The organism is Lactimicrobium sp., from assembly GCF_036453465.1.
GTDB lineage: Bacteria > Bacillota_I > Bacilli_A > Erysipelotrichales > Erysipelotrichaceae > Bulleidia.
Window position 1 is genome coordinate 1 of sequence record NZ_JAZHUW010000005.1, and the last position, 56,744, is coordinate 56,744.

The 56,744-nt window shown below is 47.5% G+C and carries 65 protein-coding genes (1 of these 65 running past the window's edge); 63 read left to right on the plus strand and 2 right to left on the minus strand.

Going from position 1 to position 56,744, the window contains the following annotated elements; genetic code table 11:
• The first annotated feature begins 112 nt into the window (after positions 1-112).
• The 56 genes from SOI44_RS02120 (at position 113) to SOI44_RS02395 (ending at position 47,012) form a co-directional block, all read left to right on the plus strand.
• Positions 113-1,756 (plus strand): family 78 glycoside hydrolase catalytic domain, encoded by a 1,644-nt coding sequence (locus tag SOI44_RS02120; RefSeq protein WP_331347602.1) that lies wholly within the window; start codon positions 113-115, stop codon positions 1,754-1,756.
• Positions 1,753-4,116 carry a glycoside hydrolase family 3 C-terminal domain-containing protein gene (locus SOI44_RS02125; protein WP_331347603.1) on the plus strand — a complete coding sequence of 788 codons (2,364 nt, stop codon included), beginning with the start codon at positions 1,753-1,755 and terminating at the stop codon, positions 4,114-4,116. The genes SOI44_RS02120 and SOI44_RS02125 overlap by 4 nt, the downstream gene beginning before the upstream one ends.
• A complete protein-coding gene (locus tag SOI44_RS02130) occupies positions 4,113-5,630 on the plus strand; it encodes an NAD-dependent epimerase/dehydratase family protein (protein ID WP_331347604.1) in 1,518 nt (505 codons plus the stop codon). Before SOI44_RS02125 ends, SOI44_RS02130 begins: the two co-directional genes overlap by 4 nt.
• A gap of 141 nt (positions 5,631-5,771) precedes the next feature.
• Positions 5,772-6,389 (plus strand): YbjQ family protein, encoded by a 618-nt coding sequence (locus tag SOI44_RS02135; protein ID WP_331347605.1) that lies wholly within the window; start codon positions 5,772-5,774, stop codon positions 6,387-6,389.
• A gap of 130 nt (positions 6,390-6,519) precedes the next feature.
• On the plus strand, positions 6,520-7,635 hold the full coding sequence (locus SOI44_RS02140) for a GGDEF domain-containing protein (RefSeq protein ID WP_331347606.1): 1,116 nt from the start codon (positions 6,520-6,522) through the stop codon (positions 7,633-7,635).
• A gap of 76 nt (positions 7,636-7,711) precedes the next feature.
• Positions 7,712-8,185, plus strand: coding sequence for a type IV pilin protein (locus SOI44_RS02145; RefSeq protein ID WP_331347607.1), 474 nt, complete (start codon positions 7,712-7,714; stop codon positions 8,183-8,185).
• 52 nt (positions 8,186-8,237) lie between these two features.
• Entirely contained in the window at positions 8,238-8,714 is a 477-nt protein-coding gene (locus tag SOI44_RS02150; protein WP_331347608.1) for a helix-turn-helix domain-containing protein, read from the plus strand.
• Between the two features lie 110 nt (positions 8,715-8,824).
• Entirely contained in the window at positions 8,825-9,100 is a 276-nt protein-coding gene (locus SOI44_RS02155) for a DUF3955 domain-containing protein (protein WP_331347609.1), read from the plus strand.
• A 33-nt stretch (positions 9,101-9,133) separates the two neighbouring features.
• Entirely contained in the window at positions 9,134-9,955 is an 822-nt protein-coding gene (locus SOI44_RS02160) for a pilus assembly FimT family protein (protein ID WP_331347610.1), read from the plus strand.
• A gap of 124 nt (positions 9,956-10,079) precedes the next feature.
• A complete protein-coding gene (locus tag SOI44_RS02165; protein WP_331347611.1) occupies positions 10,080-11,378 on the plus strand; it encodes an RNA-binding domain-containing protein in 1,299 nt (432 codons plus the stop codon).
• Between the two features lie 199 nt (positions 11,379-11,577).
• Positions 11,578-12,360, plus strand: coding sequence for a hypothetical protein (locus SOI44_RS02170; RefSeq protein ID WP_331347612.1), 783 nt, complete (start codon positions 11,578-11,580; stop codon positions 12,358-12,360).
• Positions 12,357-12,716: a hypothetical protein gene (locus SOI44_RS02175; protein ID WP_331347613.1), complete on the plus strand. Its 360-nt coding sequence runs from the start codon at positions 12,357-12,359 to the stop codon at positions 12,714-12,716. Before SOI44_RS02170 ends, SOI44_RS02175 begins: the two co-directional genes overlap by 4 nt.
• Positions 12,717-12,729: 13 nt before the next feature.
• The gene (locus SOI44_RS02180) at positions 12,730-13,293 is read left to right on the plus strand and encodes a type II secretion system protein (protein WP_331347614.1); all 564 of its coding nucleotides are present in this window, start codon (positions 12,730-12,732) and stop codon (positions 13,291-13,293) included.
• Positions 13,294-13,327: 34 nt separating this feature from the next.
• A complete protein-coding gene (locus SOI44_RS02185) occupies positions 13,328-22,003 on the plus strand; it encodes an InlB B-repeat-containing protein (RefSeq protein ID WP_331347615.1) in 8,676 nt (2,891 codons plus the stop codon).
• Between the two features lie 23 nt (positions 22,004-22,026).
• Positions 22,027-22,458 carry a hypothetical protein gene (locus SOI44_RS02190; protein ID WP_331347616.1) on the plus strand — a complete coding sequence of 144 codons (432 nt, stop codon included), beginning with the start codon at positions 22,027-22,029 and terminating at the stop codon, positions 22,456-22,458.
• A complete protein-coding gene (locus SOI44_RS02195) occupies positions 22,455-23,228 on the plus strand; it encodes a prepilin peptidase (RefSeq protein ID WP_331347617.1) in 774 nt (257 codons plus the stop codon). The genes SOI44_RS02190 and SOI44_RS02195 overlap by 4 nt, the downstream gene beginning before the upstream one ends.
• Positions 23,229-23,240: 12 nt before the next feature.
• Entirely contained in the window at positions 23,241-24,233 is a 993-nt protein-coding gene (pilM, locus tag SOI44_RS02200) for a pilus assembly protein PilM (protein ID WP_331347618.1), read from the plus strand.
• Positions 24,233-24,838 carry a hypothetical protein gene (locus SOI44_RS02205; RefSeq protein WP_331347619.1) on the plus strand — a complete coding sequence of 202 codons (606 nt, stop codon included), beginning with the start codon at positions 24,233-24,235 and terminating at the stop codon, positions 24,836-24,838. The genes pilM and SOI44_RS02205 overlap by 1 nt, the downstream gene beginning before the upstream one ends.
• Positions 24,838-25,479, plus strand: a complete 642-nt coding sequence (locus SOI44_RS02210; protein WP_331347620.1) for a hypothetical protein — start codon at positions 24,838-24,840, stop codon at positions 25,477-25,479. The genes SOI44_RS02205 and SOI44_RS02210 overlap by 1 nt, the downstream gene beginning before the upstream one ends.
• Positions 25,480-25,504: 25 nt before the next feature.
• Positions 25,505-27,205 carry a GGDEF domain-containing phosphodiesterase gene (locus SOI44_RS02215; protein ID WP_331347621.1) on the plus strand — a complete coding sequence of 567 codons (1,701 nt, stop codon included), beginning with the start codon at positions 25,505-25,507 and terminating at the stop codon, positions 27,203-27,205.
• Between the two features lie 3 nt (positions 27,206-27,208).
• Positions 27,209-27,472 carry a hypothetical protein gene (locus SOI44_RS02220; RefSeq protein ID WP_331347622.1) on the plus strand — a complete coding sequence of 88 codons (264 nt, stop codon included), beginning with the start codon at positions 27,209-27,211 and terminating at the stop codon, positions 27,470-27,472.
• 116 nt (positions 27,473-27,588) lie between these two features.
• On the plus strand, positions 27,589-27,837 hold the full coding sequence (locus SOI44_RS02225; protein WP_331347623.1) for a type II toxin-antitoxin system RelB/DinJ family antitoxin: 249 nt from the start codon (positions 27,589-27,591) through the stop codon (positions 27,835-27,837).
• 5 nt (positions 27,838-27,842) lie between these two features.
• The gene (locus SOI44_RS02230) at positions 27,843-28,106 is read left to right on the plus strand and encodes a Txe/YoeB family addiction module toxin (protein WP_331347624.1); all 264 of its coding nucleotides are present in this window, start codon (positions 27,843-27,845) and stop codon (positions 28,104-28,106) included.
• A 337-nt stretch (positions 28,107-28,443) separates the two neighbouring features.
• Positions 28,444-28,755, plus strand: coding sequence for a 30S ribosomal protein S10 (rpsJ, locus tag SOI44_RS02235; RefSeq protein WP_331347625.1), 312 nt, complete (start codon positions 28,444-28,446; stop codon positions 28,753-28,755).
• A gap of 22 nt (positions 28,756-28,777) precedes the next feature.
• Positions 28,778-29,581: a 50S ribosomal protein L3 gene (gene rplC / locus SOI44_RS02240; protein ID WP_277653065.1), complete on the plus strand. Its 804-nt coding sequence runs from the start codon at positions 28,778-28,780 to the stop codon at positions 29,579-29,581.
• A gap of 12 nt (positions 29,582-29,593) precedes the next feature.
• Positions 29,594-30,226 (plus strand): 50S ribosomal protein L4, encoded by a 633-nt coding sequence (rplD, locus tag SOI44_RS02245; RefSeq protein WP_331347626.1) that lies wholly within the window; start codon positions 29,594-29,596, stop codon positions 30,224-30,226.
• Positions 30,223-30,513 carry a 50S ribosomal protein L23 gene (gene rplW, locus SOI44_RS02250; RefSeq protein ID WP_331347627.1) on the plus strand — a complete coding sequence of 97 codons (291 nt, stop codon included), beginning with the start codon at positions 30,223-30,225 and terminating at the stop codon, positions 30,511-30,513. The genes rplD and rplW overlap by 4 nt, the downstream gene beginning before the upstream one ends.
• 61 nt (positions 30,514-30,574) lie before the next feature.
• On the plus strand, positions 30,575-31,411 hold the full coding sequence (gene rplB / locus SOI44_RS02255; protein WP_331347628.1) for a 50S ribosomal protein L2: 837 nt from the start codon (positions 30,575-30,577) through the stop codon (positions 31,409-31,411).
• Positions 31,412-31,430: 19 nt separating this feature from the next.
• On the plus strand, positions 31,431-31,700 hold the full coding sequence (rpsS, locus tag SOI44_RS02260) for a 30S ribosomal protein S19 (RefSeq protein ID WP_108775517.1): 270 nt from the start codon (positions 31,431-31,433) through the stop codon (positions 31,698-31,700).
• 15 nt (positions 31,701-31,715) lie between these two features.
• Complete coding sequence (rplV, locus tag SOI44_RS02265) at positions 31,716-32,051, plus strand: 50S ribosomal protein L22 (protein ID WP_108775516.1); 336 nt, start codon at positions 31,716-31,718, stop codon at positions 32,049-32,051.
• Positions 32,052-32,069: 18 nt separating this feature from the next.
• A complete protein-coding gene (gene rpsC, locus SOI44_RS02270; RefSeq protein ID WP_331347629.1) occupies positions 32,070-32,885 on the plus strand; it encodes a 30S ribosomal protein S3 in 816 nt (271 codons plus the stop codon).
• On the plus strand, positions 32,885-33,304 hold the full coding sequence (gene rplP, locus SOI44_RS02275; RefSeq protein WP_108775514.1) for a 50S ribosomal protein L16: 420 nt from the start codon (positions 32,885-32,887) through the stop codon (positions 33,302-33,304). The genes rpsC and rplP overlap by 1 nt, the downstream gene beginning before the upstream one ends.
• Position 33,305: 1 nt before the next feature.
• Positions 33,306-33,506 carry a 50S ribosomal protein L29 gene (gene rpmC / locus SOI44_RS02280; RefSeq protein ID WP_108775513.1) on the plus strand — a complete coding sequence of 67 codons (201 nt, stop codon included), beginning with the start codon at positions 33,306-33,308 and terminating at the stop codon, positions 33,504-33,506.
• A 14-nt stretch (positions 33,507-33,520) separates the two neighbouring features.
• Positions 33,521-33,787: a 30S ribosomal protein S17 gene (gene rpsQ / locus SOI44_RS02285; protein WP_108775512.1), complete on the plus strand. Its 267-nt coding sequence runs from the start codon at positions 33,521-33,523 to the stop codon at positions 33,785-33,787.
• 19 nt (positions 33,788-33,806) lie between these two features.
• Positions 33,807-34,175, plus strand: coding sequence for a 50S ribosomal protein L14 (rplN, locus tag SOI44_RS02290; RefSeq protein WP_108775511.1), 369 nt, complete (start codon positions 33,807-33,809; stop codon positions 34,173-34,175).
• A 13-nt stretch (positions 34,176-34,188) separates the two neighbouring features.
• Positions 34,189-34,512, plus strand: coding sequence for a 50S ribosomal protein L24 (gene rplX / locus SOI44_RS02295; protein WP_331347630.1), 324 nt, complete (start codon positions 34,189-34,191; stop codon positions 34,510-34,512).
• Complete coding sequence (gene rplE, locus SOI44_RS02300) at positions 34,512-35,051, plus strand: 50S ribosomal protein L5 (RefSeq protein ID WP_108775509.1); 540 nt, start codon at positions 34,512-34,514, stop codon at positions 35,049-35,051. The genes rplX and rplE overlap by 1 nt, the downstream gene beginning before the upstream one ends.
• Before the next feature lie 14 nt (positions 35,052-35,065).
• Positions 35,066-35,251 (plus strand): type Z 30S ribosomal protein S14, encoded by a 186-nt coding sequence (locus tag SOI44_RS02305; RefSeq protein WP_108775508.1) that lies wholly within the window; start codon positions 35,066-35,068, stop codon positions 35,249-35,251.
• 14 nt (positions 35,252-35,265) lie between these two features.
• A complete protein-coding gene (gene rpsH / locus SOI44_RS02310) occupies positions 35,266-35,664 on the plus strand; it encodes a 30S ribosomal protein S8 (protein WP_331347631.1) in 399 nt (132 codons plus the stop codon).
• Between the two features lie 21 nt (positions 35,665-35,685).
• Positions 35,686-36,234 carry a 50S ribosomal protein L6 gene (rplF, locus tag SOI44_RS02315; RefSeq protein ID WP_331347632.1) on the plus strand — a complete coding sequence of 183 codons (549 nt, stop codon included), beginning with the start codon at positions 35,686-35,688 and terminating at the stop codon, positions 36,232-36,234.
• Between the two features lie 18 nt (positions 36,235-36,252).
• On the plus strand, positions 36,253-36,609 hold the full coding sequence (gene rplR, locus SOI44_RS02320) for a 50S ribosomal protein L18 (RefSeq protein WP_108775505.1): 357 nt from the start codon (positions 36,253-36,255) through the stop codon (positions 36,607-36,609).
• 15 nt (positions 36,610-36,624) lie between these two features.
• Positions 36,625-37,227, plus strand: a complete 603-nt coding sequence (gene rpsE, locus SOI44_RS02325) for a 30S ribosomal protein S5 (protein WP_108775504.1) — start codon at positions 36,625-36,627, stop codon at positions 37,225-37,227.
• A 13-nt stretch (positions 37,228-37,240) separates the two neighbouring features.
• Entirely contained in the window at positions 37,241-37,681 is a 441-nt protein-coding gene (gene rplO / locus SOI44_RS02330) for a 50S ribosomal protein L15 (RefSeq protein ID WP_108775503.1), read from the plus strand.
• Positions 37,682-37,683: 2 nt separating this feature from the next.
• The gene (secY, locus tag SOI44_RS02335; RefSeq protein WP_331347633.1) at positions 37,684-38,973 is read left to right on the plus strand and encodes a preprotein translocase subunit SecY; all 1,290 of its coding nucleotides are present in this window, start codon (positions 37,684-37,686) and stop codon (positions 38,971-38,973) included.
• Between the two features lie 12 nt (positions 38,974-38,985).
• Complete coding sequence (locus SOI44_RS02340) at positions 38,986-39,636, plus strand: adenylate kinase (RefSeq protein WP_331347634.1); 651 nt, start codon at positions 38,986-38,988, stop codon at positions 39,634-39,636.
• Between the two features lie 71 nt (positions 39,637-39,707).
• Positions 39,708-39,926, plus strand: a complete 219-nt coding sequence (gene infA, locus SOI44_RS02345) for a translation initiation factor IF-1 (protein WP_108775500.1) — start codon at positions 39,708-39,710, stop codon at positions 39,924-39,926.
• Positions 39,927-39,950: 24 nt separating this feature from the next.
• A complete protein-coding gene (rpmJ, locus tag SOI44_RS02350; RefSeq protein ID WP_006525027.1) occupies positions 39,951-40,064 on the plus strand; it encodes a 50S ribosomal protein L36 in 114 nt (37 codons plus the stop codon).
• Between the two features lie 19 nt (positions 40,065-40,083).
• Entirely contained in the window at positions 40,084-40,449 is a 366-nt protein-coding gene (rpsM, locus tag SOI44_RS02355) for a 30S ribosomal protein S13 (RefSeq protein ID WP_108775499.1), read from the plus strand.
• Between the two features lie 15 nt (positions 40,450-40,464).
• On the plus strand, positions 40,465-40,869 hold the full coding sequence (gene rpsK, locus SOI44_RS02360) for a 30S ribosomal protein S11 (RefSeq protein WP_331347635.1): 405 nt from the start codon (positions 40,465-40,467) through the stop codon (positions 40,867-40,869).
• A gap of 24 nt (positions 40,870-40,893) precedes the next feature.
• Positions 40,894-41,853: a DNA-directed RNA polymerase subunit alpha gene (locus SOI44_RS02365; RefSeq protein WP_331347636.1), complete on the plus strand. Its 960-nt coding sequence runs from the start codon at positions 40,894-40,896 to the stop codon at positions 41,851-41,853.
• A gap of 15 nt (positions 41,854-41,868) precedes the next feature.
• Positions 41,869-42,231: a 50S ribosomal protein L17 gene (gene rplQ, locus SOI44_RS02370; RefSeq protein ID WP_331347637.1), complete on the plus strand. Its 363-nt coding sequence runs from the start codon at positions 41,869-41,871 to the stop codon at positions 42,229-42,231.
• Between the two features lie 62 nt (positions 42,232-42,293).
• Positions 42,294-43,391 (plus strand): alkaline phosphatase family protein, encoded by a 1,098-nt coding sequence (locus SOI44_RS02375; RefSeq protein WP_331347638.1) that lies wholly within the window; start codon positions 42,294-42,296, stop codon positions 43,389-43,391.
• Between the two features lie 14 nt (positions 43,392-43,405).
• Positions 43,406-44,614, plus strand: a complete 1,209-nt coding sequence (locus SOI44_RS02380) for a hypothetical protein (protein ID WP_331347639.1) — start codon at positions 43,406-43,408, stop codon at positions 44,612-44,614.
• A 16-nt stretch (positions 44,615-44,630) separates the two neighbouring features.
• Positions 44,631-44,903 (plus strand): ACT domain-containing protein, encoded by a 273-nt coding sequence (locus tag SOI44_RS02385; protein WP_331347640.1) that lies wholly within the window; start codon positions 44,631-44,633, stop codon positions 44,901-44,903.
• Between the two features lie 9 nt (positions 44,904-44,912).
• Positions 44,913-46,274 carry a PFL family protein gene (locus SOI44_RS02390; RefSeq protein ID WP_331347641.1) on the plus strand — a complete coding sequence of 454 codons (1,362 nt, stop codon included), beginning with the start codon at positions 44,913-44,915 and terminating at the stop codon, positions 46,272-46,274.
• 12 nt (positions 46,275-46,286) lie between these two features.
• The gene (locus tag SOI44_RS02395) at positions 46,287-47,012 is read left to right on the plus strand and encodes an HAD family hydrolase (RefSeq protein ID WP_331347642.1); all 726 of its coding nucleotides are present in this window, start codon (positions 46,287-46,289) and stop codon (positions 47,010-47,012) included.
• A 35-nt stretch (positions 47,013-47,047) separates the two neighbouring features.
• On the opposite strand, the gene SOI44_RS02400 is transcribed toward SOI44_RS02395, so the two are convergent.
• The gene (locus SOI44_RS02400; protein WP_331347643.1) at positions 47,048-47,977 is read right to left on the minus strand and encodes a DUF1848 domain-containing protein; all 930 of its coding nucleotides are present in this window, start codon (positions 47,975-47,977) and stop codon (positions 47,048-47,050) included.
• Position 47,978: 1 nt separating this feature from the next.
• Complete coding sequence (locus SOI44_RS02405) at positions 47,979-48,503, minus strand: flavin reductase family protein (RefSeq protein ID WP_331347644.1); 525 nt, start codon at positions 48,501-48,503, stop codon at positions 47,979-47,981.
• Positions 48,504-48,786: 283 nt separating this feature from the next.
• Here SOI44_RS02405 and SOI44_RS02410 point away from each other — a divergent pair, with 283 nt between their 5' ends.
• The 7 genes from SOI44_RS02410 to SOI44_RS02440 form a co-directional block, all read left to right on the plus strand.
• Complete coding sequence (locus tag SOI44_RS02410; protein WP_331347645.1) at positions 48,787-50,244, plus strand: EAL domain-containing protein; 1,458 nt, start codon at positions 48,787-48,789, stop codon at positions 50,242-50,244.
• Entirely contained in the window at positions 50,238-51,308 is a 1,071-nt protein-coding gene (locus SOI44_RS02415; protein WP_331347646.1) for a diguanylate cyclase domain-containing protein, read from the plus strand. The genes SOI44_RS02410 and SOI44_RS02415 overlap by 7 nt, the downstream gene beginning before the upstream one ends.
• Positions 51,309-51,412: 104 nt before the next feature.
• Positions 51,413-52,867 carry a sensor domain-containing diguanylate cyclase gene (locus SOI44_RS02420; RefSeq protein WP_331347647.1) on the plus strand — a complete coding sequence of 485 codons (1,455 nt, stop codon included), beginning with the start codon at positions 51,413-51,415 and terminating at the stop codon, positions 52,865-52,867.
• Entirely contained in the window at positions 52,857-54,119 is a 1,263-nt protein-coding gene (locus tag SOI44_RS02425) for an ABC transporter substrate-binding protein (protein WP_331347648.1), read from the plus strand. Before SOI44_RS02420 ends, SOI44_RS02425 begins: the two co-directional genes overlap by 11 nt.
• Before the next feature lie 240 nt (positions 54,120-54,359).
• Complete coding sequence (gene amrA, locus SOI44_RS02430) at positions 54,360-55,754, plus strand: AmmeMemoRadiSam system protein A (RefSeq protein ID WP_331347649.1); 1,395 nt, start codon at positions 54,360-54,362, stop codon at positions 55,752-55,754.
• A complete protein-coding gene (amrS, locus tag SOI44_RS02435; protein WP_331347650.1) occupies positions 55,747-56,571 on the plus strand; it encodes an AmmeMemoRadiSam system radical SAM enzyme in 825 nt (274 codons plus the stop codon). The genes amrA and amrS overlap by 8 nt, the downstream gene beginning before the upstream one ends.
• Positions 56,572-56,668: 97 nt before the next feature.
• A protein-coding gene (locus SOI44_RS02440) for a type II toxin-antitoxin system RelB/DinJ family antitoxin (protein ID WP_331347651.1) crosses the window boundary here: on the plus strand, positions 56,669-56,744 show its 5' portion. 194 nt of this gene lie beyond the right edge of the window; 76 of the gene's 270 nt are visible here — the first part of the coding sequence; its start codon is at positions 56,669-56,671; its stop codon lies off the right edge, out of view.

The following is a 56,744-nucleotide window of genomic DNA, read 5'->3' on the forward strand; positions in this document are numbered from 1 at the left end:
GTTGTGCCAATTGTTTCACCATCCATGGAATTCACCTCACATGAATGAAGATAATCAACCAGCTTAACATTACTGTACATGAACAAGTACAGTAGCCACAGAATTCACCAATTTGTTAATATGTCCTCATCAGAATATTGCCGGCATCATCCGCTTTCATATCACTGCCAGAGCAGGTGATGTGATTGATCTGCGCTTTGGTGAGATGCTGGATGAACATGGTGAATTTACCCAGAAGAATATCCAGTGTTCCAATAAGAAAATCACCACACCGCTGCAGCAGATCCGTTATATCTGCAAAGACGGCATCAATGACTATGAGACAACATTTGCGATCTTTGGCTTTCAGTATGTTCAGGTCAAGACAAATGTGAAATGGGATGTGGCTGCTTTTGAGGCGGTGCCGGTTTCTTCGGATCTGGAAGAAACTTCTTCCTTTACAAGCTCCAATGTACTGTTAAACAGGTTTTATCAGAATACGCTGTGGTCAGCCCGCAACAATGCCTGTGATCTGCCTACGGACTGCCCGACCAGAGAGCGCCATGGCTGGACGAGTGATGCCCAGATCTTTGCACCGACGGCAGACATTCTGTTCAACTACATGCCATTTGAGCGTAAATATCTCAATGATCTGTATGACTGGCAGAAGAAGGATGGCAAGCTGCCCCAGATTGTACCGGAGGGCGGCACAGACTTCTATATGAAAGCTATGGACGGCTCAGTTGGCTGGGCGGATGCCGGTGTATTGATTCCTTATGCTTTGTGGAAACAGTATGGGGATACCGATGTGATCCGGGCTTATCTTGATGGCATGGAAAAGTATGCGGCCTTCATGCAGAGAAGGTGCGGCCGCTGGTATCCAACGGCCCGTCATACCGGCTTAAAAGGGGAAGAGAGAAAGTATCTGTCTAATTATGGGCAGGCCTATGGTGAATGGGCAGAGCCCCAGGATGTGCATCCTACCTCCTGGCAGGACTGTGCCATTCCTCATCCCGAGACTGCCACTGCCTATACAGCCCATGTGATGGACTGCATGGCAGAGATGGAAGCTGCCATTGGCAGCCTGGAAAAAGCACAGACTTACAAGGACTTTGCTGCTCACTGCCGCAAGAGCTATCAGGCATTGATGCATACCAAACTGTATTCCCTGGATACAGACCGGCAGGCAAGGCTGGTACGGCCATTGGCTTTCCATATGCTGGATGAAAAACAGACAGAGTATGCTAAGAAACGGTTGATCAAAGCTTTGGAGAATTATCACTGGCGGATTGGCACAGGCTTTCTGTCCACACCGCTCATTCTGGATGTGCTGAGCCAGATCGATATCGAGGCTGCCTATAAGCTTCTTGAAAATGAGCAGATGCCAGGCTGGCTGTATATGCCAAAGACCGGTGCTACAACAGTCTGGGAAGCCTGGGAAGGCAATACGGTCAAAAACGGCGGTATTGCCTCATTGGATCACTATTCCAAGGGTGCGGTATGTCAGTGGCTGTTTGAAACGATGTGCGGCATCCGGATTGCGTCCGAAAATACATTTATCATTGCGCCTGAACCAGGCGGACATTTCACATATGCTGCGGCTTCATGGCGCAGTGTCTATGGAAAAGTAGAAAGCAGCTGGAAGAAAGAGAACCAGAAGATCATCTTTACGATTACGGTTCCCTCCAACTGCATGGCACAGGTTGTTCTGCCCGATGGGCAAAGATATACGCAGGCTGCCGGGACTAAGACATATGAGATGGAGGCATCAAGATGAATATCGAAGAAACACTGGCGAAGATGAGTCTGGAAGATAAAGTGGCATTGTGCTCGGGTGCTGACTTCTGGACAACCAAGGCATTTGCGAAATATGACATTCCTTCGCTGTTCATGTGTGATGGGCCCCATGGTCTGCGCAAACAGGAAAACAAGGCAGATATGCTTGGTGTGAACAAGTCACGTCAGGCAGTGTGCTTTCCGGCAGAAGTAACTACTGCCCAAAGCTTTGATCCTGCTCTTTTGCAAAAGATCGGCAGTGCCATCGGGCAGGAGGCTGAACAGCAGGATGTGGATATGGTGCTTGGCCCAGGTGTCAACATCAAGCGCAATCCCTTATGTGGCAGAAACTTTGAATATTTCTCAGAAGATCCGATCCTGGCAGGAAAACTGGCCGCCGGCTTTATCAGGGGCATTGAAGCAGAAGGCATTTCCTGCAGTCTCAAGCACTTTGCCGCAAACTCACAGGAATACTGCCGTTTCAATTCCAACAGTGTGCTGGATGAAAGAACACTGCGGGAGATCTATCTCAAGGCATTTGAGATTGCAGTGAAACAGGGACATCCTTCTACTTTGATGTGTGCTTATCCTAAGCTCAATGGCATCCACTGCTCGGACAATAAATGGCTGCTTACAGATGTGCTGCGGAAAGAGTGGGGCTTTGATGGTGCCGTGGTGACGGACTGGGGTGCAATGAATGACCGCATCAAGGGATTTGAAGCAGGCTGTGATCTGAATATGCCAGGTGGCAGTGCCTACATGGAAAAACAGGTGATTCAGGCAGTGAAAGATGGCAGGCTGGAGGAAGAATGCATCAATGACAGTGTTAGAAGAATCCTGAAACTGATTGACCGTGCCGAGAAGACAAGGAAATCAAAGCAGAAACAGGATTGGGAAAAGATGGCAGAGACGCATCATCTTCTGGCAGAAAAAGCAGCCGAAGAAGGCATTGTGCTGCTGAAGAATGAGAATGTGCTTCCATTGCAAGAGAACGAGAAGATTGCCCTGGTGGGATCTTTTGCAAAGCAGATGCGTTATCAGGGGGCGGGATCCAGCCATATCAATGCCTTCCATATGGATCAGCCGGCTGACTTCTTTAAAGATGCGTTATATGCAGAAGGGTTTGATGAGGATGGCAGTACGGATGAAGCTATGCTCAAAGAGGCAGAGAAAATCGGAAAACAGGCAGACAAGGTCATCATCTTTGCCGGTCTGCCCGGCAAGTATGAATCAGAAGGGTTTGACCGTGCGGATCTGAAACTGCCGGATGGTGAGAACACACTGATTGACAGGATGATCCAGACTGGCAGAGATGTCATTGTTGTATTGATCAGCGGCTCGGTGGTGGAATGCCCATGGAGTGATAAAGTGCAGGGGATTCTCTATGGAGGCCTGCCGGGAGAAGCCGGAGCAGCCGCGATTGCCAATGTGCTTAAAGGCATCAGCAACCCCTCTGGCAGACTGGCTGAGACATGGCCGTATACCTATTCTGACTGTGTTTCTTCCTCTTACTATGGCAAAACCAAAGATGCCATCTATCTGGAAGGGGAATATGTCGGCTATCGTTACTATGACAAGGCTGGTGTGCCGGTCAGATGGCCGTTTGGCTATGGTTTAAGCTATACGCAGTTTGCCTATTCCAATCTGAAAGCAGAAGGCAGAAAAGTATCCTGCACCATCCGGAATACCGGCAGCAGGGCTGGTGATGAGATTGTGCAGCTGTATGTGGGACAGACACATCCCGCCCTGCATAGACCAATTAAAGAGCTGAAACATTTTACCCGCATTCATCTGGAAGCAGGACAGGAAAAAGAAGTATCCTTTGTCTTAGAAGATGATGATTTTGCTCTGTGGGATGATGGCTGGAAGGTGCCGGATGGCAGCTATGCTGTCTATGTGGGCAGAAACAGTCAGGATCTGCCGCTGCAGACAGAAATTGAGATTTGTGATCGTGATGAAGTATCTGCTCCTGAATGGCAGAAAGGCAGCTGGTATGAAAGCTGCCAGGGTAAAGTGAGGCTGTCTGCCTTTGAAAAGATGAGCGGTATCCATTATGTAGAAGATCATCCCCATAAAGGCACCTATACCATGGACAATACGGTCATGGAGATGAAGCAGGATGCGTGGATCATGAAAATCATGTACAAGGCAGTGGAAAAGACGATTGCCAAAGGTTTTGGCGGGAAAGCAGACTATGATAATCCGGAGTTCCGGATGCTGATGGCGTCATCGGCTGGTTCACCATTGCGGGCAATGATGATTTCCGGCGGTATGGACAACAATGTTCTGCCCGGTATGCTGGAAATGGCCAATGGACACTTCTTCAAGGGACTGTTCAAGATGATGGAGAAAAACAGATGAGAGTGCTTGTGACGGGTGCGGCTGGCACCATGGGGTATGAAACGATCCGGCAGATGGCAGATGATCAGTGTACATATGATGTGCGGGTAACAGATCTGCCTGGGAAAAAGAGTGAGGAACGGCTTGGCTGCTTTGTAAACAAACAGCGCTTTGAGGTTGTTTATGGCGATCTGACAAAGTATGAAGATGCTTTGAAGCTGGTGAAGGACTGCGATCTGATCCTGCATATTGCAGCCTTTGTTTCTCCGGCTGCGGATTATTATCCTAAGCGTGCCATGCAGGTCAACTATGGCGGCACCAGAAATCTGATCAAAGCAATCTTTGAATTGCATCAGGAGAATGTGACCCGCTTTGTCTATATCGATACAGTGGCAGAGACAGGTGACCGCCTGCCGCCCATTCACTGGGGCAGGGTTGGTGATCCGATCAAGCCGAGCATGTTTGATTACTATGCCGTAACCAAAGTGGCATCAGAGCGCATGGTCATTGAAAGCGGCCTGAAATACTGGGCATCTCTGCGGCAGACTGGCATGATGGGTCCGGCCATGGCAAAAGTACGGGATGCCATCCAGTTCCATAACTGTCTGGCCAATGTACTGGAGTATGTTTCTGACCGTGATTCCGGCCGCTGCATGGACCACATTGCTGTATATCTGGAACAGAAGAAACTGCCGGCATCTTTCTGGAACCATATCTATAACATCGGCGGCGGTGAGAAGTGCCGTCTTGCCACTGTCGATCTTTACAGGCAGATGTATGGCCGGCTTGGCTTTACATCCCTGGATGACATCATTGATCCAAAACTTAACGCCACAAGAAACTTCCATGGGCAGTATTATCTGGATTCAGACAAGCTGGAGAATTATCTGCATTTCCGCCATGATGATATGACATACTTCTATGATGCCTTCTTAAAGGAAGTGGGTGCCGGTGTGCCGGTGCTGCGGGCAATGAACCGTCTGCCTCATGGTCAGAAGCTTGCAGGAGATATCATGAAGAAGTTTGTGTTTGCACCGCTGATGAACAGTGAACATGGCACAAAGCACTGGCTGGATGAAGACATGCAGGATCATATCAATGCCTACTGGGGCTCCAAAGCTGCCTGGCAGAGAATCCCTGACAAAGTCAGCCAGATTCACTTTCAGGAGGATTTAAGCAAGGTGGTGCCGATTGACCATGGCTATGATGAAACAAAGCCGGAAAGTGAGCTGAATCTGAGTGATATGCAGAAAGCAGCAGAGTTCCGCGTCGGCAAATGCCTTTCTTCAGAAATGGAAACCGGCAGATGGGATCAGAAGCTGACGTTCCGGTGCGCCTTTGGCCATACCTTTAAAGCCAGTCCCAGACTGATCTTAGAGGGTGGACACTGGTGTCCGGAATGTGAGAAGAAAAGCTGGAACTATGGAAACAGGGCAAAGGTGGATCCCTTCTTTGCCCAGGTATGGAATCCTCTGCATGATCTGGATGAAACAAGAGAATATCCCAAGGAAGTATCTGAGGATGATATGCAGTAATCTTTCAGTCTGGAAAACAGAAATCTTTCCTGATGAAAATTCAAAATCTGTCATAATGGGCTCTTCACTTCTTTCTGATCATAAATGATGGCAGCGTTCTCTCATTGCCATGCTATATTGTTGTCAGAGAGGTGAGACAATATGGCACGCAAATGTTCTGTATGCGGGAAGAATGCGGACAGTCTGCTGGTGACGGCTAACACCATTGGCAAGTCCGTTCTGTGTGAAAGCTGTTATGCAAAGATTCCTTCCTACAAGGTAAATAGGAAGTTTACTTCTCTGGAAGAAGTTAATAAGACGGAGGCACAGGTTCTGCAGGAAGCAGAAACGGCGGGCTTTCCGGAATCGGTCAGAAAGGATATCCGGGATTTCTATCAGGACAAGAAGAATCCCTTCCTGGATGATGAAAGACTGCGCTGGGTGACAACAACTCCATCCTTTGAGGGATATCGGATTACAAAGTATCTAGGTGTAGTGTCCGGGGAGATGGTGCTTGGCACCGGGATTGTTTCTTCCTGGGAATCTTCAGTGGCAGATACCTTTGGTGGTGAATCTTCGTCCTATAAAGAGAAGATTGACTATGCAGAGAAGACCGCAGCGATCCGGGCAGTGCGGGATGCGGCTGCTCTTGGTGCCAATGCCATCGTCGGAGCAAAGCTGGATCTGGAAACATTTACCCATGATCTGATTGTGGTCATGGTATCCGGCACGGCGGTATATATTGAAAAACAGGACGACACAAAAGCATCTCTGTTGTAATGACTGCAGGCATACTCACTGTATGAGTATGTCTTTTTCTGATACACGCTGGTTGTGCTAGAATAACAGGGACTCGGGTGAGGTGAAGAGCATTATGAATGTGCCGGGCTGGCTCATTTTAAATGTATATGTGGCAATTATTGATGTCATGTTATTAGGCATGACACTGAACAAGAAAGTCTGCACAAAGCAGGACTGGACGTTTTCGTTCATGTTAACGGTCATACTGGTGCTGCTTTTTGCGGACTCCTTAAGCAAAGCAAATCTGGCAGGATCCGCGGGACTGCTAATCGACAAGATCGGCACCTATCTCATCTATGCCGGTGATCCCATTGGCTATCTGGCTGCCCTGCTGTACATTGATTCCTGGACATCCGGGAAAAAGGACCACAAGGAAAAGATGTTCTATGGCATCGTCATCGGCTATGTCATCTTGAACTTTGTGCTGATTACGATCAGTGCCCTGTTCCATCTTGGCTGGTTCTATTACTATACTGGTGCCATCTATCACCACGGTCCTCTGTATGTGGTCAGAGGACTGCTGAACATGGCCTTCTGTGCTTTCATCACTTTATATATCTTTCTGCGCAGAAAGCAGATCCGCACCCAGTACACACTGGTTGTGATTCTATTCCCGCTGATCATTCTGGCTGCCGGCTTCCTGCAGGTCTTTGTGGGCGGGGCTTCGTATGAATATGCTGGTGCCATCCTGGCCTGCCTGCTGCTGTTTGTGAATGTACAGGCCCAAAATGTTGACAATGACTATCTCACCGGCCTGCTCAACCTCAGGGGCTTTGCCCGGGTGCTGGACTATCAATGCACCCATTACAGCAAAGATCATCCGTTCCTTGTCTATCTGATTGATCTGGACTTTTTCAAGGCAATCAATGATGCCTGCGGACACCAGTCCGGTGATGAGGCACTTACGGTGTTATCTGGCTTTCTGCTGGATACCTTTGGCCGCAGTGCAGTGATTGGCAGATATGGCGGCGATGAGTTCCTGGTGCTGTCTTATGAGAAAAATGCCGAGCAGGCACAGAAGAAACTGAAAGATCTGCAAAAATGCTGTGAGACATTCAATCAGGACAGCAGACATCCGTATCATCTGTCCTTTTCTGCGGGCTATGCCTTCTATGATCCGGATACATATGTGAATGAAGAACAGTTCTTCCATCATATTGATGAATTGATGTACAGAGAAAAGAAAGATCATCATGCTTTGCGCAATATTGATGTAACAAAGTAACAGAATAAATGAAATTGGATTGCACATGATGGCAGTACGGGATTAGAATGCAGGCGGAAAGCCGGGTGATGCTGCAATGAAACAGAAGAAAGGTTTCACATTGGCAGAATTACTGATTGTCGTGGCAATCATTGCTGTACTGGTATCCATCTCCATTCCGATTTTCTCAAAGCAGCTGGAAAAGAGCCGTGATGCGGCATCTGTTGCCAATATCAGAAGTGCCTATGCTGAGGCAATGACCACCATCATGACGGATGACACCTCAAAGAGCCACTGGACTTCTGACAGTGTGCATCATGTGTGGGTTAACTACAATGCATCAAAAGGCTATGTTGATACCATTGATGTGGTTGTAAACATTGAGAGTAAAAAGCAGAACAACTGGAGCGGTGAAGGAGACAATCTGCCTTCTCCGTTGAATACCATCAAAGATAACAAGTCTGCAGGGCAGTATCTGCTTGTGATCAACTTTGATGCGTCGGGCCAGCCGGCCGGGGCGGCATTGATTGCTGTAATTGATGCCTGGAAGAAGGATCCTAAACTGCAGTAAAACGAGATGATGTATGGGAGGCAGGAATGCCTTCCTTTTTGGAGAGAAACATATGAAATTCAGTGAACAGATCAAATTGCTGCGTAATGAGAATCATCTGAGTCAGGAACAGATGGCATCACAATTGCATGTGACAAGGCAGGCTGTCTCCAACTGGGAGAATGATAAGAATCTGCCGGATCTTGAGATTGTGATTCAGATTGCGAAGCAGTTTGGTGTATCTCTGGATACGCTGATCCTGGGTGAGGATGATAACAGAAGTGAGGTTGCCACAAAACTCATCCAGGATGAGAAGGATGGAAAGCAGGCCAGGATGAATCTGACTGCAAGTGTGATTGGCAGCTTTTTCATGATGGCCGATTTCCTGTGTCTTTTTATCAAAGCAAACAGTGTGGAGTACGTCGACGATGCTGGCTATCTGCATGAAAACTTTTATCTATTGCCGGTGGGCATGGGCTTTGCCCTGATTGGACTTGCTATCATTGTCATTTCTTTTGTCATTTTTCTTGTCAAACGGCATCAACATTAGCCGCAAGCTGTGCTTGCACTGGCTTTGGAAAGGGATGCTTGCTTGTTCTGGAGGTGGTTTTCCAGCAGGATTGAGCTCGGGCAGAAATGTCTGCCAGGAGGAAAATGAAAATGGAAAATCTTGAAACAAAGCTTGTCAGCAATGGCAGTGAAAAGAAAACGGTGAAGCTGAACCGGATGACAATGGGCATTGGTGCTGTCCTGCTTGTGGCAGGGATTGTGTGCTTTATTGCCAAGGCGGTGACAGGCAGCTATGTGGACAGCCAGGGTTATCTGCATGAGGCATTTGCATTACTGCCGATTGGATATCTGCTTGTGGCTGCAGGCATTGTGGTTATAGCTGCAGCAGCCATTGCTTTTGGTATGGAAAAGCATCATCGTTTGTAAAGATATTGCTTTCACTGTGCTATATTGTTGTTAATGAAGAAAGCTGGCAGGAAAACAGAAGGTTTTACACTGGCGGAGTTACTGATTGTTGTGGCGATTATTGCGGTTCTGGTTGGCATCAGTATTCCGATCTTTTCTTCGCAGCTTGAAAAGAGCCGGCTGGCTGTGGATATGGCCAATGTCAGAAGTGCCAAGGCTGCGGCTGCCGCCGAATATATGAGCAATGATGAGTCTGGAACAGTGTCGTATCTGTACGCAGATGGCAAAGCAATTGAAAATGATTCTGATCATGCCAGTGATCTTGCGGCTGCCATTGCCGAAGGCGGCTATGGCAAGTCCAGTAAAGAAGACAGTGACGGTTCAAAGACCGGTGCCGTTGGTACACCGAAGAATGCATTTGTGGAAGTGACGATTACCGATGGGCAGATTTCAGCGGTATGGACAGACGGCGGTAAGATCAAGGAAAAGGTGACCGGTGATATTACACTGACGGATGTTGAGACGCTGAGCAATGACAGTCTTAAGAAGTATGTAGAAAGCCTTGGTATGGATCTTTCCCAGGTGAAGACCATCACGGCGCCAAAGGGATCCGTTCTCGAAGATCAGACAAAATATCTGTTTGATGGCTTTACCAGTCTGACAAAGATTGATCTCTCCAATGCCACACTGAATTCTTCCAGTTATGAGCTTTTCGACAATCTGTCAGATACCGTTGAGGAAGTTGTTCTTCCCCAGTGCACCAAGCCGTATACCATCAGCGGTAAGTGGAAGCTGGCAGATGGCACTCTGCTGGATAACAATGGCACACGTGTGAAAGACAATATGAGCGGTGTAACGATATACCGTGTAAAGTAATGACAGGACAGGGTCGCTTGAAGATCCTGTTTTTATTTACTACCGGAAGTAGCAATTAAAGTGGTAAATAAATCCGAAATCATGTATTCTGTTATTGAAGTCAGACACAGAAAGGAGGCGGGGGATGAATATTGGTATAGAGACAGAGTGGACAGAGTTCAAGAAGACAACAGGTGAGTTAAAAGAAGGCATCATTTCGCTGGTGTCGTTGTTGAACAAGAATGGTTATGGTACGTTGTATTTTGGAGTGAAAGACAATGGAGATGTCATTGGCCAGCAGATTGGTGATAGAACCTTGCGGGATGTGTCACAGGCGATTGCCAGCGGTATCAAGCCGCAGGTGATTCCACGTATTTCTTTACAGTTGATGGACAATCAGAATGTGATCAAGGTGTATGTGGAAGGATTTGAGAAACCGTATTCTGCATTTGGCCGCTATTATATGCGGTCTGCAGATGAGGATCGTGAACTGAGTCCGGCCCAGCTACGGGTGCTGCTGCTGAACAAAGCAAATGCCGATCCGATTATCAGAATTCCTGCTGAATATCAGGATCTGTCCTTTGGACAGCTGAAGACGGTGTATGCAGCACATCATCTTTCTGTCAGTGAAGATACTTTTGAAAGGAATCTGTCATTGCGGATGGCAGATGGAAGGTACAACCTGATGGCAGTGCTGCTTTCTGACCACAATGATGTCTCGATCAAAGTGGTTACATTCTCAGGGACAGATAAAAATGATGTGATTGGCAGAAATGAGTATGGGTTTAAGTCTCTTGTGATTGCCATGGACCAGGTGCTGTCATATCTTGAGTCGATCAATGAAACATCTGTTGTGATGAATGATCATCAGAGAAAAGAGAAGAAGTTATTTGATCAAAGATGTGTCAGGGAAGCCTGGATCAATGCCTGCCTGTATACAAGGTGGGAACTGCTGGTACCACCTGCTGTCTATGTCTATTCTGACCGTCTTGAGATCATTTCTACAGGCGGTCTGCCAGCCGATCTTTCCCAGGAGGAGTTCTACCGCGGCATCAGCCGGCCGGTGAATATTAAACTGCAGAGTATTCTTGGCCAGCTGGGCTTTGTGGAGCAGACTGGCCATGGGGTTCCGCTCATTGTCAGTGTTTATGGGAAACAGGCATTTGATATTACCGAAAATCATATTCTTGTCACGATTCCTTTTGATAAGAAAGTGCAGAAAAGGCCTGTATTTACGTATTCTATCGAAAACAGTCTGAACAGGGCACAGAGTCAGATCTGCGGGATGATTAAAGAAGAACCGGATATTACGATTCACAGAATGGTTGAAAAGTCAGGATACAGTGATGGCTATGTTCGCAAGATTCTTGCTGTTTTAGAGAAGAATCGGTATGTGGAAAGAGTTGGTGCAAAGAAGAACGGCTATTGGAAATTGCTGAAGTAGGAATATGAAAGAGCTGGTTTCGTTCAAAGTGTTTTTGTAAGTGTCGATTCTGGTAAAATCTTCTTATTATGACCGCTTTCAAAGGTGAAAAATGCCGGCTTTCACAATTCCTTTGGCATTTTTGGAGTATAGTATTTGTGTCCTCGACACGTGTTTTTGTCGTGGCATGGATACAGGAATGAAAATGAAGCATATCTGCATGAAAAAATTGAAGTCACAGAGTGGTGTATCACTGAGTGTTGCATTGCTGTTTTTCGTTGTCTGTGCAGCTCTGGCATCGATGATTCTGGCTGCTGCCTATGCAGCATCTGGCAGAGTGACCAATAAGATGACTCTGAATCAGGACCAGTATGCGGCAAATTCTGCTGCTTCTTTGATCAGTAAGGAACTGCAGAATGATGTCATTGTGATTCAGGAAACAGCGGATGTGAAGCAGAATGAAGATGGCATGTATACCGTGCAGACACAGGCAGATGGAAGTGACATTAATACTTCTTATTATGAGGTGAATTATGATGCCGCTGCCAGTGATGAAGTGCCAACGACATTGGAAGGTTTTGACATATCAAAAACCAGAAATGTAACAGATGCCAGCAATCAGTCACTGCTTGTGAAGGAATATGCCGGCATGTACAGTGCGTATCTCAGCAGCAGTGATTACTCCGATGCGACCAAGAAGATTTATCAGGCAAAGTTCGCCAATGCTTCACTGGCTTCTTTAACAAGCAGGAAAAGTTCGTTTGAGATTACGGTTGGCAGTGATTCCAAGCTGCAGTGCCATGCGGATATGACCCTGGCATCGGATTTGTCTCTGGATATTGTTGTGACAAGCAACAGCTCTTCGATTCATGTGTATTGTGCGCCGCAGGTGACTACGACATACACCTATATGGTGAAAGATGAGGGCGATGTCAATGGCTTGCGGATTGTGACCAAGACAACCGTGATTTCGTTTGGAAAGGCGAAGGTGACACGCTCATGAAGAAACTCAGAAGCAATAAGGGTGAAAGTATTGCCGAAGCTCTGGCTGCCCTGCTTGTAGCAGTGCTTGGCGGTCTGATGGTTGCCGGTGCTGTGGCTTCTTCTAACAAGTCCATGGCAAAGACAGATGAGATGATGCGTTCCTACTATGCAAGAATTACCGGGCTTGCGGATACATCCACTGCCACATCTGAATCTGGTACGGCAGTATTAAAGACATCGGATGGCAAATGGTTTACGTTTTCTAGTGAAGGTTCAGCGGATGGCACTTCTACAAAAGGTGCTCCGGTAACGATCTATACTGAAAAGGATCAGGATCCGGCTCTGGAGTTCTATGAATCAGCTTCCAGTAAATAAGTAAGGAGAAGACATGGTCAAAGTGACAAGATGGAAAAAACGAGGATTTACACTGTCAGAAACTTTGGCAGCCATTTTGATCATGGGCCTGGTCGGCTTGATTGTTGTCGGCGGCTTTTCTGCTTATGTCCGCTCCTGGCGCAGCATTACCAGAAAAGCAAATGCTGAATTATTCATGTCAACGCTTGAAGTCAAGATGCAGGAAGAACTTGAATATGCGTCCAGTGTGGCAGTTGATGGGAATAATATAGATGAAAATGGGAAAGAAGTCGTGTGGTTTACGGATGATGGCACCGGCTATGCCACGATATTTGTCAATGGTACAAAGGATCAGGCATTTGGCATAAAGACAAGTGCCAATCCTGACAGCCTTGCCAATGTAACGGCTGAAGATCTGGTCAGTGATGGTACATCGGATGGTATGTATGCGACATATGATTCGCTGACATATGATGAAACAACACATGTATTTACGATATCAAAGCTCTCTATTTACAATGCAGAAGGGACAAGAGTTTTATATCAATTAGGTACTCTCAAGATACGGAATATGAATGATGCGCCTGTTGTGAAATAACAGGTGAGGTGAATAAGTAGTAAGTGAGATGGAAATGCGCAGTTACAGCAGAAAAAATAAAAAAGGTTTCACACTTGGAGAAATGCTGATAACAGTGGCAATTGTGGCGATTCTTTCTGCCGTTGCCATTATTTCGGTTACCAGCTATCTTTGGAATGTGCGGCTGTTGGACGCTGATCAGGCTGCCAAGGAAATCTATCTGGCAGCGCAGTATCATCTCAGCCTTGCCAAAGAGCGTGGAACACTTGATCAATATACGGGTGATAAACTTGGTACTGTAGATACACTGTACAAAGACAGTGCTTATATCAATGAAAAGGGTGGCACTCTGTATGACCTGGTCTATTCCCCGGGAAAAGATGCTGCCAAGGTCATTGATGTTATCCTGCCGCAGGGATCCGTGGATGAAACCATGCGTACAGGTGGCAGCTATATCATTACCTATGATAAAGACACCGCTACTGTAGTTGGTGTGTTTTACTCGTATGCTGGCAGAAACTATGGCTATTCCTTTACTTCGAATACACTGACAAATGAGACAGCTGCTTTAAAGAATGCCATGCCTGACAAGGACAGCACAGATGCCAAGGCTGTGCGCAAACACTTCCCTGATAAAAAGAACAGACAGACTATCGGCTTTTATGGCGGGAAGGATCTTGCGGCTGGTAAGACAGATGCTCCGGTATTAAGCATTGAGAATGGCGATACATTGAATGCCATTGTTACTTTGAGTGAAGAACAGAATAATGTATTAAAGCGGGAAGATGCTGACTATGAGATTCAGCTTACCATTAAGGGAAACACATCTGGAAATACCTTCACTAAGATTGTAGAGAAGAGCTCGCTCAAAGAATCAAACGGGGATAAGCCTGTTTATCAGTATTCAACAGTACTTGATGCATGGCAGAATCATGCTTATGTGAATAGTGAGGATAATTATGCCTTGCTGCAAATTGACTGGCAGTTTTATGACAAACCAAACGAGAAATATATAACTCCAGGCGAAAACATTACTGTTACCGCAAGTGTTGTCAGAAAAGAGGATGATGGATCTTACAGTTCTGTCTCTAAACCTTCTAATTCTGTAACGGCTAATTCAATGTTTGGCTCTTTGAAGACAGTAAATGGGAAATATACCGTTACGATCAGCAGTATTCGTCATCTGGAGAATCTCGCAAAGATTGATACTTCTGAGCTCAATATTGTCAATGCTGTACAGGTATCTGATATCAGCTTTACACAGTATCAATATAATATGTCTATAACTTTTGGCGGAGATCAGAATCTCTATATTTATACGCCTGTCAGTCTTTCGAATGATCTGACTTATGATGCTGGTTATGAATATACTGATTCCAATGGACAGCAGAGTCATCGTCAATATATGATTTCAGATCTCTCTGTTGGAACAAATAAGTCAACATCCGGCTCTGGCAGTACAGAAGGTGGTGTATTTGGAAGTCTTAATTCTGGGAAGATATTAACGGTTTCTAATCTACAGATTATTGATATCAACACGAATTCTATTGACAGTGAGTATGGTGGTGCATTGCTTGGCTCTGCGGATAAAGGCAGTACAGTGATGGTAAACAATGTCCTTGTCTGGGATAAGTCTGCCACAATTGGCATTAATGCAGAATCGGATGCCGGCGGTCTGATCGGCCACAGTGATGGCACCGTCAATATCAAAAACACAGCTGTTTCTGCTTATGTGAAATCAACTGGCGGCAATGCCGGCGGTTTAATCGGCAGTGCCTCCACACTTAATGTTCAGGCAAGCTATGTCTCTGGCCATACCTATCAGAAAGACTATGTTCTTGAAACAAATGCTGTTACTGACAAGGATAATCAGCACTACAACATCATTGCAAAGGATAGTGCCGGCGGCATTGCTGGAACTGTTACAACCTTGAATGGTGTGACAAACAGCTATGTGACTGCTTCTGTGTATGGCGGTACTGCACATGCTTTTGTTGGCAGTGTCAGTGATGACTCTGCCATTACAAAGGCTGGAAGCTATGCTATTACAACTGTCAATGGAAATGGTGTCAAAGAGCCTTCCAGTTTTACAGGTAAAGGCGATACAACTACTAAGTATGTCAATGATGAATCATTACTTGATGGAAATGAAGAAGTTACCTATCCGTATACAGTTGTCAGTTCTCTTGATACCAATGCCAAGGCATGGTTCTTAAAGAGCCATGTAGGTGACTGGCAGGGTGCTAATAAGCATGAGACAATTGCCAGCTTTAATAATGACGAGATCCTGCAGTTCAAGGCATCAGTACCGAATGTAAGTTCCAGTGATACGGTTGAGATTCAGTTCTTCTATCAGGGAACATTTGGTCTTGCGGATGTTTCACAGCCTTTTACGATTGCATTTAGAATTAAGGATGGAAAGATTATTGCAGAGGATCAGTGGACTGAAAGAGATCATCCCGATCAGGGAAGAACTGATTGGAGCTGGAAGACAGAACTCTGTAAAGTTGAGACAGTTGGCAATGTCACAAACTATACGATCAATATTGATGACATCACTTATTACAAAGATGGACATCTTGGCGATTTCCGCAATGTGATTTCCAGTGATTCAGGGAAGTCACCTGGCTATGATGTGACCGCCCGTGTTCTTGTGAATGGTACTGTTGTGTCTGATCCTGTTTACACTAATAGTTCCTTTGGCACAAATACGGATGCCACAACAGCAGTCATCAGCTGCGGCAGACATCTGCAGAATATGGCATCTGATGTTCCAGGAAGATGGGAGCCAAAGTGGCAGACAGCCAATCTGACTACAGATATTCACTGGGATACAGATGGCAATTCATTCTTTGACCGTGTAAAGAAACTGCGGATTGACCAGAGTGATGAAGTGACTTCTGTATATCTCAACAGTGGTACTGAGATCAAGGATCAGAAGTTCTATCCGATCAATGCCAATGTTATGATGTTCTCCGGTACAAATACCTCGTTCCTTGGCAATGGGCATACAGTCTATGATATTACGCTTGATACATCCACCAGCTATGTTGGCTTGTTTGGATCTGTGGAAACTCTATCGAATATCAGTGATCTTACCGTTGAAAATGGTCTTATTCAAGCAAATGGCGGTGTTACGAATGCTGGTATTCTTGCGGGCAGAGTGGTTAATAATACTACTACGATTTCTCATTGCTTTGTGACAGGTGAGAAGAGTTTGGTCAGAATCGGAACACCTAAAAAATCAGCCGCAGGCGGTTTGGTAGGCTATTTCCAAGGGAAGGAGATTATCAGCAGCGGTGCTTCGGCATATGTGCAGGGTGATGATGCCGGTGGCCTGGTTGGCAACTTTAATACTGGTTCTATTTCTGACAGCTTCTCTGGCGGTAGAACGACAAATGGCAGCTATCTGGCAGATGCACAGCGCGTTGGATACTATAACGTTGAAGGATCTGCGAATGCTGGTGGTCTGGTTGGTATTATGGGTGGTACGATAGCCAATAGCTATACGTCCAGCTCAGTCTTTGGCGGTACAAAGAGTGATGATCTGAAGAATCAATGGAGCTATACAACCGGCAGTGTGAACGTTGGCGGTCTGGTTGGTACCACATCCGCTCAGCAGGACAATGCCATTACAAATTGCTATACAGTAGGAATGGTGCAGGGGCCGAAGAACACAACAGGTGAACTGATTGGCAGTTATGGTCAGTGGAGCATCAAGAATGCATTAAGGGGTAATTATTACCTGGAAGGCATTAACTTTGATACGGATACATTAGAAGAATTACCTGCAGTTTCCAGACCAGGTGGACTTGATCCTAATGAGAACCATGACAGTAATTACACTGCTGTTGATTACTACAGTTCCAACGATCCAATTGCCAAGAAGGATCCTAGTATTACTTACATTACCTATTCCTATGACAATGGATTGAAGGGCGAGTATCCGTTTATCTCTTATACAAGACAGGCGGATAATTCCAATATCAGTGTGCATCTGGGCGGCTGGCAGATTCCTGTGGATAAGAGTCAGTATCGTGTTGTTAGACTTTATAACGACGATAAGACAACATTGATTGCGACTAAAGCTATACTGGCTGGATCCAGCTGGCAGCCATCTGACTATGTTGATACCAGCAATCTGGTTTCTTCCAAGGGCAGTGATGCCGGAAGCTTTGTTGGCTGGACAGATGACAATGGCAATGTTTTAAGTGCGGCCGATTTCACTTCAATTACCCAGAATATTACTGCTTATGCGAAGTATGCCAAGCAGATTACATTCAAGTATGTTGATCCGACAACTGGCAAGGATGGCGGCCTTGTTGCCAATGTGGAATTCAATGCGGATGGCAGTGTAACTGTGCCAACAACACCATCTATTTCCGGATATGCTTTTGATGGCTGGTATACAGCAATTGATGGCGGTGAAAAGATCACTGTTACCGATGAAAAGATTTCCTCGATCAGCACAAATATCTACTATGCTCATTACAGACAGATCAAGACATATACTTATACGATGGTCTTCTGCTATGAGGATGAGAATGGTGATATTGGTGATGAGATCTCTTCTTTGAATAAGATCGTTTACGAAAGAACGAGTGATAATTATTCTGACTTTACGCAGAATGTAGATCTTTCAACCAAGGGTGTTGCGAATGCGACTGTAGATCAGGTTATTGAAAAGAACACGGACACAGATGAGACTGTCAGTACACAGAAGGTGAATTCTAACAGTGTCATCACAATGACTGGTTCTGCCTTTAACAAGACCTACTATGTGATGTATAAGGCGACACCGGTGACGTATACCGTTCATCATGTCTTCCATGATTCTGTTGATAATGGTGCATCTATCAGTAACGGCGCTCTGGTAGGCAAGGACAGCAATGGCAATGATCTGCTTGTTTACAGCAAGGGTGATCTTGCGACAGTGGATGAGACAAAGACTGGTTATGTTGGCAGTACGACAAAAGCATCTGTACTGGATCTTTCCAATGTGCCGGGTGAGTTTGAAGTTACAAGTACAATCGAGCAGAAGAATCTGAATAATGCCAATAGCAATGTTGAAATCACAATCGATTATTATCGTAAGAGCTATACATTAAGCTACTCTGCCCCTGATGCATCAAACTACATTACTCCGCAGATGATTCCATATGGGGCTCCAGTAACCCTTGTCAGTGCAGATCAGGTTGTGCGTCCTGGCTATACATTGAATTACTGGACGATCAGCTATGATGGCATTACACTGTATAATGCTACTGACTTTAAGATTGCCTCAATGCCAGCTACAGATGTGACCGCATTTGAGACCGCATCTGAGTCTTCTGATAACTGGTCTGAAAATACAACAGCTAAGGTTACTGTACAGTTCTGGCAGCAGAAGCCTCAAACAAAATCTACTTATACCAAAGATGATTATGACTACTATGGAGGCTATTCGGATGATGTAGCCATAGGCAATACATATACTGTAGATCCTGATATTGCTTTGGATACACTGCCCTTAAAGAACTCTACTGATTTTGATCATTTCTCATATTCAAAAGATGAAACAGCAAAATATAATGAAATAACTGATGAAAACCACCTTATTGTTTCTTCAGATGGTAAGGTATCAGTAACCGTTTCTGCAGATGGAGCAACCACAATCAATTTGTATTACACACGTGATGTGATTACGATCAATTTCAATTATTTTTCGGGCAGGACAAATACTCATCTGGATAAAAAGGTAACTTGGACAGGTTTGTATGGTGAAGAATTTGGAAAAAATTATATCTGGGACGAAAATTATGACTGGTATGAGTCATTCAGCAACAGTAAAGGTCCAGATGGTATAAGGTTGACATTTATTACGTATTTCCATACGGAAAACACTTCTTCCAACACAATGAATCTCTATGGTAAAAAACCTAATTATGGACCATTTACATCTACAGTTACAGTCTCTCACTATATCGAGAAGCTTGATGGCACAGGAGTCTATGATGAAACTGGGTATGACAAGAAGAATTCTTCAACTCTAATATCATCAACGGGATGGACGAAAAGATATTTCAATCTATCTGAAAAGTATCCATATGGATTTGAATTGGTTGGCTATCGATATTTTGACACTGACTGGTACGGTAATAAGAAATGGAATAGCTTTATCTCTGCCTCTTCAGGAGATGATGTGTACATTGATAATGACTTTGCCGTATTCTACAAACGTAAGAGTTATGCTATTACATTGCGTAATGCAGATGTAAGTGCAAAAGATGGTGCTGATAACACAATCAAGCAGGACGATGGTGGTGTTTATTACTTTACAGAAAAGTATGGGACATCTTATTCTACGATCGACTCTGTTTTGGATGGATTGACTGTTACAAAGCCTGCAAATTCAAAGGCTGCAGGTGAAGAATTTGTTGGCTGGTATCTGGATGAAAACTGCACAAAGCCGTTTACCGGTGATACTGGGACACTTGATGGACCGCTCCAGTTGTTTGCTAAGTGGGATAAATGCAAGTATCATGTGAACTTCTATGGCAGTGAGACTGATACTACTCCACTGACTACTATTGATGTGTCTTCTGGTAATGTGCTTTACAATGCTTCTACTGGTGAGAGCATGTTCCCTGAAATCTCTGCAGATGAAGGATATGAAGTACGTTGGTACTATCTGGATTCTTCTAAAACTGAACATCAGTATGTAAAGGACCGTCAGATTCAGCTGGATCTTGTTTCTGATAAAAATAAGGGTTCAGATGGTTACTACACGATCAATCTGTATGCCCGTAAGGTTGCTGTCAAGCCAGTCCATCTGTACTATGAGCTGTATGATCGTGATACGGCAGAAGTGATTGAGTACAATGGACAGACTGTGTTCACAACGGATGATACGTATTCGGTAGGCTCTGCTTATACGATTGTGGCTCCTGATCTGGATGGCTATACCTTTGTGTCTGGCAATACAGGTGTTGCCACATCCGATACACAGGAGAATCCGATCCGTCTTGTCTATACGGCAAAGCAGGGCAGCTGGCGTCATGTTGTAGAATCTTATGCCCGCTATGCGTACATTGATGATGCAGACAAGATACCGGTGTCTGTTGAACTGTCTTCCAGGACGATCAATAAGTCGGATGAGACTGGTTATGTTGTAGATACGGCTTCGACGATTGATGGCTATACGTTTGTACAGTCTGCTCTTCTGACTGATGAGAATGAGACTGGGTATGCTGTTTCTGATGATTCACAGGTGACGGTGAACAAGGATGAAGGTTCTGCACAGGTTGTGCGGTTCTGGTATGCTCCTACATTTGATGGCAGTTTGACAAATGAGAGTGCTTCCTATGATGGCAATGAGCATGGCGTTTCCTATCAGTTGAATACTGTACCTGCTGTTGGTTCGAATAATACGCTTGTATACAAGTACACGTATTCTCTGAATAATGCTTCAACTGCCACTACATATGTGCAGTATGCATGGACCAATGCGGATGGTACGGCTGGTATCTATGGCAATGCACCTGTGAATGCCGGCGTGTATTCTGTTAAGGTAGAGATTCTGCTGTATAAGGATGCCAGTGTGAATACGGATGAACTTGATGCTGGTGAGAATCTGCTGACAGTGTATCGTAATTCATCTGCTGGTTCCCTGACGATATCGCCTGCTTCCCTGGTGATTACATCTGGTTCACAGAGCTGGATATATGGTAGTGGTGCTGATGGCACGGGCTTCCATACCAATACGGATTGGACTGCGACGGTCAATGGTACTGCTGTAGATGCATCGTCTTTGCCTGTGACTGTTACGTTCCTGGATACATCCAAGATTCAGCAGCCTGGTACGATGGCCAATGAGTTTACGGTCAGCTTTAAGGATTCTGCATCTGCCAATAACTACTCTGTTTCAAAGGTTTATGGCTCATTGAGTGTTGTATGGACATACAAAGTGAAGTATGTACTGTCTTTGCCGGATGTTGTCTATGAGGCTAAGAGTGATGCGGAGAAGGCAGAAGCTGTTAAGAATGGTACGGATGTCAAGCCGGTACAGATTGAGATGTATGAGACGACAGTGACATCGGATAATCCGTATGTATTTGATGCAGTAAAGGCAGAGGACAGTAAGCCTGCATCGTTGGATGGCTTGAAGCTGACCAATGGTGATACTGCCCAGAAGGTTGGCTATCACAATGGTGATCAGACTGTGACATATGTATATACACCTGACTTTGATACAGCATCGATCGTGAAAGATGATGCTCTTGGTGTGTATGAGATGAAGCTGGCAAAGGATTCGGATGAGCTGAAGAAGGTATTGTCTGCTTTGAAGCCGTATCTGGCGGATCAGACACCGGATTCAGATGACGATACTCTTGCTTCGGACGCGTCTGCGTATGAGAAGTATCTTGGTACCAAGAATTCTGATTATCGTCTTGTGTATGAGATGACCTATACATTACAGAATAGTGATGGTTCTATGGGCTCTGCTTCTACTGTTGTGTATCAGGCAGGTGAAGATGGTACGGTGAAAGACAAGGATGGCAAGGCTGCTGTGTTGTCTGGTTCTGTGCCGACGGTTCCTGGTACGTATGTAGTGAGCGGCAGGATTGTTCTGCAGCATCGTACAGACGTTCTGGATAAAGATGGCAATAAGACTGGTGACAAATGGTCTGATGCCAATGTTGTGTATGCGTCTTCTGACTCACAGAATGTGAGTGCAGTGATTGGCAAATAAGTTTTTGGAAAGAGAAGGGACAAATGAGAAACAGAAGCGGCCGTATGAGTGCATTGGAAATGGTGCTGGTGGTGGTTCTCTGCCTGGAGGGTGTCTTCCTGGCATGGTGCGGATACCGCTGGTATCAGGTGCGTCTTGCCCATGGCAATGATTCACTGCGTGTCAATACGGCCCTTTCCGTTGCCCGTATCAATTCCAGCAATGGTGATGACTGCCCGGTGGATGGCAATGCGGATCATAGCTGTGTTCACTGGAACGGCTCTGCATATGTCAGCTACTTTGACGGGGTTGCCAATAAAATCGTTGGCGACAAACCTGCAGGCTACAACCAGTCTTCTTCCATGGATATTGATGGTGTGACATATACCGGCAAGCCCGGCACGATGGTCATCCAGGTAGAAACCGGCAATGGTGAAATCCACCTGTCCTGGGTGCTTGGGAGGGCCTCCTCATGAGCATTTATCTCTCTGCTGGATTTTGTGTGTATGTATGTGTACTTGCCTTTATCTTTGGCACGATCTTTGCCAGTTTTGTGACATGCCAGGCAGACCGGATTGTGGCCCATGAACCATGGTGGAAGGGACGCTCCCATTGTGATGTGTGTCATCATGTGTTAGGTCCTTCCGATCTGATTCCGATCTTCAGCTGGCTTGTGCATCATGGCAGATGTCAGTACTGTCACAGTAAGCTGTCATCACGGTATGTATGGATTGAATTGTTGAGCGGGATTGTGTTTGTCATCTATGTACTGGTACATGGAACGATTGATGTGATCTTGTTCCGTGATCTTGCGTTCTTGTGCTGTCTATTGGGATTGTCACTGGTGGATCTTGCCATTCAGGAAATCCCGGATGGCTATCTGGTGTTTTCTTTACTTGTATGGGCACTGGCCGGGATTGGGCATCTGTCCTATTATCGTTCGTTGCTTGCGGGACTTGTGATTGCCGGCGCTTTACTCTTATTGTCATTGATCATGGATCACATCCTGAAGAAGGAAAGCATGGGCGGCGGCGACATCAAACTGTTCTTTGTGGTTGGCTGTTATCTTGGCTTTGGTTCTGGCCTTTTTGCCCTGATATTGTCGTGTATAGCAGGTTTGATCTTTGTGGTAGTATGGAAACGTGAAAAAATACCCTTCGGGCCTTCGATTGCGATTGGTACGTTGGCTGGTCTGTTAGCTGGCCCCTGGGTTGTACAGTGGTATCTTGGCCTGTTTGGCATGTAGAAAGAGGTGGATATGGCACGGGAAATACTTGGTGTGGATATTGGCAGCCGGCGCGTGAAGCTGTGTCTTTTGCGCAATGGTGAGATTGTGCAGACAGCGCTGCTGGATACACCGGAAAATGCAGTCAGGAATGACTCCCTGACGGCCTATGAGGCAATGGGTTCTCTGCTTCGTGAGGGTATGAAGGAAAATGGCATCCACTGCCGCAGGGCAGCGGTTGTGATTCCGGATCCGGATGCGTATATGCACCGGCTGAGCATGCCTTTGATGACAGAGAAACAATTAGCTGTCAATCTGCCGTATGAGTTTCATGATGTGATTACGGATAACAAGGATCACTATCTGTATGACTATGCCATGATCTCTTCCCATGAAAAACAGGGTGATCAGCCTGGTGAGATGGAGCTGATGGCTGGTGCGGTCAGTAAGGAAAAGATTGAAGCCTACCAGGAGATGTTCCATCATGCCGGCATGAAGCTGGTTATGGCAGCCCCCCGCCAGATGGCACTTGTCAGTGTCCTGCGGGCCTTTGCGGATACATGCGGCCATGGTGATGTTGCTCTGGTGGATCTTGGTGATGCCTTTACCAGAGTGGATCTGTTCCGGGATGGCACCTATGAGGCAACCCGTACCATTGATACCGGTGTATCGTCTATTGTCAGTGCGATTGGCGATGTGCTGAATGTGGATCCGCATGTTGCCCATGGATATCTGTTCAATGATCAGGATAAGGTACTGGAGAGTGAAGCCTTGGCCAATGTGTACAATGTGATTGCCGTGGAAATCATGCGTGCTATTAACTACTACACCTATGAGAATCAGAATAATACGCTGGAGAAGCTGTATGTCTATGGCGGCGGCAGTCATATCAAAGGGCTGGTGGCTTCCATTGCGGACAGTCTGAGCAGCCTGCAGGTAGTACCGGTGGATGCGATGGATATGAATGCACCGAAAGAGCTGGAGGATCAGCTTGTTTCCTTTGGCATTGCAAGGGAGGCGGCATAATGGCAGACAAGAGTATTCTCAAGAAAGAAATTCATCCGGTCAAAGTTCACTATCCTTCGAAGAAAGTGATGAACTTTGTCCATGATGAGCAGGCAAAGACAGACCGGCATGCCATTGTGATCTTTATCATCTTCCTGCTGTTTCTGGCCCTGTTTACCAAGCTGTTTGTGATCAATCCACTTAATAAGGTCAATCAGCTGGAATCCAATTACAACCAGATGGCAGCCCAGGTGCAGCAGTATCAGGAAACACTGGGTGATTATGATTCTGTCAAGGCTGCCTATGATGATAAAGCTGGCTCCTTCCTGACAGATGATGAGAAACAGGAATTGAACCGCACCGACATTCTGGACATGATCCAGGAAGATGTGGCGCCGTATGTGGGTATTTCCAGCATCAAGATTTCGGGTGCACAGGTTTCTGTGTTTACGGATGATACAACTCTGGATACAGTGTCCGGTATCATTACCCGTCTGCAGGCAGACTCCCGCAACGGCTATGTCACGGTTACGACAACTTCCAGTTCGGATCAGAGCAAGAATGATCTTGTGCAGGCTGATATTGAGATTACCTATGGTACTGTAACGGAAGGAGGCAATCAGTAATGTTTTCCTATAAGTTTTCTTTGCGTGAGAAGATTCTGTTATTGGTATGCCTCGTGATTGCCCTTGGCATCTTCTATTATGAGGTAGCTTTCAAGGGCTTCCAGAATGCGGCAAAACAGTATGATACAAGTGAGCTGCAGACGCAGCTGACAGTACTGCAGAGTCAGGCAGCCAAGCAGAAACAGATGCAGAACTATCTTGACAGCAATGAATCTGCCTCGGTTGGTACAGTAGCCGTGTATAACAATCTGGCCAATGAGGTTTCTGCTCTTGGCAATATCCTTTCTGATAAAGCTTCCCAGGTTTCCATTACCTGGAGTGAGCCGACGGTGACGGATAATATTGTCCGCCGCCAGGCATCCATCAGTTTCCATACCGGAAACTACAATGATGCCAGAAGCCTGGTGGATGCCATTGCCCAATGCAGATATCGCTGTCTGCTGGCTGATGTGTCAATGTCAGGCAGCGGTGATGATTCGGATTTGTCAAAGAGCAGTGATGTTGCAGTCAGTATGAATGTGACGTTCTTTGAGACAACCGATGGTGCCACAAGTACTTCTGGTCTGGTGCAGGCAAAGGATGATTCGGATTCTGGTTCTGACAGCGGAACGGTCTTCAAGGGAGACGCGACCTATAACTGAGTTTGAGATAAGAGGATATATATATATGGACAGACTGCATGATGAGGAAAGAACAATCTATGAGCGGATGCCGATTGCCATGGCGGTTTATGCTCTGGATGAGTATGATCATGTGGTCTGTTTATGTGTTTCTGATGGCATGTGTGACTTCTGTCAGCGCAAACGTGAGGATCTAGTGCGGCTGCTGAATGAAGGAATGTTTTCGCTTGTACATCCGCAGGATGCCGGCATGCTGGCAAGGATTGGCAGTCAGTTTGCCCATCACCAGTGCGGTTATGATGTGGTATACCGCCTGAAGACATGGGCATCGGATGAGCATTACCGCTATGTACATACGATCGGCGGCTGGCAGAAGACGCCGGATGGCCGTGAAATGGCTCTGCTTGTGTATAACAATGTGGACTGTACGATTTCTGCTGCCCAGAATCTTGTGCAGCAGTATGAGAAGTATGAGAAAGATTATTTCTATACGGATATTCTGACGGGTCTGCCCAATGAGAATTTCATGCGTGCTTTTGGCAATGAGAAGATGGCACAGTGCTTCCTGGATGGCGGCAGTGCCGCATGCTGGTACATTGATGTCAATGGCATGCATGCCTATAACAGCAGGTATGGCCTGCAGGAAGGTGACAAGCTGCTGATTGCGGTTGGCAGAGCGCTTGGCGATGTCTTCGGGGATGGGCTTGTCTGCCGCAGTACAGATGATCACTTTCTTGTCATTGCGCCGTATCACAAAGAAAAGACAGATGAGACGCTCAGACAGATCAATGCACGGGTGCAGCAGTGTGTGTCAGGGGTATCGCTTGGTGTGCGGGCTGGCATCTGTGAGGCAAAGCCGCATATGCCGGTCATGGAAGTGCTGGACAATGCCCATACTGCTTTGAAACAGATTGGCACCAATCTGAATGTGGCATACCGTCTGTACTCTTCTGATACAGAGAAAAAGATCATGCTGGCCCATCAGCTTGTGACAACCTTTGAGCAGGCTCTGGAACGGCATTGGATTGTGCCTTACTATCAGCCGATCATGGGTGTGGGCAGCGGTAAGATCGCACATGCCGAGGCCCTGGCAAGATGGAATGATCCGGTGGATGGATTATTGCAGCCGGGGCAGTTTATTCCGGCGCTGCGCAATTTTCATCTGCTGTATAAGCTGGATCTGTCAATTCTGAGGCAGGTATGCCATATGCTGAAAAGCCGGCTGGATGAAGGAAAGCCGGTTGTGCCGGTGTCGGTCAACTTCTCCCGTCAGGACTTTGACCGCCCTGATCTTGTGGATATGATCAATGAGATTGTGGATACAAGCCATCTGGATCATCGCTGGATCTGTATTGAGATCACGGAGCAGGATATTTCCGAGGCACCGGAGAGAATGAAGAGTCAGATCGATGCCATTCATCAAAGTGGTTATGCCCTGTGGATGGATGATTTTGGCTCTGGCTATTCTTCTTTGAATGTCATGAGTGAGTATCCGTTTGACCTGATCAAGTTTGACCAGCAGCTTCTGATGCATCTGGATGAGGGGCATGGCGCCAATCGGTATATCATGGATGCCATGGCAGTCATTGCCAGAAAGCTTGGCATCCATACCCTGGCTGAAGGTGTCGAAAAGCAGAGTGATTACAGCTTTCTGAAGCAGATCGGCTGTGAGTATGCCCAGGGCTATCTGTTTTATCATCCGATGACAGCAGATGAATTTGATACGGTACTGAAAGGGCAGAAATAGGACATGCAGAAGATTGTGCTGGGCCTGGAAGATATCCGGGATCAAAGGGCTCTGACTGCCAGTGTTGAGACATGGTTTGATGTTGTCTGCGGCACCATTGCCCGTTTTGAGAATGTACTGAATGACTGGAAACAGGATGTGTGCTTCATTCTGACACCGGTGAATACAGATAAGATCTGTGCAGACCGGTATGCCTACCGGGTGCTGCTGGCGATTGGCAGGGCAACCCAGGTGAATCCGCATGTGCAGGTGCGGTTTGCACGGTAAGCAAAGGCGTCATTGTTTTAGAAACCTGTATTGTAAGATGAAATACAATGTGTGAATACTGTATTGATAATGCCATTGCCGTGATCTATACTGCTATTGTAAGGAGGTGCTGATTTATGTCACAATCAACGATTAGTGTGCGCATGGATGACACACTGAAAAAAGACTTTGACAATGTCTGCAATGAGCTTGGCTTATCCATGACGACTGCGGTTACGCTTCTTGCAAAGAAGATGACGAGGGAAAAGAGACTTCCGTTTGATGTATCTATTGATCCATTCTATTCTGAGGAGAACATGGCAAGGCTGCGTAAGTCGATTGCTCAGATGGAATCAACTGGCGGCAAAATTCATAATGTAGAGTAAGATACATGATTAAGGCCTGGACGGACGAAGCATGGGAAGACTTTGAATACTGGATGAAACAGGATCGAAAGACCTTAAGAAGAATCTTATTACTGCTGAGAGATATTGACCGGAATGGATACGAAGGCATTGGAAAACCGGAAAGACTGACGGGAGATTTGTCTGCATACTGGAGCCGGCGGATTGATGAAGCCAACCGAATTGTTTACCGGATTGAGGCTGACAGAGTGCTTATTGTCCAATGTGGTTCTCATTACCGTGATAAGTAACGTGTGAAAGGAATGCCGGACATTCCTTTTCTTTTTTTGCCAGCGCTTCTATCCTATTAATATAGCAGCACCAATGTAAGCAATGAAAATCTTGGCACAGGTGTCATCTGGCATCGATTCCATGCCTGGATTTCCGGGCTTTTTTCTTTTTGTGTGATTTTGCAAAAAAGCGGAGAAAAACGCTTGTCTTGGGGCAGATGAGGTGATACTATAGCATGGCACTCGCGTAGATATGGGAGATTGCCGGCACGCCAATGTCCGTGGACATGGAGTGATAACCGGGGAACTCTCATGGAGCGATCCCGTAAACGGGAGTGAATACAAGGAGGAAAAATTCATGGCAAAAAATTCTGTAAGAATTCGTCTGAAGGCTTACGAGAACAGAAGTCTGGATGCAGCTGCCGAGAAGATCGTCACAACTGCCAACGGACACGGCGCTAAGAAGATCGTCGGACCTGTTCCGCTGCCGACGGAGCGTGAGGTCGTTACGATCCTGCGTGCTGTTCACAAGTACAAGGATTCCCGTGAACAGTTTGAAATCCGCACACACAAGAGACTGATTGAGATCATCGGCCCGAGTGCTGAGACCATCGATGCACTGAGCAGACTGGATCTGCCGTCTGGTGTGGACATTGAAATCAAGCTTTAAAGAAAGGAACCAGGTATAGAACATGAAGGGTATCTTAGGAAGAAAGCTGGGTATGACTCAGGTCTTCACCATCGATGGAACACTGATTCCTGTGACTGTCATCGATGTGAAGCCGAATGTTGTACTGCAGAAGAAGACAAAGGAAAACGATGGCTATGAGGCTGTTCAGCTGGGCTATGAGGATGTGAAAGAGCATCGTTCCAACAAGCCGGCAATCGGACATGCCAAGAAGGCCAATACAGCGCCGAAGCATTACATCAGAGAAGTCAGAGCTGATGAGATGATGAATCTTGAGGTTGGCGCTGAGGTGAAGGCTGATCTGTTCAAGACTGGCGATGTGGTTGATGTCCAGGGTGTTTCCAAGGGACATGGCTTCATGGGCACAATTGTGAGAAACAATGCGTCCAGAGGACCGATGAGCCATGGTTCCGGCCATCACAGACACATTGGTTCACTGGCTACCAACGGCCGTAACAATGGTGTCGTAAACAAGGGCACTGTGATGCCTGGCCATGAGGGCTGCTACACAACAACCAATCAGAACCTGACTGTGATCAAGGCTGATGCAGATGAGGGCTATATCCTCGTCAAGGGCAATGTACCAGGACCGAAGCGTGGTCTGGTGCTGATCCACACAACCGTTAAGCCGGTCAAGGAAGTCAAGGTTCCTGAGCTGATCTCTTATGAGGGCGGTTCTGTTGAGGAAGAGCTCAACAAGGTTGAGAACACGATCAATGCGGAGCTGGCTGAGGAAGAGAAGGCCATCGAAGCTGCTGAGGCTGCTAAGAAGGCTGCTGCAAGCGCTGCCCGCAAGGGAAAGAAGTAAGGAGGAACAACAATGGCACAGATTGACGTATACAATCAGGAAGCTGCAGTTGTAAAGCAGGTTGAACTGAATGATGCTGTGTTTGGCATTGAGCCGAATCAGCAGGCCATCTATGACGCTGTCCTTGTCTACCTTGCAGGTTTGAGACAGGGCACACATTCCACACTGACAAGAGCTTATGTTTCCGGAACTGGCAAGAAGCCGTTCAAGCAGAAGGGTACAGGCCGTGCCCGTCAGGGTTCCACACGTGCTACCCAGTGGAGACATGGCGCAATTGCCTTCGGACCTCATCCGAGAAAGTACAATCTCAAGATGAACCGCAAGGTGAGAAGACTGGCTTACCGCTCTGCACTGAGTGAGAAGCTGGCAGACAACAGCCTGACAGTTGTTGAGAATCTCAACTTTGATGAGATCAAGACAAAGAAGGCTGTTGCGCTGATGAATGCATTCAAGTTTGACAGAAAGACACTGTTCGTTGCAGACGCTGCTGAGGACTTCGACAATGCATATGTTTCAATGAGAAACATTCCGAATGCAACTCTGGTTACCGTACCGATGCTGAATGTCTATGACATCGCCAATGCGGATCGGATTGTGTTTACGGAAGCTGCTGCTGCCAAGGCAGGGGAGGTATTCGCAGAATGAGCGCACGTGATATTATCGTCAGACCGATCGTTACCGAGAAGGCAACAAAGATGCAGGCTGAAGGCAACTGGGTTGAGTTCGAAGTTGCCCGTGACACAAACAAGTCCGCTGTTGCTCAGGCTGTGCAGGAGATCTACCACATCAAGCCGGTTGCGGTAAACATCGTCAACACCAAGCCGAAGGTCAGAAGAGTCGGCCGTTATTCCGGCAAGGTCAGAGCTGTCAAGAAGGCAATGGTTAAGCTGCCTGAGGGACAGACAATCGATATCTATCATTCTGAGGACTGAGGATATCAAACTATCGGAGGAACACGCTATCTCCGGATAAACTGCGAAAGGAAAGAAGAAAATGGCAATTATTAAATATAAGCCTACCAGCAACGGCCGCAGAAATATGTCTTCGCTGGACAATCGTGGCAGAATCACAAAGCACGAACCAGAAAAGAGTCTGTTGGCACCGAAGCACTCCAAGGGAGGCAGAAACAACAATGGCCGCATCACGACACGTCATCAGGGCGGTGGTGTGAAGCAGAAGTACAGACTGGTAGATTTCAGAAGAAACAAGGATAATGTTCCGGCTAAGGTTGCCGGCATTGAGTACGATCCGAACCGTACAGCTAACATCGCTCTGCTGCATTATGCAGACGGTGAGAAGAGATACATTCTGTGCCCGGCTGAACTGAATGTCGGTGACACAGTTGTGTCCGGTGTGGCTGTGGATATCAAGCCGGGCAATGCCCTGGAGCTGAGAAACATCCCTGAAGGTACCATTGTTCATAACGTTGAGCTGGTTGCCGGCAAGGGCGGCCAGATGGCAAGAGCTGCAGGTTCCTATGCTCAGATTCTGGGCTTTGAAGGAAACTTCTGCACACTGCGTCTGATGTCCGGTGAGGTCAGAAAGGTTCATTCCAACTGCCGTGCTACGATCGGTACTGTTGGCAATGGAGACTGGAACCTTGTCAATCTTGGCAAGGCCGGCCGTAACAGATGGAGAGGTATTCGTCCTACCGTTCGTGGTTCTGCCATGAACCCAGTTGATCACCCGCATGGTGGTGGTGAAGGTAAGGCTCCGGTTGGCCGTAAGTCCCCGATGACACCTTGGGGCAAGAAGGCTATGGGCGTGAAGACACGTCAGCCGAAGAAGAAGAGCAATGCCTTGATCGTCAGAAGACGCAATGGGAAATAAGCTGAAAGGAGAATAAGAGATGTCAAGAAGCATTAAAAAGGGTCCTTTCTGTGATGCTTACCTTCTGAAGAAGGTCGAGGAACAGAACAAGGCCAACAAGCATGAAGTCATTAAGACATGGTCCCGCCGTTCAACGATTTTCCCGAGTTTCGTGGAACATACATTCGCTGTGTACAACGGCAAGGAACATGTTCCGGTCTATGTGACAGAAGATATGGTCGGCCATAAGCTCGGTGAGTTTGTTCCGACCAGAAAGTTTGGCGGACATGGTTCCGACAAGGCTGCGTAAGGGAGGATATCGGACATGGATGTAAGATCAACAGCTAAGACAGTTCGCGTCACTCCGCGCAAGGCCAGACTGGCTCTGGATATGATCCGCGGCAAGAGTGTTGAGGAAGCCCTCGCCATTCTGCAGTTCACACCGAACAACGCGGCTCATGAGGTATACAAGGTAGTAAAGAGCGCTGCTGCCAATGCAACACACAATCATCAGCTGAACGCTGATGCACTGTATGTCAAGCAGTGCTATGCCGATGAAGGCATCGTCATGAAGAGATTCATGCCGCGTGCCAAGGGCAATGCCGCACAGATTCTGAAGAGAACGAGCCACATTACAGTTGTGGTTTCCGATGAGAGATAAGGGAGGAAGATCAAGAGTATGGGACAGAAAGTAAACCCGATCGGCCTGCGTGTCGGCGTCATTCGCGACTGGGAGTCCAGATGGTATGCCGATAAAGCAGAGTACGGCGATCTTCTGAACGAAGATGTCAAGATTCGTAATTATCTTGAGAAGAATCTGAAAGATGCCTATATTTCGCACATTGAGATTGAGCGCACAGGCAAGAAGAATGTCCGTGTGATCATCCGCTGTGCACGTCCGGGTGCTATTGTTGGCAAGAGCGAGGACGGCAAGGCTGAGAAGATGGAAAAGACTAAGGCTGGTCTGAAGAAGATTGTTGGTGACAAGGCACTGAAGATCGATGTGGTTGCTGTTGCTAACCCGGATCTGGATGCACGTCTGGTTGCCCGCAAGATCTGCGAACAGCTGGAAAACAGACAGTCTTTCCGTATTACACAGAAGAAGGCAATTCAGTCCACAATGCGTGCTGGTGCCAAGGGTATCAAGACACTGTGCAAGGGCAGACTGGGCGGTGCTGAAATTGCCCGTCAGGAAGGCTATGCAAAGGGTGTTGTTCCGCTGCATACACTGCGTTCTGATATTGACTATGCCTGTGAGGAAGCTCACACCACATATGGCAAGCTGGGCGTAAAGGTCTGGATCTGCCGTGGTGAAGTTCTGCCGGGAGAAATGGTCAAGGAGCCGGAAGCACCGGCCCGCAACCCGAGAGACCGCAGAAACGGCAGAAGAAACAATAACAACCGCCGTTTCAATAACCGCCGTCCGGCTGCTGGCAGAGATGCCAAGGCTGCTGCACCGGCTGCTGGGGCAGGTGCCCAGGGAGGTAACGACTAATGTTAATGCCTAAGAGAGTCAAGTGGAGAAGACCCCACCGTCTGTCTTATGAAGGCCACGCCAAGGGCGGCACAAAGCTTGCCTTCGGTGAGTATGGTCTGGTAGCAGACGAGGGAGCTTATGTCTCCAGTGCGCAGCTTGAGGCTGCCCGTGTTGCCATGACACGTTATATGAATCGTGGCGGTAAAGTCTGGATCAAGGTTTTCCCGCAGCTGGCGAAAACCAAGAAGCCTCTGGAAGTACGTATGGGATCTGGTAAGGGTGCTCCTGATCACTGGGTCGCAGTTGTCCAGAAGGGCAGAATTCTGTTTGAAGTCGGTGATGTTGATGAAGCTACTGCCAGAGAGGCGCTTCGTCTTGCCGCTAACAAACTGTGCGTAAAGACACGCTTTGTGAAGAAGGGCCAGGAGGGACGCTGAGATGAATGTCAAGGAAATCAGAGATCTGAGCAACGAGGAACTTTCTCAGGAAGTTGTTTCGCTCAAGGAAGAGCTCTACAACCTGCGCTTTGCTCAGGCTACCGGAACCATTGAGAATCCGGCCCGGATCAAGGATATCAGAAAGACAATTGCCCGCATTAAGACAGTTCTGACAGAACGTGAGAATGCGGAGAACAAATAAGGGAGGAAGCAGACATGGCAGAAGAGAGAAACGCACGTAAGGTTCTGCGCGGTACGGTTGTCTCCGACAAGATGGATAAGACAATCGTTGTCGAGATCAATACCACGAAGCGCCATCCTTTATACGGCAGACACGTAAAGTTCACAACGAAGTTCAAGGTTCATGATGAAAACAACGAAGCTCATGTTGGAGATGTAGTGGAAGTGATGGAAACACGTCCGCTGTCCAAGGACAAGCATTTCAGACTGGTGAAGGTTGTTGAAAAAGCAGTTGTTCTTTAAGCACAGGAGGTAGAAAGCAATGATTCAGAATGAAAGCAGATTGCATGTTGCCGATAATACCGGTGCCAGAGAGCTTCTGGTCATCAGATGCATGGGCGGATCCCGCCGTAAGAGAGCAAACATCGGCGATATCGTTGTTTGTGCTGTTAAGAGCGCTGCTCCGAATGGCACAGTCAAGGATGGTCAGGTAGTCAAGGCTGTCATCGTTCGTACCGTTTATGGTATCAGACGTGAGAATGGCAGCTACATCAAGTTCGATGATAATGCAGCAGTCATTATCAAGGACGACAATACACCGGCAGGTACACGTATCTTTGGCCCGGTCGCACGTGAGATCCGTGACGCCGGTTTCATGAAGATCGTCTCCCTGGCACCGGAAGTATTATAAGGAGGAGCCCGAGATGAAAATCAAGACAGGTGATGAGGTCAAGGTAATCAGCGGACACTACAAGGGAACAGTTTCTACTGTCAAGGCAGTGTTCCCGAAGGAGAACAAGGTCATTGTTGAAGGTGTCAACATGGTCAAGAAGTCTCTGAAGCCCTCTCAGGCTAACCCCGAGGGTGGTGTCGTAGAGAAGGAAGCCAAGATTGATGCTTCCAATGTCATGCTGTATGACAAGAAGGCCAAGGCTGCCAGCCGTGTAGGTTGGAAGGTTGCTGAGGACGGCACAAAGACAAGATACTTCAAGAAGTCCGGCAATGAAGTGAAGGAGGCTAAGAAGTAATGAACCGTCTGGAACAGAAATATAACGAGACAGTAAAGCCTTCTTTGATGAAGGAATTCAATTACAAGTCCGTCATGGAATGCCCGAAGCTTGAGAAGGTCGTTCTCAACATGGGTGTTGGCGATGCCATTGCCAATCCGAAGCTGCTGGAAGAGGCAGTTGAGGAAATGACCATGATTTCCGGTCAGAAGCCGGTCGTCACAAAGGCAAAGAAGTCCATCGCTAACTTCAAGCTACGTGAGGGCATGAGCATTGGCTGCAAGGTGACACTGCGCGGTGAGAGAATGTATGAGTTCCTCGATAAGCTCTTCAATATCGATCTGCCGCGTGTCAGAGATTTCCATGGTGTCAGTGGTACAGCCTTTGATGGCCGCGGCAACTATACGCTGGGTGTCAAGGAACAGCTGATCTTCCCGGAAATCAACTTCGACAAGGTCAACAAGGTCAGAGGTCTGGATGTTGTCATTGTCACATCCGCCAAGACAAACAAAGAAGCATATCAGCTGCTGAGTGAACTCGGCATGCCGTTTGCCAAGTAATAAGGAGGAGAACAATGGCAAAGACATCACAGAAGGTAAGACAGGCACGTCCTGCCAAGTTCTCCACACGCGCGTATACGCGCTGCGAGAGATGCGGACGTCCGCATTCCGTTTTAAGAAAGTATAAAGTATGCCGTATCTGCTTCAGAGAGCTCGCTTACAAGGGTGAGATTCCTGGAGTTAAGAAGGCTAGTTGGTAAGGAGGCAGCCCATCATGAATATGACAGATCCGATTGCAGATATGCTGACAAGAATCCGCAATGGAGCCAGTGCACATCTGGATACAGTGGATGTTGCACCATACTCCAGGGTCAAGGCAGAGATTGCCCGTATCCTGAAGTCTGAGGGCTACATCGCTAACTACTCTACACAGGGTGAAGGCATCGAGAAAAAGCTCGTTGTTACCCTGAAGTATGCAAATGGTGCCAGCGTCATCAGCGGCATCAAGAGAATTTCCAAGCCGGGCCTGAGGGTTTATGCCAAGGGCGAAGAAGTACCGAAGGTACTGAATGGACTTGGCATTGCCATCATCTCCACATCCAATGGAATGATGACAGACAAGGAAGCACGCAAGCTTCACGTTGGCGGCGAAGTCGTTGCCTACGTATGGTAATAAATAAGAAAGGATAAATTCATGTCACGTATCGGAAACAAGGCGATTACCATTCCGTCCAATTGTGAGATCACAGTGAATGACGGCAATGAGGTGACTGTTAAGGGCCCTAAGGGAACTTTGACAAGAACATTTTCGCCGCTCATGACAATTGAGCAGAACGACGGTGTTCTTACCGTCAAGCGTCCTAACGACGAGAAAACAACAAAGCAGCTGCATGGCACAACCCGCGCACTGCTTGCTTCCATGATCGAGGGTGTTGAGAAGGGCTTCTCCAAGACCATGAAGGTTGTCGGTATTGGTTACCGTGCAGCCCTGGCTGGCAACAAGCTGACTCTGAATGTCGGCTTCTCCCATCCTGTAGACTTCACAGTACCGTCCAATCTGACAGTTACCTGCCCGGATGCCAACACAATCGTTGTTGCTGGTATCGACAAGCAGGAAGTCGGTCAGTTTGCAGCTGAGGTCAGAGCAACCAAGAAGCCTGAACCTTATGGCGGAAAGGGTATCCGCTATGTTGACGAGCATGTCCGCCGCAAGGAAGGTAAGACTGCTGCAGCCAAGAAGTAATGGGAAGGAGAGAGCAAAATGCTGAATAAGACAAAGAAGAATGAAGAGCGTATCCGCCGTCATAAGCGTGTGCGCAGAGTAGTCAGCGGAACTCCCGACTGCCCGAGACTGAACGTATTCCGTTCCAACACAAACATCTATGCACAGGTCATTGATGACACCAAGGGCAACACCCTGTGTGCAGTGAGTTCCCTGGATCTCAAGCTTGAAAATGGCGGCAACATTGAGGCTGCCAAGAAAGTCGGCGCTGCTATTGCTGAAAAGTGCAAGGCTGCCGGCATTGAGTCCGTCCGTTTTGACCGTGGCGGTTATGTATATCACGGAAGAGTCCAGGCTCTGGCAGATGCAGCCAGAGAGGCTGGCCTGAAGTTCTAAGGAGAGGAGAAGACAATGCCAACTGAAAATACAACAGAGCAGCGTCCGGCAGCAGCAGAAGCTGCTACAGCACGTCCTGAGAGGGGCCGCCGTGATAACAACAATGGACGCAGACAGTTCAGAAGACGTCAGGAACCGAAAGAGTTCGAAGATGTCGTAGTCTCCATCAACCGTGTAAGCAAGACCGTCAAGGGTGGACGCAGAATGCGTTTCGCTGCACTGGTTGTTGTCGGTGACAAGAAAGGCAGAATCGGCTTCGGTATGGGCAAGGCCGCCGAAGTTCCGGATGCCATCAAGAAGGCAAATGAGGCTGCTGTCAAGAATGTCTTCAGAGTCAATCTGGTAGACGACAACAGAACTGTTCCTCATACAAGCATTGGCAAGCATGGTGCCGCTTCCGTCATCCTGCTTCCGGCTGCTCCTGGTACTGGTGTTATTGCCGGTGGTGCAGTACGCTCCATTCTGGAGCTGGCTGGTGTTTCCGATGTCCTGTCCAAGGTTCATGGATCCCGCACCAGTGTCAATGTTGTCTATGCAACTTTGAATGCTCTGCAGCAGATGCGGACAGTTGAAGAAGTTGCCAAGCTGCGCGACAAGAAAGTCGCTGAGATTCGATAAGGAGGGAAACCCGATGAAACTCAATGAAATGAAAGCAACGGACGGTGCCCGCTTTACCAGAAAGAGAATTGGCAGAGGCCTGGGTTCAGGTCTTGGCAAGACATCTGGCAAGGGCCAGAAGGGTCAGAACTCCAGAAGCGGCGGCGGTGTTGCCATCGGTTTTGAAGGCGGCCAGACACCGTACTTCAAGAGAATGCCGAAGAGAGGCTTCACCAACTATACCCGCAAGGAGTATGCAACAGTTAACGTTGAAGCTCTCAACAAGTTTGAGGACGGCGTTACGGTTGATTATGAAGCCCTCAAGGCAGCCGGCCTTGTAAAGAAGCATCTTGATGGTGTCAAGGTGCTCGGCAATGGCAAGCTCGAGAAGAAGCTTACCGTAAAAGCTGAGAAGTTCTCTAAGACTGCTCAGAAAGCAATTGAAGAAGCAGGCGGAAAAGCAGAGGTGCTCTGATCATGATGCATACGTTCGCCAGCATGTTTAAGAACAAGGAGATCCGCAAGAAGATATTCTTTACTCTGGCACTGCTGCTGATCTATCGCATCGGTTCATCCATTCCTGTTCCAGGTGTGGATTCCACCGCACTCGCTAAACAGATTTCTGACAACTCAATTCTTAACATGATGAACCTGCTGGGCGGCGGTGCCCTGGAGAAACTGTCCATCTTTGCAATGGGCGTTACTCCATACATTACCGCCAGCATCATCGTGCAATTGCTCAGTATGGATGTCATCCCGGCTTTGACCGAATGGGCAAAGTCAGGACAGACAGGCCGCCAGAAGCTGGAACAGACAACAAGATATCTTGGTGTCGTTCTTGCCTTCGTGCAGGCCTACTCCCTTGTCTATGGTTTTGACAAGCAGTATTCCGTACTGGAAAACAGTGCCCTTTCCACTTATCTGTATACAGCTACCATCCTTACCGCGGGCAGCATGTTCCTGGTCTGGCTCGGTGACCGTATCAGTATGAAAGGTATCGGCAACGGTATTTCCATCATCATCTTCGCCGGCATTGTTTCCAACATGCCGACCCAGTTTGCCCAGGTTTACAGCATTCTGGCCGGTGGAAATACAAACAGCGAAGTATTCAATGGCGTGCTGCAGTTTGCTCTGTACTGCCTCGTATATCTTGCGATTGTTATCTTCGTGGTCATCATGGAGACAGCAGTCAGAAAGATTCCGATTCAGTACACAAACAGCATCTCCACGGGCAGAAGTGCCCGCAATGATGTGACATATCTGCCGCTGAAGATCAACAGTGCATCGGTGATTCCGGTCATCTTTGCCTCTTCGATCATGACAGCACCGCAGATTGTCATCAGCTTCTTCAATGCTGATCTGTATCAGAAACTGCAGAATTATCTGAGTCTGAGCAAGCCGTTTGGACTCTGCCTCTACGCTGTTCTGACAATTCTGTTTACCTTCTTCTACACTGACCTGCAGGTTGATCCGGACAATGTCGCTGACAACCTGCGCAAGTCGGATGCATATATTCCAGGTATCCGTCCGGGCAATGATACAAAACAGTACCTGCATAAGGTGCTCAACCGTATCACTGTGCTTGGCGCCCTGGCGCTGACACTGGTAGCTGTTGTTCCGTATCTGCTGCCGATGTTCACAAGCATTCCGACATCCAGTGCCATTGGCGGCACAGGTATCATCATCGTCGTCGGCGTTGCTATGGAGACGATGAAGCAGATCAAGGGTCAATTGACGCAGAAGTCATATCATGGCTTCCTGAATTAAGGGGAGAAGAAAATGAACGTTCTGATTATGGGACCTGCCGGAGCAGGCAAGGGTACGATGTCGGATCTGATCCTGAAGGAATATGACATTCCGCATATTTCTACAGGTGATATGCTGAGAGCCAATGTTGCCAATCACACAGATCTTGGCAACAAGGCCAAGGCATATATGGATGCCGGCAAGCTTGTACCGGATGAAGTCATCAATGCGATGGTGGAAGAACGGCTCCAGGAGCCGGACTGCCAGAAGGGATATCTCCTGGATGGCTATCCTCGTACACTGGTTCAGGCAAAAGAATTTGAAAGAATTGCAGCAAAGATCGGCAAACCGGTTGAACGTGTGCTTGGTCTTGAGGTAGACTTTGAGGTGCTCAAGGACAGAATCACTGGAAGAAGAATCTGTCCGAAGTGCGGTGCTACGTATCATATTCATAATTTCCCGCCGAAGGTTGAAGGTGTATGCGACAACTGCGGTGAGAAGCTTGTGCAGCGCAGCGACGATACAGTCGAGAAGCTGACCAAGCGGATGGAAGAATATGAGAAGAGCACAAAGCCGGTCATCGACTTCTATGAAAGCAAAGGGCTGGTGACGCATCTGGATGCGTCCGGTAAGCCTGAAGCGGTGTTCGGTGCCATCAAAGAGGCCTTAGGAAAGATTGCTTAAATGGGAATCGGGGCGGATCGACAGGTGGTCCGCGCCCTGATTCTGTTTATTGCGTAAGAAAGAGAGAGTACATGTCGAAACAGGATGTCATTGAAATCGAAGGTGTTGTAACTGACACACTTCCTAATGCCAACTTCAAGGTGAAACTCCAGAACGGACACGAGATCCGTGCTCACGTTGCTGGTAAAATCCGTATGAATTACATTCGCATTTTACCAGGCGATCGGGTCACTGTCGAAATTTCACCGTATGATTTAACACGTGGGCGTATCACATACAGACATAAATAATGTCTGGACCAGGAGGTTTGTAAAATGAAAGTAAGACCTAGCGTAAAACCAATTTGCGACAAGTGCAGAGTCATCAAGCGCAAGGGCGTTGTGATGGTAATCTGTGAGAACCCGAAGCACAAGCAGAGACAGGGTTAATTTGGAGGAAGAATAGAATATGGCACGTTTTGCTGGTGTAGATATTCCGAACAACAAACAGGTCGGAACATCTCTTACCTATATTTATGGCATTGGCCCGACAACTGCAAAGAAGATCCTGGCTGCTGCCGGTGTTGATGAAACCATCCGCGTCAAGGATCTGACAGAAGCGCAGGAGACTGCAATTCGTCAGCAGATTGACGGCATTAAGACCGAGGGCGATCTGCGCCGTCAGACTGCTCTTGATATCAAGAGACTGATGGAAATCGGCTCTTACAGAGGTCTGCGCCACAGAAGAAGTCTGCCGGTCAGAGGGCAGAGAACCCGCACCAATGCGCGTACCCGCAAAGGACCGCGCCGTACGGTTGCGAATAAGAAGAAGTAATAGGAGGACATTAGGATGCCAACAAAGAAGAATAACACTGCGGCCAAGACTCGCAAGAAGAAGATCCGCAGAAATGTGGCGAAGGGTGTCGCTCACATTCATTCAACATTCAACAATACAATCGTTACCATTGCGGATGAGGCAGGTAATGTCATTTCCTGGAGCTCTGCCGGAGCACTGGGTTATAAGGGTTCCCGTAAGTCTACACCGTATGTTGCTCAGCTGTGTGCTGAGGCTGCCGGCAAGGCTGCTGTACAGCAGGGCATGAAGACGGTTGAGGTCAACGTCAAGGGACCGGGTCCCGGACGTGAGGCTGCGGTTCGTTCCCTGCAGACGGCTGGTCTGGAGATTACAGCAATTAATGATGTAACTCCGATCCCGCATAATGGCTGCCGTCCGCCGAAGAGACCCCGCGGTTAATGAGCTGAAAGAGGAGGATGTTGCATGCAAAAGTTTGAACGCGCCGATTTTGAAGTACAGGAATACGTTGAATCCGAGAATTACGGAAAATTTGTTCTTTCTCCGCTGGAGAGAGGATTTGGTACGACGATCGGAAACGCACTTCGCAGAGTTCTGCTGTCCTCCCTGCCGGGAGCTGCGGTATTCTCAATCAAGGTTGATGGTGTGTACCACGAGTTCACAACCATCCCTGGTGTCAGAGAAGATGTATCCATGATCATTCTGCAGCTGAAGCAGCTGATCATGAAGATTGAAGATGATGAGGTTTATACACTGCAGATCTCTGCCAAGGGACCGTGCACTGTGACAGCAGGTGATATCATCTGCCCGGCACAGGTTGAGATTCTTAACAAGGACCTTGTCATTGCCCATCTGGAAGCTGGCACAAGCCTTGAGATGGAACTGAAGGCCAAGAATGGAAGAGGCTATGTGAGTGCCGACATCAACAAGCAGCTCAATGTCGGTTCTTCTCAGGGTATTGGAACTGTCTATACAGACTCCATTTATACACCAATTGAGAAGGTTGCCTACTCCGTTGATCCGGCCCGTGTTGGTCAGGATGTTAAATATGATGCTCTGACCATGGAAATCACAACCGATGGCTCAATCAATCCGCAGAAGGCACTTGCCATGGCTGCCAAGATCCTGATCGATCATCTGGATCTGATCGCTGGCATCAATGAAGATGTCATCTCCATGGAAGATGTTGTCAAGGAAGGCGGCCAGGAGTCGCCGAGCAAGGGTCAGCAGATGATGATCGAAGATCTGGATCTGTCTGTCCGTTCCTACAACTGCCTGAAGCGTGCCGGTATCCAGACCGTGGATGAGCTGACACAGAAGACCGAGGATGAAATGATGAGAGTCCGCAACCTCGGCAAGAAATCTTTGAAAGAGGTTAAGGATAAACTGGCTGAGCTCGGTCTTGGCTTCAAGTCCTTTGACTGATAGGAGGAATTTACAATGTGGAATCGTAAGTTTGGCCGCAATGCGGATCACCGCAAGGCTATGCTCAGAAATCTCGCAACTTCCGTGATCCTGTATGGTAAGGTCGAAACAACTGAAGCCAAGGCAAAGGATCTGCGTTCTGTTGTTGATGAGCTGATCACACTCGGCAAGAAGGGTGATCTGGCAGCCCGCAGAAAAGCTGCTTCCTATATCCGTGACGTTGTCGCAGATGAAGAGACAGGCAAGACTGTCCTGCAGAAGCTGTTTGATGAGGTAGCTCCGAAGTATGCTGACCGCAAGGGAGGCTATACACGTGTTGTCAAGACTGGCACACGCAAGGGCGACGCTGCTCCGATGGCTTATATCGAACTGATCTGAGTATTTACATCAAGATCTGTGCCTCTGCACAGGTCTTTTTCTTTTTGTGCTACACTTTGGCCATGGAAGAATACATCACCGATTACAAGACAGGATTATTACAGATCTCCAGTGCCCTGTTTCATTACTATGGGCTGTCATGTGAATACGAACAGGACAAGGATGTTTCTGCCTGGCTGACATCTCATGCGTTCCGATGCGTCATTGTCGTTCTAGTGGATGGCATGGGATCACGCATTCTGCAGAAATATGGCAGTGATCTGGCCATTACAAAACAGATGAAGAAGGAATGCATGACCGTCTTTCCGCCAACCACAAGTGCTGCCACGACATCACTGCTGACCGGGAAAAGCCCAGCTGAAAACGGCTGGCTTGGCTGGAACCAGTACTTCAGAGAACTGGATGATAATGTCATTCTGTTTCTGGATAAATCACAATATTCATCCCGAAAATATCACGGTTTTGTACAGAAGACACTGCCCGTCACAACCATTCTGGACAGGCTGAAAGAGAAGAACATTCCCTGTGATTCCATCTGGCCTTCCTTCGGCCATAACCCATGTGCTTCCCTCCATGAGCAGTGCCAGCTTGCCGCAAAACTGTCTCATCAGCCGGATCTTCGCTTTCTCTATGTCTATTGGGATGGCTTTGATTCCTGGCTCCATGAACATGGGCCTTCCCACCCTGATACACACCGGCAGCTTGCCATGATCAATGAGGATATTCTTATGCTCGAAAAGATGGTGGATGAGGATACCGGTGTGCTTGTGCTTGCCGACCATGGCCAGGTTGACTGCACGATCTATGAATTGCAGAAAGATGAGGAACTGATGGCCATGTTCCGCCATATGCCAGCCCTGGAAGCACGGGCATGTGCCTTCTATCTCAAGCCAGGACTGGAGGATGCGTTTGTGCACCTGTTTCATGAACGCTTTGGCGATAAGTTCCTGCTTCTGTCGAAAGATGAAATACTTTCCCGGGAAATTTTCGGGCCTGGTATTCCCCATCCCCGTCTGTCTGAATTTATCGGAGACTATCTTGCCATTGCCCGGACACCGCTTTGTCTTACGGCAAAAACAAGTCATTTCCATGGCCAGCATGCTGGTGCCATGGTGGATGAAGTGATGATACCGGTGATTCTGTCCGGGGAAAGTGTATAATGTTACGGATGAATATGAAAAGACAAATGCTGGCAGGATTGATCTGCCTGATGATGATTTTTACCGGATGTAAATCATCTGGTTCTGCGGCAGTTTCTTCTGCCTCAGCTTCTGCTTCTTCAAAAGTGAAAACAACGGCTATGAAGGGTGATGTCTATGACAGCTTTGTGTCGTCTGTGAATAACCGTGTGTCCGTTGACAATTACACAGTGGCTGTTTCGAATACCTATCAGATGACATACTCGGATGATACGATGGATGCCTATGATATGGATGGCGTGCTGCAGATGGCAGGAGATACTGCCACGATCAGCCAGAATATTGATTCCAATGGCCTGCGTTCTACATTCTCGGGTGACTGGTATGGGAACCGCCTGTATAACACATACAATGGCATTACGTACTATGAGGACATGGATGCAGATAAGCTGAAGACCTCTCTGCTGGTGCCGCTGGATCCGCTTGCCTTTGACCAAAGCATGATTGACAAGATCACCGGTACAACGGATGAGAATGGCAATGTGAGTTATACCATTACCATTACCCAGGATTCTTTGTCTTCCCTGTTTGAACAGCGCTATGACCAGTATGGCCTGAATCAGTATGACGGGCTGGAAGTCAAGGACGGTACGATTACTGATACCTTTGATTCGGATGGCCATTTCACCGGTGAGACTGTGCAGTTTGATACGGTTGTCACATTATCCGGCCAGGAAGTAGATACGCTGTACAAGTCACAGGTAACCTATACCCAGATTGGCACCACCTCTGTTTCCATCAGTGATGATAAGAAGTCGGAAGAAGCACAGTATGTGTCTTATCAGAACATTGATACTGACAGCATCCAGACCTTAAGTGATGATGACGACAGTGCGGAAAGCACGGTAACGGCTACTTTCCAAAAACGGCTGGTCGGCAGACTGAACTATACCGCCGATGGCAGTAAATACACGTCTACCTTCAATAATGGCAATGAGAGCTATATGATCGACTTTGATCAGCATATCTTTGAATATTCCAACCGTACCATTCATTACATCTACAACTGGGAAAGTGATACGGAAACGATGGGTGCCTGCACGGCAAACTTTACGGACAATACACAGTCCAGTGACTGCAAGGATTCTACCGTTGATACGATGAAACAGGTCAAGCAGTGGCTTGAAATGGAACTGTATTACTGTGGACTGACACTGGATGATCTGGTGGCAGAAAGCAAATAAATAACAGGAGGACAAGATGAGAGCTGTCATTTCAGTAGTTGGGAAGGACCATCCCGGTATTCTGGCTTTTGTAGCGCAGTACTGCGCGGAACGTGAGATCAACATCACCGATGTGACCCAGAAGGTGCTGCAGGATCTGTTTACGATGATCATGACGGTGGAAGTGCCATCTGATCAGGAAGGCAGATTTGACGAGCTTGTCAGTGACATTGAGGCAAAGGGAGATGCACAGGGATTGAAGATTCATCTGATGAATGAAGAAATCTTCCATGCCATGCATACCATCTGAGGAAGAGCCATGAGTGAACGCGGTGAGAAGATTTTAGAGACCATCCGCATGATTGATGAGGAGTGTCTCGATATTCGTACCATTACTATGGGCATTTCCCTGCTTGACTGTGCGGACAGTGACATTGACCGCTCCTGTGAGCGCATCATTGCCAAGATCACAAGCAAAGCAAAGAATCTGAAACAGACGGCAAAGGATATCAGTGCCCAGTATGGCATTCAGATTGTCAATACGCGCATCAGTGTTACCCCGATTGCACTGCTTGTTTCAGCCAGCGGCGGCGATCCCGTCAAGTATGCCAGAGCGCTGGATAAAGCCGGCAAGGAAGTCGGTGTTGACTTCATCGGCGGCTACAGTGCCCTTGTCCAGAAAGGCATGACCCCGGGTGATAAAGCATTGATCGAAAGTATTCCGGAGGCTCTGGCATCCACAGACATCGTCTGTTCCAGTGTCAACATCGGCTCCACCAAAGCCGGCATCAATATGGATGCCGTGGCATTGATGGGTAAAGTGGTGCGTGAATGCGCTGAAAAGACCGCAGACAACAACTGCTTCGGTGCTTCCAAACTCGTTGTTTTCTGCAATGCCGTTGAGGATAACCCCTTCATGGCAGGTGCCTTCCATGGTGTCAGTGAGCCTGACTGTGTCATCAATACCGGTGTTTCCGGCCCGGGTGTTGTCCGCATGGCCATCCGCAAGGCGGGCAAAGATGCTACCATGGATGAAATTGCCGAAGTGATCAAGAAGACCGCCTTCAAGATTACCAGAATGGGCCAGCTGGTTGGCACCGTTGCTTCAAAGCGACTTGGCGTGCCATTTGGCATCGTGGATCTTTCTCTTGCGCCGACCCCTGCCATCGGTGATTCTGTGGCACAGATTCTGGAAGAAATCGGTCTGGAAACATGCGGCGGACCGGGCACCACAGCCTGCCTTGCCATGTTAAATGATGCTGTTAAAAAGGGCGGTGTCATGGCCTCCAGTTCGGTTGGCGGCCTGTCAGGTGCCTTTATTCCGGTATCCGAGGACCAGGGCATGATTGCGGCGGCCCAAAAGGGCGTGCTCTCCATCGAAAAGCTGGAGGCAATGACAGCTGTATGTTCGGTTGGTCTGGATATGATTATTGTGCCAGGTGATACAACTGCTGAAACAATCTCAGCAATCATTGCGGATGAAGCTGCCATTGGCATGATCAACAACAAGACAACGGCCTGCCGTCTGATTCCGGCTATTGGCAAGAAAGCCGGGGAGACACTGAACTTCGGCGGTCTGATGGGCTATGGCCCGATCATGCCGGTGCGTACGGTAAAACCGGATGTCATGGTACACCGCGGCGGCCGTATTCCTTCACCGATTCACAGCTTGAAGAATTAATCAGGAGGCCGTATGAATACAGCAGCGTTCTTCGATATTGACGGTACGATCTACCGGGAAGCCTTGATTACAGAATTGTTCAAGAAGCTCATTACGCATGAAATCATCCATGGCTCAGCCTGGTACAACGATGTGCAGCCTGCCTTCAATGCCTGGGACAGAAGACAGGGTGAATATGATGATTATCTGCAGAGAATGGTCGAGATCTTCAAGGAAGCCATTGTCGGCATTTCCCATGAACATATTGATCTGATTGCAAAGCGGGTCATTGAACAGAAGGGTGACCGTGTGTATCAGTTTACCCGCAGTGAAATTGAGCGTCATAAGAAAGAGGGCCACAAGGTCATTGCCATCTCTGGTTCACCGTATGAGCTGGTGCGGGAAATGGCAGCCAGGCATGGCTTCGATGATTTCCGCGGCACGATCTATAAGACAGATGAGAATGGCAGATATACTGGTGAAGTGGTGCCAATGTGGGATGGTGTCTCTAAAAAGAAAGCCATGCTGGAACTGGCAGAGCAGTATGATCTGGATCTGTCCCAGTGCTGGTCCTATGGCGATACCAATGGCGATCTGACCATGTTTGAAAATACCGGCTATCCTACGGCAATCAATCCCACCAGAGAATTACTGCTGCATATCCAGCAGGAAAAGGATCTTGCCAGCAAGATGCGCGTCATTGTGGAACGCAAAGACGTCATCTATAACATCGATATCCAGTCATTACATCTTGCATAACAAAAATGCCATCTGATGATCAGGTGGCATTTCTTCTAGAACAATGATAACTGGCGGTTCACCCAGGATTTCTGGTCCACATCAATGATGATGTCATCTTTCTGATAGTTGCCAATCAGAAAGGGAGAATCCGGATCATGCTTTGCCATGTTGGCTTTCACGATATTGTTATCGTAGTTGGCATAGCAGTACAGGCAGCCATGCCCGCATGTATTGTACATACCGATATCATCCCCAAGCAGACATGTACACTGTGCTCTGGCAGCCGTTTTGCCTTTAGGCACAGTCAGATGACAGCCTGTGGCTTCTTCCAGTACCTGGCGTGTCATACAGCCATCGGTAATGATGCCATATTTCTGCAGTGACTGGCTTTCACAGCATGCCCGTATCGGGATGCCATGGGCGGAGGCGATGGCAGACATCCTTTCTGCAAGATATGCCTGCTGTTGGAATGAAACTTCCTGGACATCCGGGAAGTTTCGTTTTGTTTTGGCATAGAGATCAATGAAACTGATGACACAGAAGCTGATATAGCCTTGTAATTCATTACAGATTGTTTCAAAGGCACGCAGATGGTAATCGATGGCATACTTCTCAGTGATGAAGATGGGATCATAGCGCCATGATACAGCCTGTCTGCCAACGGCATTGGACAATGCCTGGATCTCTTTGATGATCAAATGCTTATCAGGCACATTGGGCTCGATATCTTTGCCATAGGACGTCAAGGTAACACCCCAGAACTGCCTGTACGCATCCAGTTCATGAATGCGTGACAGCATTGGTCCGGGGTTTTTGGTACAGAAGGAAAGGATATCTACAACATCAGGATTGATCTGATACCTTCTTACCTGCTTTGGATTGTAGGGATTCCTGGTACACACAAAACCTTCCTTCACCCGGTTGTAAAACCATTTGCTGTAAAAAGCCGGAATGTCAGTCCGGCTTCCGGTGTTGAGAATCATATTATTCCTGACTGTACACTTTCAGAATCTCGCCGATGTACATGGTGTGGAAATCACGCTGGGGATAGTTTGTATCGATGAGTTCTTTGTCTGTGAAGCATTCTTCCTGCAGATCCTGTACATAGATTTTGCGGCAGACAAAGATAAGATCAGCTTGCTGGAATGTGGTTGTGCCATCTGTGAACACTGGTGTCAGTCCTGCTTTTTCCAGCTTATTTTCATCTCTTCCAGAATGAGAGCCGATATAGCCAAGTGCTTTGCGGTACTGGGCAGGAAAATGATTCAGCGTAAACAGTTCCTCCTTGTCCACAAACTGTTTGGTATAGCGGCTTGGCCTTACATAGCAGATGGCAGTGGGCAGACAGCCGGGATGGCCATTGCGCTTCCAGATGGAGCCAAGCTGGCCCCATGCGACTGTCATGGCATTGTAACCATCTGCTTCATTGCCAGCGGCCAGGGCAAGCCAGTCCTTGCCAACCAGATCAAATGGATTCAGTTTCAGATCATGAATATTGAGCTCTTTCATCAGTGCCTCCTGTTGGATCTTCTGTCTGCATCATATCATCAAATTGAACAATATTGGTTTTTTGCATTTCACGATAGGCAGTTTCTTTCTGCAGATTCGCTATCAGACTGGATTTCTGCTATGATGCAGGTAACAGAGTTTGATTAGATAACAGACCTGGTTTCATGCATTGAATCAATTGCCGGCAGATGATCTGCAGTTTCAGAAGTGTAACATTGTTCAACTTCGACTATGCACGTCCATTGATCTGTTCCATCATAGTGCTGGTCTGAAGGAGGAGAGTATGAACGATATCAACAAAGAACTGCCGGATATGAAAGGCTATCTGCTGTCCCACTTCGAACAGGCAATGAATGAGGGCTGGATCAACATTTATTATCAGCCGGTTGTGCGCAGTATGACAGGCATGGTGTGCGGTGCCGAGGCCTTGTGCCGCTGGATTGATCCTGACTATGGCATGATCTCTCCCGGTGATCTGATTCCGGTTCTGGAAGAAAACGGCAGGATCTTTGATCTGGATCTGTATGTCATGGAATGTGTCTGCCGTGATTTCCATACCCTGATTGATAAGAAAGCAGAACAGATCATTCCGGTATCCATCAATCTATCCCGCCGTGATTTCCTGCATGATGATGTCGTGGAGAGAATTGAAAAGATTGCCAGCTGGTATCAGGTACCCCGTGAGCTGATTAACATCGAAATCACGGAGAGTGCCTTTATCCAGCAGTCTCTTCTTTCTTCCTGCATTACGAAATTCCATGCCCTTGGCTATCAGGTCTGGATGGATGATTTTGGTACGGCATATTCGACCCTTGGTGCCCTGAAGGATCTTGACTTTGATGAGCTGAAGATTGATATGAGCTTTCTGTCCACTGCATCAAAGAAAGCCAGAATCATTCTGGAAGATATTGTGCGCATGGCCAAGCGGATCGGCATTCAGACACTGGCTGAGGGTGTTGAGACAAAAGAACAGTATGAATTCCTGCGCCGGATCGGCTGTGAGAAGATTCAGGGCTTCTATTTTGGCAGGCCGATGGCGGGATCTGTGTTTGATGTGTTCTGTCACAGCCATGCCATGGGTCTCGAGCCGTTAAGCTGGAAGAAATACTATGATGACATTGGCCGCATTGACTATCAGACAGATACGACGCTGTGCGTGGTGGAGGATGATGGCCAGAGCATGCGGGTCGTGTTTATCAACGAGGCATATGAGAACGTGCTGAAGAAAGCAGGCATGAAGGATCTTTCGGCATGGTTTCATATCATCAATACACCGGATAATCTGATGCATGACTTTTACCGCCGTTTTGCCAATGAACAGCTGCGCAAACTGCCGGGTGTTCAGACCATTACCTTCCCATCCGGCAATCATTATCTGCAGCTGAGCGGATATGTGGCAGCGAGCTATGAAGACCATGATATCTATGCCATGCAGATCAGATACATCGATGTGGATACCAAGACGGAATTCCAGCAGAATGCGGACTACTTTGAAAATCTGTATTTCATCTGTGATGATATTGCTGTTTATGATCTTTCATCAATGACCATGTATGGCGTGAAATCTTCTCTTTCCGATCAACCCATTGGCACCGGTGATAAAAGCATATCTGCTTCTCAGGCAGTCTATGACTGGATTGCCGGATTTGTCTATCCGCCGGATCAGGACAGGGCAAAGGCCTTTTTGAATCTGGATACACTGTCTGAGAACGTCTGCAGGCAGATAAGCATAAGATGCTGAGCACAATGCTCAGGGTTCTGGATGAAGATGGACAGTTTGCCTGGAAAGAGGACATTTTCATGAATATTCCTTCTACCAATGGGCAGAAGGTTCTGAATGTCATGATTCCGGCTGGCCTGGATGAGCAGACGATTCAGCAGATTACCGATGAAAATATTGAACATGATGACGGCCGGGAAAATATTCAGGATGCCGTGAGCAAGGGCATCACCCGTTCGGTTCTCTGGCGCAATCAGGAGCTGTATGCTCACCCCAAATACTTCTGGAAGGACAATAACAGGCGGTTTGTCGGTGCGAGCCGGAGTTTCCTTGACTACTATGGTTTTTCTTCCGTGGATGATATTATTGGCAAAACAGATGAAGATATGCACTGGCATGTGCAGAAGGAACCGTTCCGTGATGATGAGCTGGATGTGATCCAGCATGGCAGAAGGGTATATCAGAAGATCGGCACGTGTATTGCCAAGGGTGTCCAGCATACCATTGTGGCCAATAAGATGCCGATTTATCTGGATGGGAAGATTATTGGCCTGATGGGCTGGTTCATTGATCAGGATGAGATTCTGCAGATGGCGGGCAAACTGGATCAGATTGAGACGGTGGATCCGGTTACCAGACTTGCCAATACAACTGGCTTCCTGTACAGCTTCCGTCTGTATCTGCGCCAGTTCTGGGAACATGATGAGCCGTTTGTACTCATGCATGTATCGATTCCGGAATATCAGCTGTTTCTGTATACCTATGGCCAGAAAGCAGGCGATGCAGTTCTGCAGGCCATTGGCCAGCAGTTATGTGAGGCGGCCGGACGTGAAAATGTGATCGGCCGCATTGCCGGTGCCCATTTCTTCTTACTGCTGCAGAATAAAAAGGAAGCAGACATTGCGCAGCTGACAGGTGAGATCCGCACAAGGATCTTTGGCCTGCGTGAGGTGGAAGGCTGGAAGTTTGCAGGGACTGCGGTGATTGACAGCACCATGATTGATGAAAAGAATACCAGCCGGGATACGTTTGCACGTGCTGTGTATGAAATGCTGAGTCATTTTGGCAAAGGTGACAAGGAATAGAAGAAGACAACAGCAGGTCTTTGTCTTGCCATCTATGTGGATTGTAATACCATTTATTCAGACAGGCAGCTTGATATTCTTGGGGGAGTGAATACAGCAGGAAGATGAATAAGAAAATCAGACAGATACAATTGGGTGAACTTGTTCTGTTTGCCGTGATCATGACGGCTTTGTCGTTTGTGGTGACGGGGATTCTTTTAAAGCGGACCAGTGATACGCTGCAGAACTATGTTTCCAATCTGGTGGCAGCAGACAGCCGGCAGCTGCAGTTGAATATTGAATCTTACCTGGATAAGGTGGAGAACACTGTTTCCCTGCTGTTTTCTGATGAGAAATACTATGCCTTTGATGCCAGTGATTCTTCTTTGAGCAAATATGACAAGATTCAGAGTGAGGACGAGATTGAGAAGGAAATTGTACGGCTTGGCCTGACAGAGAATTTTTCTGACTTTGGCATTGTGTATGCCAATGATGAAAATGTCGGCATGATTTCGGAAGTGACCAATGCCATGTTTCCAAATGGCGGCATGTACCAGGAGTTTGCGGATTCCATTACCCGTGAAAAGACGATGGATGGGTGGTCGTTTGGCCATCAGGGCAATGTGGACCGGCTGTACTATGCCAAGCGGCTGAATGATCATGCCATTGCTATTGTGTCATTCTATGGCAGAGAGCTGGAGACGGTCTTTGAACTGCCGGAACAGCTGCAGGATATGACCATCCGGCTGGTGGATGGAAACAACCAGATTCTGTATTCTTCCAATGACAGTGAGATTGGTGAAACGCTGGATCAAAGTATCTCTGATGTGATTGCCAGTATGGACAGCAGTGCTACAGTGCTTTCCGATAATACTCTGATTAACAGCAATACCTGCAGCAATGGCTGGCGGGTGGTATGTACAATGCCTCTGCAGACACTGATGAAGGATAATCATGCACTGCGTATCCGGATGATCTGGACGGTGGCAGGTGTTGCGGTGATAATGCTGGCAGCGGGTGTGCTGATTTATCTGCGGATGGGCAGATCCATGAATGGCATGGTCGATGATCTGTCTGACAAGGCAGCCCATGATCTGATGACGGACCTTTTGAACAAACAGACCTTTGAAGACATGGTATCCAGAGAACTTTCTTCCTATACAGGCAAGCAGGCCAATGTCTTTATGATGATGGATCTGGATCATTTCAAGCAGATCAATGATACGCTGGGCCATGCCTGCGGAGATGAAGTGATCCGGCAGACTGCTGTGATTCTGAAGGCGGTATTGCCCAAAGAGTACATGATTGGCCGTCTTGGCGGTGATGAATTTGCGGCCTTTGCGGCATATACAGATAAAAACAAAGAACAGGTGGAGCAGGAAGTGCATGCTTTGATGCAGGCATTGTATGATGCCTTTGCCAGAGAGTTTGCACATGAGAAGGGTGAGATCTCTTTCAGTGCCGGTGTAATTGTGGAAGGACCTGGTGAGTATTCCTTTGATGATCTGTACCGCAAGGCTGATCACAGTCTGTATGAGGCAAAGCAGAGTGGAAAGGGCAGAGCGTCGTATGATGACTGAAAGATGGCATAAATGGGTTGTCGCAGGAATAGTGGTCATTGCCATGGTATTGTCAGGCTGCGCAGGTACAAAGAAGACAGTCGTTGTAAGTAATGAAAATACTGTGCAGATTTCGATGTCCTGGTGGGGCAATGATGACCGTCATGCCTATACATTATCCGGACTGGAGCTCTTTCATGAACAGCATCCGGAGATTACGGTTTCCCATATGTATGGTGTGTGGGATGGCTTTGAACAGCGCAACAAGATTTACATGGCAAGCCATGAAGGCGCAGATGTCATGCAGATTAACTATAACTGGCTGGCAGAGTATTCACCGGATGGTGATGGCTACTATGATCTGAACAAGCTTGCTGATGTCGTTGATCTTTCCAACTTTTCCAAGGAAGATCTGGCCTTTGGTACGGTGGATGGAAAGCTGAATGCCCTGCCGATTGCCTATAATACGACGGCATTCTTCTATAACAAGACATTGTATGACCACTATGGCCTGTCCATTCCTTCTTCCTGGAATGACCTGTTTGCGGCAGCCAGAGTCATGAGCCAGGATGGCATTTATCCCCTTGGCCTGACCAAGAAACAGCTGATCCTTTCTCTGGCCGCATGGTACCAGCAGACCTATGGTGAGCCTTTGTTTGAGCAGGATGGTACTCTGCGTGCAGATGCGGATAAAATGAAAGCCATGCTTTCGTTCTATAAGAGCATGATTGATGAAAAAGTCATTCCGTCTGTAGATGAGTTTGATGCGACTTCGTTTGTTTCAGGCAAGACCGCAGGTGCGGGCTGCTGGAGTTCTGATGCCAGCCGGTATTGTGATGATCTTGCCGGAAATGGCAATGAGGTTGTGCTTGGTGAGATGCCTGGTCTCAATGGACCGGACACAACAGGCTGGCATATCAAGCCGGCCACGATGTTTGCCATCAATGTGTATACCGATCATCCGGTGGAAGCTGGTGAGCTGCTGAATTTCATGATGAATGATCCGGATATGGCAAAGCTGCAGGGCACGGAAAAGGGTGTGCCGGTCAGTCAGACTGCCTTGAAGACTCTGCAGGACAATCATATGATGGATAGCTATGAAGCCATGGCCGGAGATCAGATCACAAAGAATAAAGGCAGCCTTTCTGCCATGATTCCAGCCTTGGAAAACAGTAAGACCATTTCCACTTTCAAGAATGAAGCTGACAAGTATCTGTATGACAAGGAAGATCTTGATACTTGTGCAGGGAATCTTCTGGCTGTGCTGCAGTGAACTGGATGTATTTGCGTCAGAATGCATAATCATGCGGAATGGTTTAACGATCATTTTCAATTTTAAGCGTGTATTCCAGTTTCTTTGTAAGACAGTTGACGCACAGAAACGAATCTTGTAAGATTTAACCACATCAAAAAACCAATAGGTTTTTGTAAGACGGTTGCTGCTGGCAACGGTCTAGTTTTTTTATTTTCGGGCATCCTGGATATCGTATCTGCTGCTTTTAAACAGATTATAATGAGTCTGAAGGAAGGTGATGGCATGATTGTGGAAGGGTTTATGGTACCGCATCCGCCGATTGCTGTGCCTGAGGTTGGCCATGCGGAAACCAATAAGTGTAAAGCAACAATTGCCGGTTATCAGAAAGTGGCAGAGAGGATTGCAGAGATTGCACCGGATCTGATCATTCTTTCCAGTCCGCACGCAGTGCTGTACCGGGACTGGTTCAACGTTTCTGGTGGAGAGCGGGCCTATGGTGATCTGCATCGGTTTGGTGCCAATGTTGAGATGGAAGTATCGTATGATACAGAGTTTATTGATGCCTTGCAGAAGGTGAAGGATCCTGACTTTCCGTGCGGTACAGAGTATGACCGGGATGTATTCCTGGATCATGGCACGATTGTGCCGCTGTATTACATCAATCAGAAATATACCGGGTATAAGCTTGTGCGTCTGTCACTGTCCGGCTTCTCGCTGGCCATGCATTATGAGTTTGGCATGTATCTGGAGAAGGCGGCAGAAATGCTTGGCAGGAAAGCCGTCTTTGTGGCAAGCGGTGATCTTTCTCACTGCATGCCGGGATCCAGCTATGGCTGCCATCCGGAAGGCAGTGTGTATGATGATCGGATCATGAAGACGATGGCTTCGGGAAACTTTGGGGAACTGCTTGCCTATGATCCAAATTTCCTGGATGCAGCGATGGAGTGCGGCCACCGCAGCTTTACGATCATGGCTGGTGCTTTTGATGGCTATGATGTGTCGTGTGAGAAATGGTCGCATGAAGCACCGTTTGGCATTGGTTATGGCGTTGTGCATGTCAAACGGGAAGGTGCAGATGAAAACCGGCACTTTCTGAAGCAGTATCTGGCTGATCAGCAGGCAAAGGTAGAGGGTGAAAAGGCTAAGGAAGATGCCTTTGTATCGCTTGCCAGAAAGACCATTGAGACGTATGTCAGGGATGGAAAGGTATTGAAAGTGCATGAAGTGCCAGAAGAAATGAGCGGCAGAGCTGGTGTGTTTGTGTCACTGCATAAGGATGATATGTTACGGGGATGCATTGGCACTATTCTTCCTGTCAGAGAGAATATTGCCCAGGAGATTGTGCATAATGCGATTGAGGCATGTTCCAGAGATCCAAGGTTTACACCTGTAGAGGAAGAGGAACTGCCGTATCTGAGCATCAGTGTGGATGTATTAAGTAAGCCGGAATCCTGTGAGATGCACGATCTGGATGTGAAGAAGTATGGTGTGATTTGTTCTACCCGTGATGGCAGAAGAGGTCTGCTGCTGCCGGATCTGGATGGTGTGGACAGTGTGAAGCAGCAGGTACAGATTGCCTGTAAGAAGGGCGGCATTGATCCGGACAGTGATCATGTGCTGCTGCAGAGATTCACGGTGACACGCCATGTCTGAGATTGTATGTGATTACTGCATGCACCACTGCCATCTGATGGAAGGAAAGACAGGTTTCTGCCGGGCAAGAAGAAATGTCCATGGGCAGAATGTGTGTGATAACTATGGCAGGCTGACCGCCATTGCCATGGATCCTATTGAGAAAAAGCCTTTTGCGCGCTATTATCCCGGTTCTTTGATTCTGTCTGTTGGCTCCTATGGCTGCAATCTTGCCTGTCCGTTCTGCCAGAACAGTACGATTTCCATGGTGGATGAACATCATGTGGACTATCGAACAGTCATGCCGGATCAGCTGGCACAGATTGTCATGGCCCATCCGGAGAGTATCGGCCTTGCCTTTACGTACAATGAACCCTTGATCGGCTGGGAGTATATCCGTGATTGTGGCAGGATTCTGAAACCGCAGGGAAAGAAGATTGTGCTGGTGAGCAATGGCTGTATTTCACATGAAGTAATGGAAACACTGATGCCATATGTCGATGCGATGAATATTGATCTTAAAGGAGATGCACAGTTCTATCAGAAGGACCTGCATGGCAGCCTGGATCTGGTAAAACAGGCCATTGCCTATGTATATGACAAGTGTCATCTGGAAGTGACAACCCTTGTGATTCCCGGTAAAAATGACAGTAAAGCATTCATTGAGAAAGAGGCATCCTGGCTGGCATCTTTGTCCAAAGAGATTCCTCTGCATCTGAGCAGATACTTCCCAAGATATCATTATCAGCTGCCTGCTACGGATGTAGATCACATGAAGGAACTGCAGAAATGTGCACAGAAATACCTTTCATGGGTTTATCTTGGCAATGTGTGGTAAATGTATATAAAAGCAAATCACACATAAGAAACACATATTAAAGCCTTGAATAACACATTCATTATAGCTATTCTTTCTTTGATAGGAGGAATTGCGCATGACTGAAGATCATGAAATGACAAACTTTACCTTTAAGATTGACAGGAAAACAAGAGCTGCGTTTAATGCGCTGT

Bases quoted from the DNA above. Each gene is read 5' to 3' on its own strand.
- SOI44_RS02125 (WP_331347603.1), top strand. From the start codon at position 1,753: ATGAATATCGAAGAAACACTGGCGAAGATGAGTCTGGAAGATAAAGTG.
- SOI44_RS02130 (WP_331347604.1), top strand. From the start codon at position 4,113: ATGAGAGTGCTTGTGACGGGTGCGGCTGGCACCATGGGGTATGAAACG.
- SOI44_RS02135 (WP_331347605.1), top strand. From the start codon at position 5,772: ATGGCACGCAAATGTTCTGTATGCGGGAAGAATGCGGACAGTCTGCTG.
- SOI44_RS02145 (WP_331347607.1), top strand. From the start codon at position 7,712: ATGAAACAGAAGAAAGGTTTCACATTGGCAGAATTACTGATTGTCGTG.
- SOI44_RS02150 (WP_331347608.1), top strand. From the start codon at position 8,238: ATGAAATTCAGTGAACAGATCAAATTGCTGCGTAATGAGAATCATCTG.
- SOI44_RS02155 (WP_331347609.1), top strand. From the start codon at position 8,825: ATGGAAAATCTTGAAACAAAGCTTGTCAGCAATGGCAGTGAAAAGAAA.
- SOI44_RS02160 (WP_331347610.1), top strand. From the start codon at position 9,134: ATGAAGAAAGCTGGCAGGAAAACAGAAGGTTTTACACTGGCGGAGTTA.
- SOI44_RS02165 (WP_331347611.1), top strand. From the start codon at position 10,080: ATGAATATTGGTATAGAGACAGAGTGGACAGAGTTCAAGAAGACAACA.
- SOI44_RS02170 (WP_331347612.1), top strand. From the start codon at position 11,578: ATGAAAAAATTGAAGTCACAGAGTGGTGTATCACTGAGTGTTGCATTG.
- SOI44_RS02175 (WP_331347613.1), top strand. From the start codon at position 12,357: ATGAAGAAACTCAGAAGCAATAAGGGTGAAAGTATTGCCGAAGCTCTG.
- SOI44_RS02180 (WP_331347614.1), top strand. From the start codon at position 12,730: ATGGTCAAAGTGACAAGATGGAAAAAACGAGGATTTACACTGTCAGAA.
- SOI44_RS02185 (WP_331347615.1), top strand. From the start codon at position 13,328: ATGCGCAGTTACAGCAGAAAAAATAAAAAAGGTTTCACACTTGGAGAA.
- SOI44_RS02190 (WP_331347616.1), top strand. From the start codon at position 22,027: ATGAGAAACAGAAGCGGCCGTATGAGTGCATTGGAAATGGTGCTGGTG.
- SOI44_RS02195 (WP_331347617.1), top strand. From the start codon at position 22,455: ATGAGCATTTATCTCTCTGCTGGATTTTGTGTGTATGTATGTGTACTT.
- pilM (WP_331347618.1), top strand. From the start codon at position 23,241: ATGGCACGGGAAATACTTGGTGTGGATATTGGCAGCCGGCGCGTGAAG.
- SOI44_RS02205 (WP_331347619.1), top strand. From the start codon at position 24,233: ATGGCAGACAAGAGTATTCTCAAGAAAGAAATTCATCCGGTCAAAGTT.
- SOI44_RS02210 (WP_331347620.1), top strand. From the start codon at position 24,838: ATGTTTTCCTATAAGTTTTCTTTGCGTGAGAAGATTCTGTTATTGGTA.
- SOI44_RS02215 (WP_331347621.1), top strand. From the start codon at position 25,505: ATGGACAGACTGCATGATGAGGAAAGAACAATCTATGAGCGGATGCCG.
- SOI44_RS02220 (WP_331347622.1), top strand. From the start codon at position 27,209: ATGCAGAAGATTGTGCTGGGCCTGGAAGATATCCGGGATCAAAGGGCT.
- SOI44_RS02225 (WP_331347623.1), top strand. From the start codon at position 27,589: ATGTCACAATCAACGATTAGTGTGCGCATGGATGACACACTGAAAAAA.
- SOI44_RS02230 (WP_331347624.1), top strand. From the start codon at position 27,843: ATGATTAAGGCCTGGACGGACGAAGCATGGGAAGACTTTGAATACTGG.
- rpsJ (WP_331347625.1), top strand. From the start codon at position 28,444: ATGGCAAAAAATTCTGTAAGAATTCGTCTGAAGGCTTACGAGAACAGA.
- rplC (WP_277653065.1), top strand. From the start codon at position 28,778: ATGAAGGGTATCTTAGGAAGAAAGCTGGGTATGACTCAGGTCTTCACC.
- rplD (WP_331347626.1), top strand. From the start codon at position 29,594: ATGGCACAGATTGACGTATACAATCAGGAAGCTGCAGTTGTAAAGCAG.
- rplW (WP_331347627.1), top strand. From the start codon at position 30,223: ATGAGCGCACGTGATATTATCGTCAGACCGATCGTTACCGAGAAGGCA.
- rplB (WP_331347628.1), top strand. From the start codon at position 30,575: ATGGCAATTATTAAATATAAGCCTACCAGCAACGGCCGCAGAAATATG.
- rpsS (WP_108775517.1), top strand. From the start codon at position 31,431: ATGTCAAGAAGCATTAAAAAGGGTCCTTTCTGTGATGCTTACCTTCTG.
- rplV (WP_108775516.1), top strand. From the start codon at position 31,716: ATGGATGTAAGATCAACAGCTAAGACAGTTCGCGTCACTCCGCGCAAG.
- rpsC (WP_331347629.1), top strand. From the start codon at position 32,070: ATGGGACAGAAAGTAAACCCGATCGGCCTGCGTGTCGGCGTCATTCGC.
- rplP (WP_108775514.1), top strand. From the start codon at position 32,885: ATGTTAATGCCTAAGAGAGTCAAGTGGAGAAGACCCCACCGTCTGTCT.
- rpmC (WP_108775513.1), top strand. From the start codon at position 33,306: ATGAATGTCAAGGAAATCAGAGATCTGAGCAACGAGGAACTTTCTCAG.
- rpsQ (WP_108775512.1), top strand. From the start codon at position 33,521: ATGGCAGAAGAGAGAAACGCACGTAAGGTTCTGCGCGGTACGGTTGTC.
- rplN (WP_108775511.1), top strand. From the start codon at position 33,807: ATGATTCAGAATGAAAGCAGATTGCATGTTGCCGATAATACCGGTGCC.
- rplX (WP_331347630.1), top strand. From the start codon at position 34,189: ATGAAAATCAAGACAGGTGATGAGGTCAAGGTAATCAGCGGACACTAC.
- rplE (WP_108775509.1), top strand. From the start codon at position 34,512: ATGAACCGTCTGGAACAGAAATATAACGAGACAGTAAAGCCTTCTTTG.
- SOI44_RS02305 (WP_108775508.1), top strand. From the start codon at position 35,066: ATGGCAAAGACATCACAGAAGGTAAGACAGGCACGTCCTGCCAAGTTC.
- rpsH (WP_331347631.1), top strand. From the start codon at position 35,266: ATGAATATGACAGATCCGATTGCAGATATGCTGACAAGAATCCGCAAT.
- rplF (WP_331347632.1), top strand. From the start codon at position 35,686: ATGTCACGTATCGGAAACAAGGCGATTACCATTCCGTCCAATTGTGAG.
- rplR (WP_108775505.1), top strand. From the start codon at position 36,253: ATGCTGAATAAGACAAAGAAGAATGAAGAGCGTATCCGCCGTCATAAG.
- rpsE (WP_108775504.1), top strand. From the start codon at position 36,625: ATGCCAACTGAAAATACAACAGAGCAGCGTCCGGCAGCAGCAGAAGCT.
- rplO (WP_108775503.1), top strand. From the start codon at position 37,241: ATGAAACTCAATGAAATGAAAGCAACGGACGGTGCCCGCTTTACCAGA.
- secY (WP_331347633.1), top strand. From the start codon at position 37,684: ATGATGCATACGTTCGCCAGCATGTTTAAGAACAAGGAGATCCGCAAG.
- SOI44_RS02340 (WP_331347634.1), top strand. From the start codon at position 38,986: ATGAACGTTCTGATTATGGGACCTGCCGGAGCAGGCAAGGGTACGATG.
- infA (WP_108775500.1), top strand. From the start codon at position 39,708: ATGTCGAAACAGGATGTCATTGAAATCGAAGGTGTTGTAACTGACACA.
- rpmJ (WP_006525027.1), top strand. From the start codon at position 39,951: ATGAAAGTAAGACCTAGCGTAAAACCAATTTGCGACAAGTGCAGAGTC.
- rpsM (WP_108775499.1), top strand. From the start codon at position 40,084: ATGGCACGTTTTGCTGGTGTAGATATTCCGAACAACAAACAGGTCGGA.
- rpsK (WP_331347635.1), top strand. From the start codon at position 40,465: ATGCCAACAAAGAAGAATAACACTGCGGCCAAGACTCGCAAGAAGAAG.
- SOI44_RS02365 (WP_331347636.1), top strand. From the start codon at position 40,894: ATGCAAAAGTTTGAACGCGCCGATTTTGAAGTACAGGAATACGTTGAA.
- rplQ (WP_331347637.1), top strand. From the start codon at position 41,869: ATGTGGAATCGTAAGTTTGGCCGCAATGCGGATCACCGCAAGGCTATG.
- SOI44_RS02375 (WP_331347638.1), top strand. From the start codon at position 42,294: ATGGAAGAATACATCACCGATTACAAGACAGGATTATTACAGATCTCC.
- SOI44_RS02380 (WP_331347639.1), top strand. From the start codon at position 43,406: ATGAAAAGACAAATGCTGGCAGGATTGATCTGCCTGATGATGATTTTT.
- SOI44_RS02385 (WP_331347640.1), top strand. From the start codon at position 44,631: ATGAGAGCTGTCATTTCAGTAGTTGGGAAGGACCATCCCGGTATTCTG.
- SOI44_RS02390 (WP_331347641.1), top strand. From the start codon at position 44,913: ATGAGTGAACGCGGTGAGAAGATTTTAGAGACCATCCGCATGATTGAT.
- SOI44_RS02395 (WP_331347642.1), top strand. From the start codon at position 46,287: ATGAATACAGCAGCGTTCTTCGATATTGACGGTACGATCTACCGGGAA.
- SOI44_RS02400 (WP_331347643.1), bottom strand. From the start codon at position 47,977: ATGATTCTCAACACCGGAAGCCGGACTGACATTCCGGCTTTTTACAGC.
- SOI44_RS02405 (WP_331347644.1), bottom strand. From the start codon at position 48,503: ATGAAAGAGCTCAATATTCATGATCTGAAACTGAATCCATTTGATCTG.
- SOI44_RS02410 (WP_331347645.1), top strand. From the start codon at position 48,787: ATGAACGATATCAACAAAGAACTGCCGGATATGAAAGGCTATCTGCTG.
- SOI44_RS02415 (WP_331347646.1), top strand. From the start codon at position 50,238: ATGCTGAGCACAATGCTCAGGGTTCTGGATGAAGATGGACAGTTTGCC.
- SOI44_RS02420 (WP_331347647.1), top strand. From the start codon at position 51,413: ATGAATAAGAAAATCAGACAGATACAATTGGGTGAACTTGTTCTGTTT.
- SOI44_RS02425 (WP_331347648.1), top strand. From the start codon at position 52,857: ATGATGACTGAAAGATGGCATAAATGGGTTGTCGCAGGAATAGTGGTC.
- amrA (WP_331347649.1), top strand. From the start codon at position 54,360: ATGAGTCTGAAGGAAGGTGATGGCATGATTGTGGAAGGGTTTATGGTA.
- amrS (WP_331347650.1), top strand. From the start codon at position 55,747: ATGTCTGAGATTGTATGTGATTACTGCATGCACCACTGCCATCTGATG.